The sequence below is a fragment of the Psychrosphaera ytuae genome (genome assembly GCF_017638545.1).
GTDB classification, from domain to species: Bacteria; Pseudomonadota; Gammaproteobacteria; order Enterobacterales; family Alteromonadaceae; genus Psychrosphaera; species Psychrosphaera ytuae.
The window spans coordinates 2,421,087-2,478,757 of the sequence record NZ_CP072110.1 but is presented as its reverse complement, the minus strand read 5'-3'; the positions used below and the strand labels follow the sequence as shown (position 1 = coordinate 2,478,757).

At 42.3% G+C, this 57,671-nt stretch carries 53 protein-coding genes (2 of these 53 cut by a window edge); 28 read left to right on the top strand and 25 right to left on the bottom strand.

Features of this window, described 5'->3' with window-relative positions; genetic code table 11:
- From J1N51_RS11080 to J1N51_RS11040, 9 genes are all read left to right on the top strand, one after another.
- Nucleotides 1-339, top strand: the 3' portion of a protein-coding gene (locus tag J1N51_RS11080) for a response regulator (RefSeq protein WP_208831331.1). The gene continues 102 nt to the left of window position 1, outside the view; the window shows 339 of its 441 coding nt (coding positions 103-441); the start codon falls outside the window, past its left edge; it ends in the stop codon at nt 337-339.
- 11 nt (nt 340-350) lie between these two features.
- Nucleotides 351-2,075: a putative bifunctional diguanylate cyclase/phosphodiesterase gene (locus J1N51_RS11075; RefSeq protein WP_208831330.1), complete on the top strand. Its 1,725-nt coding sequence runs from the start codon at nt 351-353 to the stop codon at nt 2,073-2,075.
- Nucleotides 2,076-2,138: 63 nt separating this feature from the next.
- Nucleotides 2,139-2,756, top strand: a complete 618-nt coding sequence (gmk, locus tag J1N51_RS11070; RefSeq protein WP_408635839.1) for a guanylate kinase — start codon at nt 2,139-2,141, stop codon at nt 2,754-2,756.
- A 54-nt stretch (nt 2,757-2,810) separates the two neighbouring features.
- Nucleotides 2,811-3,083 carry a DNA-directed RNA polymerase subunit omega gene (gene rpoZ / locus J1N51_RS11065; protein WP_208831328.1) on the top strand — a complete coding sequence of 91 codons (273 nt, stop codon included), beginning with the start codon at nt 2,811-2,813 and terminating at the stop codon, nt 3,081-3,083.
- A gap of 103 nt (nt 3,084-3,186) precedes the next feature.
- Nucleotides 3,187-5,283, top strand: coding sequence for a bifunctional GTP diphosphokinase/guanosine-3',5'-bis pyrophosphate 3'-pyrophosphohydrolase (spoT, locus tag J1N51_RS11060; protein ID WP_208831327.1), 2,097 nt, complete (start codon nt 3,187-3,189; stop codon nt 5,281-5,283).
- A gap of 21 nt (nt 5,284-5,304) precedes the next feature.
- Entirely contained in the window at nt 5,305-5,694 is a 390-nt protein-coding gene (locus J1N51_RS11055) for a RidA family protein (RefSeq protein ID WP_208831326.1), read from the top strand.
- Nucleotides 5,695-5,709: 15 nt separating this feature from the next.
- Nucleotides 5,710-6,492, top strand: coding sequence for a tRNA (guanosine(18)-2'-O)-methyltransferase TrmH (gene trmH, locus J1N51_RS11050; RefSeq protein WP_208831325.1), 783 nt, complete (start codon nt 5,710-5,712; stop codon nt 6,490-6,492).
- A 9-nt stretch (nt 6,493-6,501) separates the two neighbouring features.
- Nucleotides 6,502-8,610 carry an ATP-dependent DNA helicase RecG gene (gene recG, locus J1N51_RS11045; RefSeq protein ID WP_208831324.1) on the top strand — a complete coding sequence of 703 codons (2,109 nt, stop codon included), beginning with the start codon at nt 6,502-6,504 and terminating at the stop codon, nt 8,608-8,610.
- A 124-nt stretch (nt 8,611-8,734) separates the two neighbouring features.
- Entirely contained in the window at nt 8,735-9,964 is a 1,230-nt protein-coding gene (locus J1N51_RS11040) for a diguanylate cyclase (RefSeq protein WP_208831323.1), read from the top strand.
- A gap of 89 nt (nt 9,965-10,053) precedes the next feature.
- Here J1N51_RS11040 and ubiK read toward each other — a convergent pair whose 3' ends face one another.
- Both ubiK and traF read right to left on the bottom strand, forming a co-directional pair.
- Nucleotides 10,054-10,314, bottom strand: a complete 261-nt coding sequence (ubiK, locus tag J1N51_RS11035) for a ubiquinone biosynthesis accessory factor UbiK (RefSeq protein ID WP_208831322.1) — start codon at nt 10,312-10,314, stop codon at nt 10,054-10,056.
- Between the two features lie 175 nt (nt 10,315-10,489).
- Entirely contained in the window at nt 10,490-12,049 is a 1,560-nt protein-coding gene (gene traF, locus J1N51_RS11030; protein WP_208831321.1) for a conjugal transfer protein TraF, read from the bottom strand.
- 159 nt (nt 12,050-12,208) lie between these two features.
- Here traF and rep point away from each other — a divergent pair, with 159 nt between their 5' ends.
- Nucleotides 12,209-14,221: a DNA helicase Rep gene (gene rep, locus J1N51_RS11025; RefSeq protein ID WP_208831320.1), complete on the top strand. Its 2,013-nt coding sequence runs from the start codon at nt 12,209-12,211 to the stop codon at nt 14,219-14,221.
- Nucleotides 14,222-14,295: 74 nt separating this feature from the next.
- On the opposite strand, the gene J1N51_RS11020 is transcribed toward rep, so the two are convergent.
- Nucleotides 14,296-14,649, bottom strand: a complete 354-nt coding sequence (locus tag J1N51_RS11020) for a c-type cytochrome (protein WP_408635905.1) — start codon at nt 14,647-14,649, stop codon at nt 14,296-14,298.
- A 629-nt stretch (nt 14,650-15,278) separates the two neighbouring features.
- On the opposite strand from J1N51_RS11020, the gene polA reads away from it, so the two are divergent.
- Nucleotides 15,279-18,080 carry a DNA polymerase I gene (gene polA, locus J1N51_RS11015; RefSeq protein WP_208831318.1) on the top strand — a complete coding sequence of 934 codons (2,802 nt, stop codon included), beginning with the start codon at nt 15,279-15,281 and terminating at the stop codon, nt 18,078-18,080.
- Between the two features lie 607 nt (nt 18,081-18,687).
- Here the strand turns inward: polA and yihA are convergent.
- On the bottom strand, nt 18,688-19,380 hold the full coding sequence (gene yihA, locus J1N51_RS11010) for a ribosome biogenesis GTP-binding protein YihA/YsxC (protein WP_408635837.1): 693 nt from the start codon (nt 19,378-19,380) through the stop codon (nt 18,688-18,690).
- Between the two features lie 180 nt (nt 19,381-19,560).
- Between yihA and J1N51_RS11005 the strand changes: the two genes are divergently transcribed.
- From J1N51_RS11005 to J1N51_RS10995, 3 genes are all read left to right on the top strand, one after another.
- The gene (locus J1N51_RS11005; RefSeq protein ID WP_208831317.1) at nt 19,561-20,187 is read left to right on the top strand and encodes a c-type cytochrome; all 627 of its coding nucleotides are present in this window, start codon (nt 19,561-19,563) and stop codon (nt 20,185-20,187) included.
- A 721-nt stretch (nt 20,188-20,908) separates the two neighbouring features.
- On the top strand, nt 20,909-21,463 hold the full coding sequence (gene yihI / locus J1N51_RS11000) for a Der GTPase-activating protein YihI (protein WP_208831315.1): 555 nt from the start codon (nt 20,909-20,911) through the stop codon (nt 21,461-21,463).
- Nucleotides 21,459-21,914 (top strand): DUF2489 domain-containing protein, encoded by a 456-nt coding sequence (locus J1N51_RS10995; protein ID WP_408635904.1) that lies wholly within the window; start codon nt 21,459-21,461, stop codon nt 21,912-21,914. The genes yihI and J1N51_RS10995 overlap by 5 nt, the downstream gene beginning before the upstream one ends.
- A 419-nt stretch (nt 21,915-22,333) precedes the next feature.
- Here J1N51_RS10995 and J1N51_RS10990 read toward each other — a convergent pair whose 3' ends face one another.
- The 3 genes from J1N51_RS10990 to speA are packed head-to-tail and all read right to left on the bottom strand — an operon-like array spanning nt 22,334 to nt 26,052.
- Nucleotides 22,334-23,224 carry an acyltransferase gene (locus J1N51_RS10990; protein WP_208831311.1) on the bottom strand — a complete coding sequence of 297 codons (891 nt, stop codon included), beginning with the start codon at nt 23,222-23,224 and terminating at the stop codon, nt 22,334-22,336.
- 10 nt (nt 23,225-23,234) lie between these two features.
- On the bottom strand, nt 23,235-24,149 hold the full coding sequence (locus J1N51_RS10985; RefSeq protein WP_232842791.1) for an acyltransferase: 915 nt from the start codon (nt 24,147-24,149) through the stop codon (nt 23,235-23,237).
- Nucleotides 24,150-24,159: 10 nt separating this feature from the next.
- On the bottom strand, nt 24,160-26,052 hold the full coding sequence (speA, locus tag J1N51_RS10980) for a biosynthetic arginine decarboxylase (RefSeq protein ID WP_208831309.1): 1,893 nt from the start codon (nt 26,050-26,052) through the stop codon (nt 24,160-24,162).
- Between the two features lie 231 nt (nt 26,053-26,283).
- Between speA and speE the strand changes: the two genes are divergently transcribed.
- The gene (speE, locus tag J1N51_RS10975) at nt 26,284-27,144 is read left to right on the top strand and encodes a polyamine aminopropyltransferase (protein WP_208833408.1); all 861 of its coding nucleotides are present in this window, start codon (nt 26,284-26,286) and stop codon (nt 27,142-27,144) included.
- 50 nt (nt 27,145-27,194) lie between these two features.
- Here speE and J1N51_RS10970 read toward each other — a convergent pair whose 3' ends face one another.
- Together J1N51_RS10970 and J1N51_RS10965 are read right to left on the bottom strand one after the other, a co-directional pair.
- Nucleotides 27,195-27,449 (bottom strand): DUF3630 family protein, encoded by a 255-nt coding sequence (locus J1N51_RS10970; RefSeq protein WP_208831307.1) that lies wholly within the window; start codon nt 27,447-27,449, stop codon nt 27,195-27,197.
- Nucleotides 27,450-27,461: 12 nt separating this feature from the next.
- Nucleotides 27,462-27,854 (bottom strand): YbaN family protein, encoded by a 393-nt coding sequence (locus J1N51_RS10965; protein WP_208831305.1) that lies wholly within the window; start codon nt 27,852-27,854, stop codon nt 27,462-27,464.
- A gap of 98 nt (nt 27,855-27,952) precedes the next feature.
- Here J1N51_RS10965 and J1N51_RS10960 point away from each other — a divergent pair, with 98 nt between their 5' ends.
- The 6 genes from J1N51_RS10960 to J1N51_RS10935 all read left to right on the top strand — a co-directional run bounded on the left by J1N51_RS10960 (nt 27,953) and on the right by J1N51_RS10935 (nt 33,695).
- Nucleotides 27,953-28,492 (top strand): DUF1285 domain-containing protein, encoded by a 540-nt coding sequence (locus J1N51_RS10960; protein WP_208831303.1) that lies wholly within the window; start codon nt 27,953-27,955, stop codon nt 28,490-28,492.
- A gap of 451 nt (nt 28,493-28,943) precedes the next feature.
- Nucleotides 28,944-31,037, top strand: coding sequence for a peptidase domain-containing ABC transporter (locus J1N51_RS10955; RefSeq protein WP_208831301.1), 2,094 nt, complete (start codon nt 28,944-28,946; stop codon nt 31,035-31,037).
- Nucleotides 31,021-31,275: a response regulator transcription factor gene (locus J1N51_RS10950; protein WP_208831299.1), complete on the top strand. Its 255-nt coding sequence runs from the start codon at nt 31,021-31,023 to the stop codon at nt 31,273-31,275. Before J1N51_RS10955 ends, J1N51_RS10950 begins: the two co-directional genes overlap by 17 nt.
- A gap of 92 nt (nt 31,276-31,367) precedes the next feature.
- Nucleotides 31,368-32,810 (top strand): hypothetical protein, encoded by a 1,443-nt coding sequence (locus tag J1N51_RS10945; RefSeq protein WP_208831297.1) that lies wholly within the window; start codon nt 31,368-31,370, stop codon nt 32,808-32,810.
- A 141-nt stretch (nt 32,811-32,951) separates the two neighbouring features.
- Nucleotides 32,952-33,428, top strand: coding sequence for a hypothetical protein (locus J1N51_RS10940; protein ID WP_208831295.1), 477 nt, complete (start codon nt 32,952-32,954; stop codon nt 33,426-33,428).
- A 96-nt stretch (nt 33,429-33,524) separates the two neighbouring features.
- Nucleotides 33,525-33,695, top strand: coding sequence for a hypothetical protein (locus J1N51_RS10935; RefSeq protein WP_208831293.1), 171 nt, complete (start codon nt 33,525-33,527; stop codon nt 33,693-33,695).
- Nucleotides 33,696-33,768: 73 nt separating this feature from the next.
- On the opposite strand, the gene J1N51_RS10930 is transcribed toward J1N51_RS10935, so the two are convergent.
- The 6 genes from J1N51_RS10930 to cutA form a co-directional block, all read right to left on the bottom strand.
- On the bottom strand, nt 33,769-34,077 hold the full coding sequence (locus tag J1N51_RS10930; RefSeq protein ID WP_208831291.1) for a hypothetical protein: 309 nt from the start codon (nt 34,075-34,077) through the stop codon (nt 33,769-33,771).
- A 217-nt stretch (nt 34,078-34,294) separates the two neighbouring features.
- Nucleotides 34,295-35,638, bottom strand: coding sequence for an acetyl-CoA carboxylase biotin carboxylase subunit (accC, locus tag J1N51_RS10925; protein WP_208831289.1), 1,344 nt, complete (start codon nt 35,636-35,638; stop codon nt 34,295-34,297).
- Nucleotides 35,639-35,650: 12 nt separating this feature from the next.
- Entirely contained in the window at nt 35,651-36,109 is a 459-nt protein-coding gene (gene accB, locus J1N51_RS10920; RefSeq protein WP_208831287.1) for an acetyl-CoA carboxylase biotin carboxyl carrier protein, read from the bottom strand.
- A 42-nt stretch (nt 36,110-36,151) separates the two neighbouring features.
- Nucleotides 36,152-36,604, bottom strand: a complete 453-nt coding sequence (gene aroQ, locus J1N51_RS10915; RefSeq protein ID WP_208833407.1) for a type II 3-dehydroquinate dehydratase — start codon at nt 36,602-36,604, stop codon at nt 36,152-36,154.
- A 274-nt stretch (nt 36,605-36,878) separates the two neighbouring features.
- Nucleotides 36,879-38,711 carry a protein-disulfide reductase DsbD gene (locus J1N51_RS10910; RefSeq protein ID WP_232842790.1) on the bottom strand — a complete coding sequence of 611 codons (1,833 nt, stop codon included), beginning with the start codon at nt 38,709-38,711 and terminating at the stop codon, nt 36,879-36,881.
- Nucleotides 38,712-38,724: 13 nt separating this feature from the next.
- Nucleotides 38,725-39,069 carry a divalent-cation tolerance protein CutA gene (gene cutA / locus J1N51_RS10905; RefSeq protein WP_208831285.1) on the bottom strand — a complete coding sequence of 115 codons (345 nt, stop codon included), beginning with the start codon at nt 39,067-39,069 and terminating at the stop codon, nt 38,725-38,727.
- Between the two features lie 154 nt (nt 39,070-39,223).
- On the opposite strand from cutA, the gene J1N51_RS10900 reads away from it, so the two are divergent.
- Entirely contained in the window at nt 39,224-39,775 is a 552-nt protein-coding gene (locus tag J1N51_RS10900; RefSeq protein ID WP_208831283.1) for an FxsA family protein, read from the top strand.
- A gap of 13 nt (nt 39,776-39,788) precedes the next feature.
- Here the strand turns inward: J1N51_RS10900 and argA are convergent, their stop codons facing one another.
- The 6 genes from argA to argC form a co-directional block, all read right to left on the bottom strand.
- Nucleotides 39,789-41,219: an amino-acid N-acetyltransferase gene (argA, locus tag J1N51_RS10895; protein WP_208831281.1), complete on the bottom strand. Its 1,431-nt coding sequence runs from the start codon at nt 41,217-41,219 to the stop codon at nt 39,789-39,791.
- Nucleotides 41,220-41,221: 2 nt separating this feature from the next.
- Nucleotides 41,222-42,613 (bottom strand): argininosuccinate lyase, encoded by a 1,392-nt coding sequence (gene argH, locus J1N51_RS10890; RefSeq protein ID WP_208831279.1) that lies wholly within the window; start codon nt 42,611-42,613, stop codon nt 41,222-41,224.
- Complete coding sequence (locus tag J1N51_RS10885) at nt 42,613-43,860, bottom strand: argininosuccinate synthase (protein ID WP_208831277.1); 1,248 nt, start codon at nt 43,858-43,860, stop codon at nt 42,613-42,615. Before J1N51_RS10885 ends, argH begins: the two co-directional genes overlap by 1 nt.
- Before the next feature lie 42 nt (nt 43,861-43,902).
- The gene (locus J1N51_RS10880; protein WP_208833405.1) at nt 43,903-44,982 is read right to left on the bottom strand and encodes an ornithine carbamoyltransferase; all 1,080 of its coding nucleotides are present in this window, start codon (nt 44,980-44,982) and stop codon (nt 43,903-43,905) included.
- Nucleotides 44,983-45,123: 141 nt separating this feature from the next.
- Nucleotides 45,124-45,921: an acetylglutamate kinase gene (gene argB / locus J1N51_RS10875; RefSeq protein WP_208831276.1), complete on the bottom strand. Its 798-nt coding sequence runs from the start codon at nt 45,919-45,921 to the stop codon at nt 45,124-45,126.
- Entirely contained in the window at nt 45,918-46,982 is a 1,065-nt protein-coding gene (gene argC, locus J1N51_RS10870) for an N-acetyl-gamma-glutamyl-phosphate reductase (protein WP_208831274.1), read from the bottom strand. Before argC ends, argB begins: the two co-directional genes overlap by 4 nt.
- Nucleotides 46,983-47,112: 130 nt before the next feature.
- On the opposite strand from argC, the gene argE reads away from it, so the two are divergent.
- The 4 genes from argE (at nt 47,113) to groL (ending at nt 50,969) form a co-directional block, all read left to right on the top strand.
- Complete coding sequence (gene argE / locus J1N51_RS10865) at nt 47,113-48,312, top strand: acetylornithine deacetylase (RefSeq protein ID WP_208831272.1); 1,200 nt, start codon at nt 47,113-47,115, stop codon at nt 48,310-48,312.
- A 204-nt stretch (nt 48,313-48,516) separates the two neighbouring features.
- On the top strand, nt 48,517-48,750 hold the full coding sequence (locus tag J1N51_RS10860) for a helix-turn-helix domain-containing protein (RefSeq protein WP_208831269.1): 234 nt from the start codon (nt 48,517-48,519) through the stop codon (nt 48,748-48,750).
- Nucleotides 48,751-49,000: 250 nt separating this feature from the next.
- A complete protein-coding gene (locus J1N51_RS10855; protein WP_208831267.1) occupies nt 49,001-49,291 on the top strand; it encodes a co-chaperone GroES in 291 nt (96 codons plus the stop codon).
- 34 nt (nt 49,292-49,325) lie between these two features.
- Nucleotides 49,326-50,969 (top strand): chaperonin GroEL, encoded by a 1,644-nt coding sequence (gene groL, locus J1N51_RS10850; protein ID WP_208831265.1) that lies wholly within the window; start codon nt 49,326-49,328, stop codon nt 50,967-50,969.
- Between the two features lie 179 nt (nt 50,970-51,148).
- On the opposite strand, the gene J1N51_RS10845 is transcribed toward groL, so the two are convergent.
- Nucleotides 51,149-51,604, bottom strand: a complete 456-nt coding sequence (locus J1N51_RS10845; RefSeq protein ID WP_208831263.1) for a hypothetical protein — start codon at nt 51,602-51,604, stop codon at nt 51,149-51,151.
- A gap of 219 nt (nt 51,605-51,823) precedes the next feature.
- On the opposite strand from J1N51_RS10845, the gene J1N51_RS10840 reads away from it, so the two are divergent.
- Both J1N51_RS10840 and dbpA read left to right on the top strand, forming a co-directional pair.
- Nucleotides 51,824-52,507 (top strand): START domain-containing protein, encoded by a 684-nt coding sequence (locus J1N51_RS10840; RefSeq protein WP_208831262.1) that lies wholly within the window; start codon nt 51,824-51,826, stop codon nt 52,505-52,507.
- A gap of 85 nt (nt 52,508-52,592) precedes the next feature.
- Nucleotides 52,593-53,990 (top strand): ATP-dependent RNA helicase DbpA, encoded by a 1,398-nt coding sequence (gene dbpA / locus J1N51_RS10835; protein WP_208831260.1) that lies wholly within the window; start codon nt 52,593-52,595, stop codon nt 53,988-53,990.
- Nucleotides 53,991-54,008: 18 nt separating this feature from the next.
- On the opposite strand, the gene J1N51_RS10830 is transcribed toward dbpA, so the two are convergent.
- The 3 genes in view from J1N51_RS10830 to J1N51_RS10820 are tightly spaced (at most 25 nt apart) and all read right to left on the bottom strand, a layout consistent with a single transcriptional unit that may run on beyond the window.
- Nucleotides 54,009-55,751 (bottom strand): sugar phosphorylase, encoded by a 1,743-nt coding sequence (locus tag J1N51_RS10830; RefSeq protein ID WP_208831258.1) that lies wholly within the window; start codon nt 55,749-55,751, stop codon nt 54,009-54,011.
- A gap of 25 nt (nt 55,752-55,776) precedes the next feature.
- Nucleotides 55,777-57,030, bottom strand: a complete 1,254-nt coding sequence (locus J1N51_RS10825; protein ID WP_208831256.1) for a glycosyltransferase family protein — start codon at nt 57,028-57,030, stop codon at nt 55,777-55,779.
- A gap of 23 nt (nt 57,031-57,053) precedes the next feature.
- Nucleotides 57,054-57,671, bottom strand: partial view of an HAD-IIB family hydrolase gene (locus J1N51_RS10820; RefSeq protein ID WP_208831254.1) — the 3' portion only. The gene runs 231 nt beyond the window's last position; 618 of the gene's 849 nt are visible here — the last part of the coding sequence; its start codon lies off the right edge, out of view; its stop codon occupies nt 57,054-57,056.

The window sequence follows — 57,671 nt, the reverse complement described above, 5'->3', positions numbered from 1 at the left end:
ATTGAAAATCCTATGATACGTTTTGTTGATGGGCAAGATGCCTTGGACTTTTTTGCGGCCACTAATCAAACCTCGCCATTTATTATTCTGCTCGACTTGGAAATGCCTCGTGTAAATGGCTTCGAATTTCTTGAAAGGATAAGAGAAGACCATGCGCTATCGCAGTCTGTAGTGTTCGTTCTATCGACATCAACGGCCAAAGAACACATTTCAGAACTTTATAAAAACAACATTGCTGGTTATATCGTCAAAAGTGATTTAGATCCGAACTACGACAACTTAATCCGTTTACTAAATAGCTATTTCGAAATCGTCCAATTGCCACCACAAAGCCATTGAGAGCTTGAACTATGAACTTATTACTCGTCGAAGATGACATATTTGATCAAGAACAAATCTACCGAGCATTTTCCAACAGACCAGATTGGAATATCGACACGGTAGCCTCATTAAAAGAAGCGACGGCCTTCGCTAAAAACCAGTTTTTTGATCTTGTCTTGCTTGATTTGAACCTACCGGATGGTAGTGGTTTAGACATTATTCCCATTTTATTGGCCAACTTAAAGACCCCTAATTCTGCTCTCATTGTCATGACAAATGTCGAAAACGACGAACTAGCAGAGCAATGTCTAGAGATGGGGGCACATGACTTTTTGGTCAAATCTGAAGTGAATTGTTCTAAAATACTGAGAGCCGTCATGTTGGCAAAAAAACGAGCACAACTGGAAAGCCAACTCAAATCCTTTTACGAAACCAAAAAGAAACTATCTGAAACGGATTTACTTACACAAGTAAAAAACCGCTATTTTTTAGACAATTACATAGAAAATGAGTTAAACAAAGACCGTAACTCTATGATTTCGCTACTTCTAATAGACATCAAAAGCTTCAAACAAATCAATGACTCTTATGGAGCTAAAATTGGTAATAAAGTATTGATAATTCTGGGGCAGTTAATTTCAAAAACAATTAAACCTGTACAAACCGTCTCTAGACTCGGCAGTGATACTTTTGCCGTGGTCTGCACTGGAGCGTGTTGCGAGCTGACTAACATTGAAACCGCAGACTTAATTAACGACCAGACAAAACAAAAGTTGGTTATCGACAACTTTGATGGCAACTTGCACATCTCACTTAACTTTGGTGTTGCGACTTCTAACTTTTCAGTCAATTCAGAGCAGCTGTTACGAAACGCAGAACTTGCCTTATCTAAAGCCAAACATAACTACTCAGATAATTTCTTTATCTATGAGTCATCGATGGAAGAATCGTTAAAAGCGGAAAAAGAGTTAGAAGATGCCATTCGCTATAATCTAGAGCACAAAACCTTTGATGTTGCCTATCAACCTCTATTCGATAAAGAGGATACGGTCGTCGGCTTTGAAACTTTAGTGCGCTGGCCTAGCCAATCTCCAATTCATTCCACACCCGATGTGTTTATACCGATAGCCGAAAAAACAGGATTAATTCAGCCTCTTGGCCTGTGGATATTTGAAAAAGCCCTCAAACAAAGAATTGCCCTAAAACAAAATGGTTATTGCGATCTGTATTTTTCGGTCAATGTATCACCCTGCCAGTTTACAGACCCTTTGCTTTGTGACCGATTGTCCAAGCTTTGTTATGAATATGACTGTCCCACTCGAGAGATCATCATCGAGATTACCGAGACTTCTCTATTAACGAAGTCAAGCCATATAGAGTCGCTACACAATGCAGGTTTTACTATCGCACTGGATGATTTTGGTACTGGATTCTCCTCGATATCACATTTAATTAATCACCCCATCGATATGATCAAACTTGATAAATCGGTGCTACCCTGTAACGAAGATGACGCCAAAAAGTTACATATAATGCGATCAATTTCGTCTTTGTGTCGCTCATTGAAAATCGATTCTGTTTGCGAAGGCGTCGAAACAGAATGGCAAAAGTTGTTAGTTCACTCGTTGGGTATCAATAAGGCTCAAGGCTACTTGATGTCAAAACCCATCCACTCGAGAGCTTTAATAAGAACCTTGACGTCAGATCAATTCAACTTACCACAGACAAAGGTCACAAATGGCATCGCGATTTAGGCTTTAGCCTAGAGGTAAACGTGCTAACATATAAGGCAGGTTTGAATTTGAATATTGTTTTATATGAAAGGTAATTTGTTTGTTATTTCCTCACCAAGTGGTGCTGGAAAATCGAGTTTGATCTCTGCGTTACTCAAACGCCACAACGACATGAAAGTGTCAGTGTCTCATACAACTCGTGCACCTCGACCTGGTGAAGAGGATGGTGTTCACTATCACTTTTGCCAAGTCGATGAATTCAAATCTGTCATTGCCGATGACGGATTTTATGAGTGGGCTGAGGTCTTTGGTAACTTCTACGGCACGTCAAAACAAGCAATTCAAGAACAACTCGATCAAGGTATTGATGTCTTCTTAGATATTGATTGGCAAGGTGCGCAACAAATGCGCAAAATTGTGCCTGACATTATCACCCTCTTTATTTTGCCACCATCGCGAGAAGAGCTCGAAAACCGTCTAAATAAACGCGGTCAAGATTCTGCAGAAGTCATCGCAAAACGCATGCAACAGGCCCAAAGTGAAATGTCGCACTACAATGAATATGACTTTGTGCTGGTAAACGACGATTTTGACCAAACTCTAGATGAATTCGAGCGTATTGTTTTGGCTCATCGTTTACAAACGGGTAATATCGAAAGCAAATACGCGGATTTAATCCGCCAGCTATTGGCTAAAAGCTAACCTTGGTGTAATATTACGCCCCTTAATTTATTTTTGCCTCATTGGAGATTACAAATGGCTCGCGTAACTGTTGAAGACGCTGTTGAGAAAATAGGAAATCGTTTCGATTTAATTTTAGTTGCCGCTCGTCGTGCTCGTCAATTAGCGACACAAGGCAAAGAGCCTCTTGTTGAAGCAGGTAATGATAAGCCGACTGTTACGGCGCTTCGTGAAATTGAAGCTGGTTTAATCACTAATGACGTGATGGATCGCCAAGACAACGAAGCAGAATCTGCACGTGAAGCAGAAGAAATGGCTGCTGTTGCAGCTATCGTAGGCAACGAATAATAAATTGTCTCAGCCAACGGGTTTTTAGCTCGTTGGCTTTCCTTCCTAAAATTCTTTTTTTATACTCAAATCAAGTCTAATCACATTTCTACTGAGTTGTTCGGTGTATTTATTTGAAGGTTTAAAGCAACAAATTTCGGCGTATTTGCCAGCAGATCAGGTCGCTATTGTTCAGCGTGCCTATGTCGTCGCACGTGATGCCCACGAGGGCCAAATGCGTTCTAGTGGTGATCCTTACATTACTCACCCAGTTGCAGTTACTGCCTTGCTTGCCAACATGAAGTTGGATCACGAAACCCTCGCCGCGGCTCTCATGCATGATGTCATTGAAGATACTCCTGTATCTAAAAAAGATTTGGCCGATGAGTTTGGAGATACCATAGCCGACTTGGTCGAAGGTGTTTCAAAGCTCGACAAATTAAAATTCAAAGACAAAAAAGAATTTCAGGCAGAAAACTTCCGAAAAATGGTCATGGCGATGACTCAAGATATTCGGGTCATATTGATTAAACTCGCCGACCGTACGCACAACATGCGCACACTTGGCGCCCTACGCCCGGATAAAAAACGTCGTATCGCCAAAGAGACCCTGGAAATTTACGCTCCGATCGCCAATCGCCTCGGTATTCATGAGTTTAAAAACGAACTTGAAAATCTCGGTTTTGAAGCGCTTTACCCAATGCGCTCCCGTGCCTTAGCGGCAGCGGTTAAACAAGCCCGCGGAAACCGAAAAGAAGTCATTCAAAATATCCAAACTGAGATAGAAACTCGACTTGAAGAAGTGGGGATCTCTGGCGAAGTACTTGGCCGCGAGAAGCACCTTTACAGTATTTATCGCAAAATGTTGAACAAAGAGCTGATGTTCAACGAAGTGATGGACATATATGCGTTTCGTATTATCGTCGACAACGTCGATACTTGTTACCGCGTATTTGGTGTGATGCACAATCTTTATAAGCCAATTGAAACGCGCTTTAAAGATTACATTGCAATTCCAAAGTCTAATGGCTACCAGTCCTTGCACACATCGCTTATCGGCCCTCATGGTATTCCAATTGAAATCCAAATTCGCACCCATGATATGGAGCAATTAGCTGACCGCGGTATTGCGGCTCACTGGCAATACAAGGGCGCCGGTGAAAGCAAAGGTAACACTGCACAAACTCGTGCACGCCAATGGATGCAAACATTACTTGAGCTTCAACAAAGCGCTGGCTCGTCGTTTGAGTTTATCGAAAACGTTAAAACAGAGATGTTCCCAGAAGAAATCTATGTTTTCACACCAGACGGTAAGATCCATGAATTACCAATGGGAGCCACTCCTGTTGATTTTGCTTACTCAGTTCATACTGATGTTGGTAACACATGTGTTGGTGCCAAAGTTGACCGCAAGCCTCATCCGTTAAGTAAGCCGCTAGACACTGGTCAAACCGTCGAAATAATGACGTCGCCAAACGTCAAACCAAACGCCAATTGGTTAAACTTTGTGGTGACCGCAAAAGCGCGATTGGGTATTCGTAACTACCTAAAACACCAGCGAACCAACGAGGCCATCAACCTAGGCCGTCGATTATTAAATTCTGCGTTAGCTGGTGTCAGTATTGAAGACATCGAGCCGACGCGAGTCAATAAACTGCTGGATGATTTCCATTTAGACAGCCTTGAAGACTTACATAGAGAAATTGGCTTGGGTAATCTTATGGGCTTAACCATAAGTAACCGCTTACTTAACTCGGACGAGCCGACTAGCCCTAGCAAAGAAGACAACGTGCCGATTGCTGGCGCCAAAGGTATGTTGGTAACGTACAGTAAGTGTTGTCACCCAATTCACGGCGACGAAATCGTTGCCCATGTCTCTCAAGGTAAAGGCTTAACTGTCCATAGAGAAGATTGCCCTAACTGTCGTGGTTGGGAAAAAGACGCCGCTAAATTCTTCAAATTAAAGTGGGACGAAAACTCAGACAGAGAATACGTCACCACACTAAAAATTGAATTAATCAATCACCAAGGTGCGCTTGCCAAAGTCACACACCTCATCTCTTTAGCTAACTCCAACGTAGAACATATTTTTACGGAAGAAAAAGAGTCAAATATTTATGTCATCACCGCAGACGTATCGGTAAAAAACCGTGTACATCTTGCTCGTGTGATTAAAAAGATCAGGACTATGCCGGACGTTCAACGCGTTCACCGTAAATAGTCCATCAACAGGAATTTTATTATGACACGTGTAGTAATTAATACAGACGCGGCACCTGCCGCTATTGGTACTTACAACCAAGCGATCAAAGTAGGCACGACCGTTTATTTATCTGGTCAAATCCCTCTAGTACCTGAAACCATGGAAATTGTTTCTGAAGACTTTACGGCTCAAGCTGAGCAAGTATTCAAAAACCTGAGTGCAGTTTGTGAAGCTGCCGGCGGGTCGCTTGCAGATTCTGTAAAGCTGAACATCTTTCTTACCGACCTAGGTCAATTTGCTACGGTCAATGAAATTATGGCCAAATACGTTGCTGAACCTTTCCCAGCACGTGCTGCTGTGCAGGTCGCTGCATTGCCGAAGGGTGTTCAAATAGAAATCGACGGCGTATTAGAGCTATCTGACGTTTAATAGTAGGAACCGGCCATGACGCCAGAGCGATTTAATCGAATTACGGAAATCTTAGACAAACGTCAACCCGATCTAACGGTGTGCATGGAGCAAGTTCACAAGACCCACAATCTTTCGGCCATTATTCGGACTGCCGATGCTGTTGGTATCCATAATATACATGCTATCTACACCACAGAAAGCAGGTGGTTATCCGGCGGTCGTGCATCTGGAAGTCAAAAGTGGGTCAAAATTACCGAACAACCCGACACCGAAGCGGCGATAAAACAGTTCAAACAGCAAGGCATGCAAGTACTTGCAACTAACTTGTCTGATAAGGCCGTAGATTATCGTCAAATCGACTACACAAAGCCGACTGCTTTGATACTAGGCCAAGAACGAGATGGTATTTCTGATACTGCACTAGAACTTGCAGATCACCATGTAGTCGTTCCTATGTTTGGCATGGTTGAGTCGCTTAATGTCAGTGTCGCTGGTGCCCTAATCATGTATGAAGCTCAGCGCCAACGAATCGAAGCCGGCATGTATGACAAACCGATGATCAGCGACGCCATCCGTCATCAAATGTTGTTTGAAGGTGGCCACCCAATTTATGCTGAGCTTTGTGTAAGAACCGGCACTCCATACCCGCCTTTAGACGCTGAAGGTCAGATTGATGTACCTCGCAGTTGGTACACTGAGTTAAAAGATAAATATAATTTACTGCCAGCTGACAAAAAATCACGTAGAGTAGACTTTACTCATACGAATCAGACATTTGAATTTGAACCTGAGTCGTTTACTGATACTTGTAACTAACGGACTATTATGGCGCTAACCTCTCTAGCAGCGGTGCCGATCACCACTCTAAAAGGGGTTGGCCCCAAAGTCGCAGAAAAACTAAAAAAGCTTGGCATTAACTCCGTCGAAGATGCCTTATTCCACTTGCCTTTGCGGTATGAAGATCGCTCTCGGATATACCCTATAGCCTCTACGCTTCCTGGCAGTCATGTAGCCATCGTTGGACAAGTCACTTCTGCCAATATTCAATTTGGCCGTAAACGCATGCTATTGGTCAAAATTAACGATGCGTCAGGCAGTATGACCTTGAGGTTCTTTAATTTTTCTGCGGCCCAAAAAAACCAATTTGAAACCGGCGCTTGGTTTAAATGTTTTGGTGAAATTCGCGGCGGTCGATTTGGCCCTGAGATCATGCATCCAGAATACAAAAGGTTAGAGTCACAACACGACGTCGAAGTAGAAGAGTTTTTGACACCTGTTTACCCGACCACCGAAGGGGTAAAACAAGCATCTTTGCGCTCAGTCACAGAGCAAGCTTTGAGCCGTCTCGAAAAATACACAGTTGAAGAACTAGTCACCCCGGTTGGCGACAGTGGTAAATACTCTTTTGTTGATGCAATAAAATTATGTCACCGCCCTCCTGTAGATACAGATACCAGTCTTTTAGAGCTGGGTATTCACCCCGCTCAACAACGACTCGCTTTTGAAGAACTATGCGCTTACCAAGTTAGTATGCTCACCATCAAAAAGAATACTCAGGTAGTCTCTGCCATTCCTTTTTCTTGTCAGGCCCCAAATACTGGTGAATCATTTGTTGAAGTCTTTTTGAAACAACTCCCCTTTAGTCCTACTGGGGCGCAACAGCGAGTGGTTAGTGAAATCAATAATGACCTAAGTCAAGCTGTGCCAATGATGCGCTTAGTTCAAGGCGACGTTGGCTCTGGTAAAACTCTAGTTGCGGCTTTGGCGGCTTTAACCATCATTCAGCAGGGTTATCAAGTCGCACTCATGGCACCAACCGAAATTTTGGCAGAACAACACGCTAATAGCTTTAAGTCTTGGTTTGAGCCACTAGGTATAAAAGTCACTTGGCTTGCTGGAAAAACCAAAGCGGCTGAACGAAAGGTCGCATTACAGGATATTGGCGATGGTTCGGCGCAGCTCATTGTAGGGACACATGCGATCTTCCAAGACCAGGTCGAATTTGCCAAATTAGCCTTAATCATCATTGATGAGCAACATAGATTTGGTGTTCACCAGCGTCTGTCACTCAGAAACAAAGGTGCAATACATTCAGCAGATACAGTCTGTTACCCACACCAGTTAGTAATGACCGCAACTCCCATTCCTCGGACGTTAGCTATGACTGCCTATGCCGATTTAGATTGCTCAGTTATTGATGAACTGCCTCCAGGCCGAACACCTGTCACTACGGTGGTTATGCCAGATACCAAAAGAGAGCAAGTCATCGAGCGAGTCAAGCAAGTATGCTTAGAAACCGGCCAACAGGCCTACTGGGTTTGTACCTTAGTGGAAGAAAGTGAGGTTTTGCAATGCCAAGCTGCAGAAGAGACCTGTGCAGAACTACAACGCAAATTACCACAACTCAAAATTGGGTTAGTTCACGGCCGAATGAAGGCCGACGAAAAACAAGCTGTCATGGCGGAGTTCAAATCTGGTGAGCTTAATCTACTTGTTGCGACCACGGTTATTGAGGTAGGTGTGGACGTACCGAACTCAAGCCTAATGATAATAGAAAACCCAGAGCGCCTTGGTCTCGCCCAACTCCATCAGCTTCGAGGTCGAGTCGGGCGTGGCGCCCTGCAGTCACATTGTGTGTTAATGTATAGCCCACCGTTATCAAACACTGCACAACAACGCCTTGGTGTACTACGCGAATCTAATGACGGCTTTGTCATTGCCCAAAAAGATTTAGAAATACGCGGTGCAGGTGAAATTTTGGGGACTCGCCAAACTGGTTTAGCGGATTTTAAAATTGCAGACCTCGAACGCGATGCAGTTTTGGTAGAGCAGGCAATGGAATACGCCAAGCATATCACTCATGATTCTCCCGAAATAGTCGACAAACTCACAACACGTTGGTTAGGTGACAAACAAATATACGGAAATGCTTAATTTATTAACTACACTGTAATACACGAAACTAATTAACTCTGTATCAATTTGTAACATTGTTGCAATTGTAGCTAGATTAAATAAGTGTTTAACTCCAATTTTTGTAGGCTAATAGACTGTATTCATGAGAAAAATTTTAATCGTAGAGGATAGCCTCCCGATCATTACTTTGCACAAAAGCATCGCGAGAAAAGCAGGCATGGAGCCAGTGGTTGCCAAAACACTGGCTCAAGTAAAAGAGCTAACAGACCACTTTGGTGAGTTTTATTGTGCGATCATTGATTACAGCTTACCCGATGCGCCAGACGGAGAAGCAATAAAATACATATTAGATCGCAAACTCCCCGGCATAGTTATGACAGGTATGTTAGATGATAAAACTCGTAACAATATTTTACGCATGCCCGTCATTGACTACATTACTAAAGAGAGTAAACAAGCCTTTCACTACGTGCTAACTCTACTCAAACGTCTACAAAACAACCCTTCTGTAAAAATTTTGGTAGTAGATGATTCTTCAAGTTCACGATCATATCTCACCCACCTGCTCAATAGACACAATTTTACAGTTGTTCAAGCAAAGTGCGGCGTCAATGCCCTTGAAGTATTAGATGATCATCCCGATGTGCGATTGATTATTACCGATAAAGAAATGCCCAACATGGATGGTATTGAGCTCTGTAATCAAGTCCGCGCTAAATATACCAAGGATGAGATTGGTATCATCGGAATATCGGGTGCGGACTCACAAGCACTGACGGCAAAATTCATCAAAAACGGTGCCAACGACTTTTTACAAAAACCATTTTGTTTAGAAGAGTTCTACTGTCGTGTATTGCAGAACGTTGACTACTTGCAGTCAATTGAGACCATTCGTCGCCAAGCCAATACCGATTACCTAACCAACTTAGCAAATCGACGTTTTTATTTTGAGACCGTCACCCCAAAAATGTCGTTACCAGGTCACCACTCATTAGCCATGATGGATATAGATAACTTTAAATCTATCAATGATAATTACGGTCACGATGCCGGTGATGAAGTGTTAAAAACCATTGCCCAATTATTAACAGACCACTTTGCTCAAGACTTTTTAGTCTCTCGCTTGGGCGGAGAAGAGTTCAGTGTTTTCTTTGATCAATACGACTTTATGGCAACGATTAGAAGTTTGGATGGGTTCCGAGAGGAGCTCGCCGATACCCCAATCAAGGTTGGAGGTGAAACGATTTACTGTACGGTCAGTATAGGCGTAGCCTGTGAAGAGGATATCAGCCTAGATAACCTAATGAACTTAGCTGACGAGCGTTTGTACAAAGCGAAACAAACAGGTAAGAATAAAGTTATTTTTGAATAAACAAAAGGCTCAAAACAATGATGAAGTGAGCCTTTTGTTAAATGAAAGTCAGCACTAATGTAACTTATTCGTTTTCGCCTCGGTCGTTTTTAGCCTTGGTCGTTTTTAGCTAAAGATGCCTTAATCTCAGCCAGTTCCGACTCTAATGCTTCTAATTTTGCTCTAGTGCGTGCCAATACTTGTGTTTGGATATCAAACTCTTCACGACTTACTACATCAAGTTGCGCTAATTTATTTTGCAGCACAGTTTTAAACTTTTCTTCGGCATTATCAGCAAATGTTTTTACACTTGCAGGCATTGCATCAACAACTTGATTAGCGAACTGCTCTATTTTTTTTGGATCTATCATAACTATCTCAGTACAGTATTTTTGACTATTGTATGTGCTCTACTAACCATATCAAATAAATTATTATTGAATAAAAAAAGCTTTCAACAAAAAAGGCCACGAGTGGCCTTTTGTTTTTACGTTTTGTTAACCAATGTTGATCATCAATACGCTTTTAACTTCACCTATAATTGACTTAGAAAGTGATCATCGCTTGCAGGCCACCGCCGACATCATCTAGTTCAGGTGAGGCTTGTAAAGCCAAGTCAAACTGAACTGCCCAGAGATATAAACCAGCGCCTAAGGTAATAACGCCATCACTTTCCTCTGTTCGGTTTTGACTATCATCACTAGCAAAGTTATGACGATAACCAGCACGCAGCTCAACAAATTCCCACGCATTAATAACTGCGCCTAGGCTGCCGTACTGACTACCTTTGAAAAATTGAGTGCCATCAGCAAATGTTGGTCCTTTAGCTTCCGTTAGGTCTAAATCGGCAGCTAAACGATACCAACCACCATTATAACTTGTACCAACCCGAACTTGCGGTTCAACTTCATAAAACAACGGCTCTTGGTTTTCTTTTAGTGTGTCGCGGCGACTACTGATTTCTTCACCAACAATGTTTTTAACCGTAACACCAATTCGCCATTGATCCATCGCGTCCATAGAGAGCACTGCACCAAGGTCAGCAGTCATAAAATCTTTTGATGAGCGATAATCGTCGCCATCAATATCATCTTCATCAAAATCAGAGGTCGAGGTTTGGTAATCAAAAAACTCCAGTCTAACCGACTTTACTGTTGCGCCTACACTCAATTGTTTGTCATTGGCCAGTTCCCATTTAGAACCAACTGTGACACCCACTTCTGCCCAACCAATAGCTGCAAAACGGGCATCCGACTCTAAATCGTCTTCACTAAAGTTAAAAGTTTGAGTTTCAGTATCAAAAATATCGCTAAACTCAGTGCTTATACCGGCTTCGGTATTCTTCGCTTGCTCCGCTAAGTCTTCTGCATCCTGAAATAGCGCTTCTGCGTCTGCCGCAGCCTGCTCGGCAGCGTCAATGTCTTCTTGAGTCGCAGACCCGCTGTTGCGCAACCGCTCTGCTTCAGCTTCAAGTACTAAATATCGAGCTTCTAATTCTTGAGCTGCATCGTATAACGGACGAACATCATCCAATAAGACTTGACCCAAAGACGTATAACGACGTAACAAATCTACATCGTTTTCATCGATATTAGCTGTTCCACCAAAGTCAACTTTGGCCATAGCGTTAAAGCCAAGAGAAAAAGATTCAAACGCAAAGCCAAAACCCATATTTAAACCAATCGTCGATTGTGCACCGGCACCATCTATATCTTCTAAACCATCGATTAAATTATTAGATGCGTTTATTGTGTTTTGCAGATTTGAAATTTCACTTTCTAACAAATCTAGGTTGTCTAAGCCTTCGAACGCGTCAACGTCATCGGCAAAGCTTTCTAATGCATCTATACTGTCACCATCATCTTTAGTGTCAGCAATACGACCATAAAAATTGAGAATGAAATAGGCATCATCTGCTGAGTTTTTACCTGTCGCAGTACCTAAAAGTGCTGGGTTATAGTTGGCTGCTGCAGACCAGTGTGCGTATGTTGTGCCGCCACCACCGCTGCCTAGAGTTCGAGTTGAATGTACTACGGGTTCAACAGCCAGTGCTGTTGTACAAGTAAGAGAAGTAGCTAATGCTAAGTAAACCGCTGATTTTTTCATGATGTCTCCTAATCCATTACCGCTGTCAGCCTGACCAGTGTAGACGAGTTACCCAATGAGAGCAGTTAATTTATCTAACAAAAAGCAGTGGTCGGACTTATACCCTCACCAAGTTTATTTGATATCATAGTCGCCCATTCCAAGAGGTGTTATTTTTTTATGCAATTAAATCCTGAACAACAAGCCGCTGTAACCTATGTAAATGGGCCTTGTCTGGTCCTGGCAGGTGCAGGTTCGGGTAAAACTCGGGTAATTATCAATAAGATAACTCACCTCATTGAAGACTGTGGATATCAGGCCAAACATATTGCAGCCGTCACCTTTACCAATAAAGCCGCTCGTGAAATGAAAGAGCGTATCGGTGCATCTCTTGACCGCACTAAAACAAAAGGCTTGCGGATATCGACGTTCCACACTTTAGGGCTCGATATCATTAAAAAAGAAATAAAAGTTTTAGGATACAAACAAAACTTTTCCTTGTTCGACGATCAAGACTGTTTTGCATTATTAAAAGAATTGACCGAAGCAGAGCTCAACGAAGACAAAGAAGCGATTTATCAACTCATCAATAAAATCTCGAGTTGGAAAAATGACTTAGTGTTACCCAAACAGGCGCTTGCAACTGCAGAAGACTCTGAAAGTGCTCTTTATGCCGAATTATACATGCGCTACCAAAACCAGTTACGTGCCTACAACGCCCTAGATTTTGATGATCTAATTTTGATCCCTACTTTGTTGTTTAAAACTAACGACGAAGTGCGCCAGCGCTGGCAAGACAAAATTCGTTATCTACTGGTCGACGAATACCAGGATACCAACACCTCCCAATATGAATTAGTTAAACTACTCGTTGGTACCAGAGCTCACTTTACTGTCGTTGGGGACGATGATCAGTCGATATATTCATGGCGTGGTGCTAAGCCACAAAACCTAGTTTTATTAAGTAAAGACTTTCCTTCGCTTAACCTCATCAAGCTCGAACAGAATTATCGCTCGGTGGGCTGTGTGTTAAATGCCGCGAACGTTTTAATCGACAAAAACCCGCACGTGTTTGACAAAAAATTAAAAACAAACATGGAGTACGGACAGCCGATTCGTGTGATTCAAACCAAAAATGAGGACCACGAAGCTGAGCGAGTCATTGCCGAAATCATCGCTCATCGCTTTACCAACAAAACCCATTATGGTGAATATGCGATTTTGTATCGCGGTAATTTTCAAAGTCGAATATTTGAAAAACTCCTAACCTCAAACCGTATTCCATACAAAATTAGCGGCGGAACCAGCTTTTTTTCTCGAGCAGAAATCAAAGACATCATGGCCTACCTGCGACTCTTGGTAAACCAAGATGATGACAATGCATTTTTGAGGATCATTAATACACCACGCCGCCAAATTGGTCCTGCAACTCTGGAAAAACTAGGCATTTTGGCTAATGACAAACACATCAGTTTATTTGAAGCGGCATTTGATAACGCCTTTTTAGGGATGGTTTCTGGGCCGGCCAAAAACGCCATTCAGTACTTTACTCGTTGGTTTGTGGAATTATCAGATCAAGTATTGCGCTCAGATCCCAAAGAGGCGGTTAAAGATTTAATTAAGGGTATTCACTACGAAGATTGGTTGTTCGAAACCAGTTCGAGCCCTAAAGCTGCAGAAATGAGAATGAAAAACGTCAGTGAGCTCTATAGCTGGGTTAACCAAATGTTAGACGGCGATGACGACCATGAGCCTCTCACTCTCGCTGAGGTTGTTAGTAAATTAACTTTACGAGACATGATGGAACGCAACGAAGAAGAAGAGGCCAACAACCAAGTACAGTTGATGACCATGCACGCATCTAAAGGCTTAGAGTTTCCTTATGTATTTATGGTGGGCATGGAAGAAGGTCTACTGCCTCACCAGTCAAGTATCGACGAAGACAACATCGAAGAAGAGCGCCGTTTGGCATACGTGGGCGTTACCCGTGCACAAAAAGAATTGTTTTTGACCTATGCCAAAGAGCGTCGTCAGTACGGCGAAACCATAATGACCGAACCATCGCGATTTTTGGACGAGCTGGATCAAAAAGATCTTCGCTGGGAAAAACAGGGCCAAGCTGTATCTGAAGAGCAAAGAAAAGAAAAGAACAAAGCAAACATTGCCAACTTACGAGCCTTACTAAAAAAATAAGGCGTCAATAATAAGCAATAAAAAAGGCTCCAACAGGAGCCTCTTTTATCTATCAGAATAGATGATCTCTTCGGTTACTTAGAACCGTCAACCATGTATTCAATCGCTAATTTGATTTCGTCGTCAGAACACGCTACACAACCACCTTTAGCAGGCATTGCATTAAAACCACCAATCGCGTTTTTAGCTAAAACGTCCATACCTTTATCTACGCGAGCTGCCCATGCACCTGCGTCACCAAATTTAGGTGCACCCATAATACCAGCACCGTGACATGCCGCACACGCACTTTGATAAACCTGTTCACCTGAACGAGGACCCGTTGGTGCTGCCGCTACTGGCTCAGCACCAGCGATATAAACTTGGCCTACAGGGGCGATACGTTTTTCAACATCACTTTTTTCTTTGTCGTCGGCATGAGCTGTCATTACCGCAAACACTGTCATCATGGTCAAAAGCATTCTGATCATTTTGAATTCACCTTTGTTGGTTTCGAATTTTAACTATGCACATTCTACCGAATGGTTAACCCCTTGCAATATATTAGATTAGTTATTCGTAACTATTTTCGGATCAACAACATAAATTACTCTTTAAAATAGCCGAAGGATCGAATTTTTGGCAATGATCATCTTGAGTAAAATTCGCCTAGCCCTTTAAAATTGTGCAGTAAAGAATCAACTATTATTGAACTAAAAAAAAGATCCTTTTTTTTGAGGAAAAAACTGGATCAATTTAAAGTTCAGGTGTAAATTAACAATCCGCTCGAAATCATTCGGTTTTGAGCTTCTGAATACCTACCAAAACATTTGGTATTCGCTGTAGAAAAATAATAATAAAAGCGGAACGCCGCCAGATTAATTTACAACTCAAGCTCCATGCATTATTGCGCCTTGTCTTGTTTATTAATAGTACACTTATCAACCAAGTTATCCACAGGATGTGATAGTTATCAACATTTCCTGCGTCTTTGCGTACCTCTTATATATGGCGACTTCCGAAAGTTTATGGCATTCTTATGCACTATCTTATCCAACGCGACTCGGAAATAATCCACATGACACAACAAGGTTCTTCATCCGCGTATAAACCATTGGTTTTAGTTGACGGCTCTTCTTATTTATTCCGCGCTTATCATGCGCCACCTCACCTAACGAATTCTCGAGGCGAAGCTACAGGTGCCATTTATGGTGTGGTAAACATGTTAAAGAGCCTTGTTAAGCAATATTCTCCTGAGCGCATGATCGTGATTTTTGACGCGAAAGGCCCGACATTCAGAAATGAGATGTACAGTGAGTACAAAGCCAATCGTCCACCAATGCCTGACGACTTGAGAACTCAAATCGAACCATTGCACAATATTATTCGCGCAATGGGCTTACCTCTAGTTGCGATCGAAGGCGTAGAAGCCGACGATGTTATTGGAACCATCGCACATGAGCAGTCGTTAAAAGGTAATGATGTTCTGATCAGTACCGGTGACAAAGACATGGCTCAGTTAGTAAACGACCACGTTACTTTGATCAATACGATGACCAACACCATCATGGACCCTGAAGGTGTAGTAAATAAGTTTGGCATTGGCCCTGAGTTGATCATCGATTATCTCGCATTAATGGGTGATAAGGTTGACAACATTCCTGGCGTGCCTGGCGTCGGAGAAAAGACCGCCGTTTCTCTTATTCAAGGTTTGGGTAGTATCAAATCAATCTACGAAAATCTAGATAAAGTAGCGGACCTTGGCTTTAGAGGGTCTAAGTCGATGGCTGCAAAATTAGAAGAACACAAAGAGCAGCTAGAGCTCTCTTATGAATTAGCAACCATCAAACTGGATGTTGACCACCAAATTTCTGATCAAGACATGGTTTTGGCAGCTCCAAATAATGAAGCCCTTGCTGAGCTCTTCAAAGAGTGTGAGTTTAAGCGTTGGTTAAAAGAAATTTTATCCAAAACAGACGGTACTACTGAGTCAGTAGCTTCAACTTCTAGCCCAGCTGCAGAAAGCAAAGACGAACAAATTGAGTCCGTATCTATCGACAAATCAAAATACGTGACAGTTTTGGACGAAGCAACATGGCAAGAACAACTTGCTAATATAAAATCATCTGGCCTCATCGCCTTTGATACAGAGACGACTTCATTAGACTATATGGAAGCCCAACTTGTTGGTTTTTCTGTAGCCTATAAAAAAGACGAAGACATCCATGCCTTTTACGTTCCTGTCGGTCATGACTATCCAGGTGCTCCAGAGCAATTAACTCTTGAGCAAGTAAAACCAGGTTTAGCTGAATTACTAACGGATAAAAATATCGGCAAGGTAGGACAAAATTTAAAGTACGATATTAATGTGTTGGCCAAATACGACTTGTCGATCGACGGAATTGTTGGCGACACAATGTTGCAGTCCTACATATTCAATAGTACTTCGACACGCCATGACATGGACAGCCTAGCGTTAAAATACCTAGGTCACAAATGCGTTTCTTTTGAGGAAATCGCAGGAAAAGGTGCCAAACAGCTCACATTTAATCAAATTGAGTTAGAACAAGCATCAGCTTATGCTGCTGAAGACGCGGATATTACTCTGCGTTTGTATGACTATTTTTCGGATCAGTTACGCAAAGAGCCAGCGTTAAATCAATTATTTAATGAAATTGAATTGCCTCTGATGCCAGTTTTGTCTCAAGTTGAGCAAAATGGTGTATTGATCAATGCCGATCATTTACACGAACTCAGTGCAGAGTTTGAAGGCAAGCTTCAAGAATTAGAGCGAAAAGCCCACGAAGTTGCTGGCGAAGTATTTAACCTTGGTTCTCCAAAACAATTACAGGAAATATTGTTTAACAAACTCGAGTTGCCTGTCATTAAAAAAACCCCCAAAGGTGCACCTTCGACAGCAGAAGACGTGTTGCAAGAATTAGCACATAAATACGAATTGCCTAAGTTGATCATTGAGTTTCGTGGATTAAGCAAACTCAAGTCTACTTACACGGATAAACTGCCAACCATGATCAAATCAGCGACAGGCCGAGTACACACGTCTTATCATCAAGCCGTTGCCGCTACCGGACGATTGAGTTCTACTGATCCTAATTTGCAAAATATCCCGATTCGCAATGAAAATGGCCGTCGTATTCGTCAAGCCTTCATCGCGCCTGAAGGACGCAAGATAGTCGCAATAGATTACTCTCAAATTGAATTGCGAATCATGGCTCATTTAAGCGGCGATAAATCATTACTTGATGCCTTTGCCCATAACTTAGACATTCATAAAACAACAGCGTCGGAAGTGTTTGCAACACCATTTGATGAAGTCACGACCGAACAACGTCGTGCTGCTAAAGCGGTTAACTTTGGTTTAATTTATGGCATGTCTGCGTTTGGCCTTGCAAACCAACTCGACATTGCTCGCGGCCAAGCCCAAGAATACATAGATAAATACTTCGAGCGTTTCCCAGGTGTATTAAAGTACATGGAAACGACACGATTAAATGCAGAAGAAAACGGCTACGTCGAAACCCTATTTGGCCGTCGCTTATACTTGCCAGACATAAAAGCCCGTAACGTACCTCGACGCAAAGCAGCAGAACGTGCAGCGATCAATGCACCTATGCAAGGTACAGCAGCCGATATAATTAAACGTGCAATGTTAAAAGTGAGCGATTGGATCAACGAAAACGAAGCAGACAATGTCACCATGATCATGCAGGTACACGATGAATTAGTTTTCGAGATTGTTGAATCAGAGTTAGAGCGCATTCTGCCAACTTTGGTTGAATTAATGGAATCTGCAGCCTCGCTAGACGTACCTTTAACCGCTGAGGCGGATCAAGGCGACAACTGGGATCAAGCCCATTAATAATAAGATCAACAAACACAGTTGAACCTTAAAAAAACCAGTAACTTGTTTACTGGTTTTTTTATGCCAATCATAAACTAGCTACAAAACACTCAAAAAGTGAAAATAAATTACATTTATGTAAATTTGCATTTTAAGAGTAGTTGCTCTAAACAATTCCTTCCATTTAGGCTAATTTGCATTCGTATGAACCACGCACCTGGTCATACCAGAATAATAAACAATCAAAAAATAAGTGGCTGTTTTTTATCACCTTTCGTATATTTCCTATACACGCCACCTGCAAACCCTTTATATACCTATAATTTAAAAGAATAAAAAAACTTAAAAAAATTTAGAGTATATACTTTACTTTCCATTTTATTTGGCTATTATACTTGTGTCTCTCAAATGAGTTGACCCTGTTGATATTTGACATTTAATAGCCTCTCCCCTTTCGCTATGACCGATGCTCCTAGAGCGTCGGTTTTTTTTTGCTTATTTCCCAGCAAAAACTTTCAAAATTATGTAATTTTAAAACGGGCACAAAAAAAGCACCTCTCGGTGCTCTTTGTATTAAAGATCTTAAATGATCCTTTGGTTAGGCAAATACTATATTATCCGCTTTTTAACCTCTAGAAGATGGCTCTTCAGAAGATACTTCATCAGATTCAATTTCTTCAATGGCCTGCTCTTTTGGCTCTACTAACTCTGCAGCATTCAACCACTCATCGAGTTTTCTTGAGAGTTGTGGAATTCCTTGCTTTTTCAGTGAAGAGAACAGCTCAACAGTGACATCTCCTTGGAATGCAAGAGACGCTTCACGAATTTTCAATAACTCCGCTTTTTGTTTTCCAGATTTGAATTTATCTGCTTTGGTCAATAGCACTAATACAGGCAAACCTACTTCTACGGCCCAATAAATAAGGTCTTGGTCAAGATCTTTCATTGGATGTCTGATATCCATTAAAACAACAAGACCGCGCAGACATTCTCGTTTTTCAAGGTATTCAGATAAAGACTTTTGCCACTTTAGCTTCATCGCTAAAGGAACCTTTGCAAAGCCATATCCCGGCAAGTCAATAAGTCGACGGTTTTCTTCTTCTAAATTAAAAACGTTGATCAACTGAGTACGACCAGGTGTTTTACTGGTACGTGCTAAACCCGTTTGTTGAGTTAACGTGTTTAATGAACTAGATTTACCTGCATTAGAACGTCCCGCAAACGCGACTTCATAACCCGTGTCTGGTGGTAACTTTCTAATGTCCGGTGCAGATGTAAAAAAGGACGCTTTGCGATAGTTAATGATAGATTTGGACACTTAAATTCCTCAGGCTTTTGATCTGAACGTTCATAATTCAACAACTTGTACTAAATATAACGTCGAAGAATCTTTCACATTGTGACATTTGGTGTAGAATATGGCTAATTATACTCTTTGCGTGAACGCCTTCATAGCGAAAGACAATATAATAAACCAACAAATAACAGAGATACTAACATGAGAAATATTGCATTATCACTTACCATGCTATTCGGCCTCATTGGCTCTGCACAAGCAGTAGACGGCGATGTGGAAGCAGGTAAAGCAAAGTCTGCAACCTGTGCGGCCTGTCACGGTCCTGATGGTAATAGCAGCATTACTGCGTATCCAAAAATTGCAGGCCAACACGCTGGCTACATATATAAGCAATTAAAAGAATTTAAACTTGGTATGACCTCTGGTGGTAAAGAAGGCCGTGTTAACGCTGTAATGGGCGGAATGGCGATGCCACTTTCAGATCAAGACATGAAAGATTTAGCAGTTTACTTTGCATCAATCACAACAACGGCTGGGTCAACTCCAGAAGACGTGATTGCAGAAGGTGAGCTTTTATATCGCGGTGGCGATATGGAGCGTGGAATTCCAGCATGTCAGGCATGTCACGGCCCACGTGGAGTTGGTCAAAGCTTAGCGGGTTTCCCTAAGATCTCATTCCAACACCCAGAGTACACTAAATCACAATTGGAAATGTTCCGCTCTGGTGAACGTAATAACGACATGAATCGCATGATGCGTGACATTGCAAGTAAGCTTACTGACAAAGACATTGAGGTATTATCAAAATACCTATCTGGCTTACACTAGTATTAGCATCTGAAAAAAGCACCTTACTAGGTGCTTTTTTTATGCCTAAATCTCTCGACTGGTCTATTTCCTTACAAAATATAATCCCCAGGATTGAACTTTAATCATACAACACCAGTATAATTCTTATACAAACCAGCCTAACCCCTACCCTTTTCAGTTTATTTCTTAACCTATTTGTAAGACATTAACCATTACGAGATTAAGAAATATCGTAAATGTTCATTTTTTAATTAGCTAACTTCATGTTTTAAAAAGAAATAGCATTTCCTTTAGTGTACAAGTGTAAAAAAACTTTAATTTTAGCTTGAGTCTTATCTCAGAACAGGTACATTTACACCCGTTGACACGTAATTGAAAACAACACGGAATAGCCCCAAGGAAACGGGTGTAGTCATCAAACTTCTACATATTGCTAAGTTGGCAATCATGGAAGAAACAAGAAAGCACCAATGATTGGTCAATAAAATATAAAAACATACATGGAATGTTAAATAAAAAGAATACGGATAATTACTGAAGTGACAAGACAAGGTGTCGTGCGTTCGGAAGGATATTCGAAATAAAAATAGGAGAAGTGTCAGATTTTTAATCGAACACTTGCTAGAATTAGAGGCGATAGCGGTCACACTGTCGCCTTTTTTATTGCCTGCAATTTGGCATATCAGTTAAAATCCGCTCTTAATCCCAATCTTATTTATTATCCAAACTTGGAGACTCCATGACTCGTCGTAAAAAAAGCCGTAAAGTTGGCCAAATAGGGGTTCGTAAACAGGAAACTCGTCCTGCAGATACGAAATCACCTCGCAAGAAAAAAGCGCCTAAAGGCCAGCAGTCAGGAAACCGTAATAGCTTGGTAGAAGACAATGCAAAGAATCCAGCCGGTTCTGCTGAGTCTACAAAGAAAGATCCACGTGTCGGTAGCAAAAAACCTATTAGTTTGATTAAGACAGAAACGCAGCCTAAGCCAGTTAAACCTAAGCTTGATCCTAAAAAAGCTGTACCAACAGTCAAACTCGAAAAAGTGAATGAGCCTCAAATCGATCCTCAGCAAGAGCTTGAGCGTATTGAATCTGACGAACGACTCATCGAGCTTGCTGAGCGTGCCGAAAACGGCGAACTATTAACAGGTAAAGATGCTAAGTACTTCAATAAAATGATGGACCGCCACGCAGAATTACTTGAAGAGCTTGGTATTGAGACTGAAGAAGAGAGTGATCCACTTGATTCGCTCGACGGTGACCAGTGGAATGATTTGTTAACGGATAAAGATTAATACTATGTGGTATCTATTAATTGCTGTTGCAGTTCTTATCGTAGCTGGCTTGGCATTTTATGCTGGCCAATTGCTTTGGAAAGTAAAAGCCCAAAACGAAGCCGTGGCAGCAGAAAAACAAAAGAAACAAAAATACCTTACTGACAGTATTTCTCACATAGCCAAAGCAATGAAAGAGAAGCAGTGTGAGTACTCTGAAGGCGTATTGCGCATTTGGGTATTATTAGATCATTACAACGCTTCACAGGCCGAACCAAAGAACTACCCAGAGCTTTATCCTGGTTTTGCTAAGTTGTACGATGTGGTTAAAGATATGCCAACCCACGAAGCACGCAAAAAGTTATCAAAAAAAGATATCTTTAAAATGGATACACAGCGCTGGGAAGCAGAAAAAGAATACGAACAGCAAATCGACACGGACCTAGAAGTATTGATGAAAGAGTTTCCATAACTCACCCTATTAGTGAGCTTCAAGTATTGAAGCTCACTCACTTTATTCACACTTCCTCGATTAAGTTTTTAACTTCATTTTAGCCACTACTTCTAAAAAACCATCCCAAGTATTTTCCCAACAAAACAAACCTCACAAATGATAACAATTCTCACTTGCATTAATAAAATCACTGGTCTATAGTTACCGAAGTTGATAATAATTCTCATTAAGAATTAATCATAACCGTCTATCAGAGTGGAGTAGACTTGGCGCAAGTCTGCTGAATATCAATCTGGAAGCGCAAAGGAGAAGCCTATTGGTGAACGATGAGATCCAGTTGTAACCTACTGTAAAAGGGTTAATAAGTGTTTGTTGGTAGAAATGAAAAGCCACCCTAGGGTGGCTTTTTCATGTTTGAGTTTTGGTTTCGCTATTATTTAACTGTTGTTCAGCTTAGCGAGTAACTTATCTTTTTCCGTCCAGACAACGTTAAGCCAATTTTGAAATCGGATCTTAAACGAATCATCTTCAAAATAGTCGCCAATGATTTCGTCGTTCACTTCCATTACTTCAATCTTAACTTGAACGCGCTTTAATTTACCCAACAATAAGTCTTGCGCAGGTACTTCATTATCTGGGTAGTTCAAAGTCACATTTAACACGCCCGAAAACAAATGCCCCATTGCTGCCAGCGTAAAGGCAATACCGCCCGCTCGAGGTGGGAGTAAGTGTTGTAGGTCAGTACCTGATTGCACTTGCTTTTCTTTAGTAAAACGCGTGCCTTCAACAAAGTTAATGATCGTCGCCGGTATATATTTAAATTTGGCACAAGACTTTTTCGTGGTGCGAATGTCTTCGCCCTTTTTCTCTGGATGTTTTTCTAAGTAGCTACGGCTAAAACGCTTCATAAACGGCATGTCCATTGCCCAAGCAGCCATGCCAACAAATGGCACAAACTTTAGTTCATTTTTCAAAAAGAACTTAGGAGATGGCATAGAGTGCAGTGCAACTTGAGTCAAAACCATAATGTCGACCCAACTAATGTGATTACAAATTAACAAGTACCAGCTTTTTTTGTCGTACTTCTGGTCCGAATCAATCTCCCATTTAATTGGGTTTGTTAGGTTCATGGCCAACAGATTACACAATGCCCAACCTCTAAATAAAATATTGTTAATCCAACTTACTGCCAACGAAATCGGTTTAATTGGTAAAAAGAACTTAATCAAACCAAAACAAAAGATGGTGCCACCAATAATTGCGGTGATAGAGAAAAACAAAGGGACTGTGATAAAAATCAGCAGCCAACTCGGTAAAAAAGATAACATATTGAATTCCTTATTTTGCTACTTCGGCTTGCTTTTGCAAACGCAACAAAGTTTGTTCTTTTTCGAGCCATACTTTGTTTACCCATTGGTGTAGGCGTTTCTTGTATTCCATGTCATTGGCATAGTCGCCTAACAAGTCGCTCGTTATTTCATGTAAGTTAACATGTAAATACACATTTTTTAATCGACCAGAAATAAAGTTATAAAAAGTAGGAATTTTGTTTGGGTAATAAATCGTGACATCGACAACTTTGTGTAGTTGCTCTCCCATAACAGTTAACACAAATCCTATACCACCGGATTTGGGCTTTAGCAGCCCTTGGTAAGGACTCTCTTGGCGCTCGTGTTTTTCTTTGGTAAAACGTGTTCCCTCAATAAAGTTCATCACGGACACAGGCTTAAATTTAAAAATTTCACAGGCTTTTTTAGTGGTTTCTAAGTCTTTGCCTTTTAAGTGAGGATGTTTAGCCAAAAATTCTTTTTTGTATCTGCGCATAAAGGGGAAGTCCAAAGCCCACCATGCCAAACCAAGTACTGGTACGTAGATGAGCTCTCGCTTTAAAAAGAACTTCAAAAATGGAATCTGACCATTAAAAACCCTTTGCAGGATTAAAATGTCCGTCCATGATTGGTGATTGGCCAAAACCAAATACCAATCTTTCTTCGATAAGTTGGTGTCACCCGATACATGGATTTTATAATCAGCGAAAAACTTCTGAATCCCTGTATTAACGGAGACCCAACCTGAAGCACAAAAATCCAATGCCATTGAAATGTATTTACGAGTGACCTTAAGCGGTATCAGTTTAAATACCGACAGTATGAAGATCGGTGTTGCCCAAAATAGGGTGTTAATCGTGTAAGAAATAAATGAAAACGTAGCGCGAATAAAGCGGCCTACCGCCGCCAAAAGATTGAACATCATCCTTCCTCTATTAATCTTCAAAATAGGTGTAACCAGTGAGCCCAGCTTGTAATTCTTCTATAAATTGTTGTGCTTTTTCTGTCGAGAGCTCGGCACTTTCCATTTGACGCTCATAGCTTTCTAACAGTTTGTTTGAGTCATATTGTACGTGAGCAAGTACGTCGGCCACGTTTTCACCTTTTAATGACTGGGTAAAAACGTACCCTCTTGGGTCGGAGTCATCTAATTGCACATGAACCGAATCTGTATCACCAAAAAGGTTATGCAAATCACCGAGTATCTCTTGATAGGCACCAACCATAAACATGCCGATAAGATAGTCATTGTTGTCAGTATATGGCGGTAAAGGCAATGTACTTTCTACTCCGGCACCATCTACATACTGTCTAATTTGACCGTCTGAGTCACACGTAATGTCTTGAATAATGGCTCGGTTTTCCAGAGGTTGATCTAGATATTTAATCGGCATAACCGGGAATAACTGCTCAATACCCCATACATCAGGTAATGATTGGAATAAGCTAAAGTTAACAAATAGCTTATCTGCTAATTTTTCATTAATTTCGTCAAGAACTTCACGGTGGGAGCGTGACCTTGGGTCTAGTTCTTCGCGAACTGCGCTAAGGATTTTAAAATACAGCTGCTCAACCTTTGCCCAATGCTGCAAACTAATTAAACCTACTACATATTGCTGATGTGCATCAGAGAATAGGTGCACGGCGTCGTGAAATGACTCAAGCGCATGACGCCCATCAATCAATTGGTACGAACGCCACAACTCGTGAATTATCGTCGGACAATCTTCACTTGGAGCTTCGACAACCTCAGGTACAGGTGCTTTTTCAACATCAATCACATCAGTGATCAACATAGCGTGATGCGCGGTCATCGCACGTCCAGATTCGGTAATGATATCAGGGTGCGGCAAATCAAACTTCTCACAAATTTCGACAATCGGAGAAATCACGTTTTTAGCGTATTCTGCCATGGTGTAGTTCATTGAACATGAGCTTCTTGAACCTGTCCCTTCGTAATCGACACCTAGGCCACCACCAACATCAATAATAGAGATTGGTACGCCCATTTGATTGAGCTCTGCATAGTGACGGGCACATTCGCGAATTGCGTTGTGGATATCGCGAATATTGGCGATTTGTGACCCAATATGAAAATGCACTAAGTTAAGATGCTGCAGCTTGTCGGCTGCTTTTAGCTTATCGATGACTTGTAACACTTGGTTAGCAGACAGGCCAAATTTACCTTTTTCGCCACCTGTGTTTTGCCATTTTCCTTTGCCGATTGAATTTAAACGAATACGAATACCAATCGTAGGCATCACACCAATATCACTCGCCGCTTGGATTAATGCATCAACTTCTGTCATTTTTTCAACAACGATATGGACGTTGTGGCCCATCGCTTGACCAATACAAGCTAAGCGCAAAAACTCACTGTCTTTGTATCCATTACAAACAATCGTCAATGGTGATTCTGATATACCCAAAATTGCCATTAACTCAGGTTTACTTCCCGCCTCTAAACCCACTTTGTTAGATGGGTGTGATACTAATTTTTCAACAACAGAAAATTGCTGATTTACTTTTATCGGGTAGACGGCCGTGTACTTGCCTTCGTACTCTCGCTCTTTTTTGGCATTTGCAAAGGCATTGATTAAAGAGCTGGCTCTATGACCAAGAATATCGGTAAAGCGCACCAAAATAGGCAGGGTTAGTCCCTCTTCTTTTAGTTGCTCTGCGAGTGTTGCCAAATTGATGCTACCAGCACCGGCTTTTTTCAGTGGATTTACACATAGCTCACCTTGTGCATTAATATCCACATAACCTTCACTCCAACGTTTTACGTTGTATGTTTTTTTAGCAAAATTTACGGCCGAATTCGTCATTGTCACCCTTAAGAATGAAATAAGTCAGTACCCTTAAACTCATTGGACAACAAAGGAGATCAACAGTCCAACAAAAGTACCAGTAGATCCGCTATTTTAGCCCATAAACGACCGCAAACAAAAAACAAAAATTGCGATAACGGCAATTATCAACGAAAATAACAGGGTTTATTCAACCTTAATTAATTGGAGACGTGAGTGACCACGCAAAAAAACACAAACCCATCATTGATGAATGACGAATGGTGCAACGAAATTAATAACGGTGCCGCATTCGGTTTAAAGATCAAACGCAAACTAGCGAGCAAACAATCTGACTTCCAGTTAGTCGAAATGTATGAGACGGAAGAGTTTGGTAATTTGATGATGCTAGATGGCTGTACAATGGTGTCTAGCCGTGAAAACTTTTTGTATCACGAAATGATGAGTCACCCTGCGCTTTTCAGTCATCCAAATCCTAAGAACGTTGTGATCATCGGCGGTGGAGACTGTGGTACTTTACGTGAAGTGTTGCGTCATAAAGGGGTTGAATCCGTTCATCAAATCGATATCGACAAAGTCGTAACCGAAATGGCTGAGTTGTACTTCCCAGAGTTATGTGAAAAGAACAACGACCCTCGCGCTCACATTTTATTTGATGACGGCATCAAGTTTATGGCGGACGCAGCGGATGAGTCTATTGACATCATCATCGTCGACAGCACAGATCCAGTAGGTCCTGGTGAAGGTTTATTTAATCACGCTTTTTATACTAACTGCTTACGCGCACTTCGCAAAGACGGTGTGTTTGTTCAGCAAAGTGAATCTCCACTGCTGCACTTACCACTACTAATGGACATGCGCCAAGCAATGTTAGATGTTGGCTTTAGTGACTTAAAACACGTTAACTTCCCACAGATGATTTACCCATCGGGTTGGTGGTCTGGCACTATGGCTAAAAAATCAGGTCAATTTGATGGATTCCGCGAAGCGGATGCAGCCGAACTAGCAGCAGAAGGCGACTTACAGTACTACAACGCCGAAATGCACAAAGCATCACAAGCGCTACCTAACTTTTTAGCTAAAGCGTTTAAAGATCAGACCGCAAAATAAGCGTCTCGAACTCTAAATACTAAAAAAGCCCAATAAGGGCTTTTTTTATGCTATTTTTTTGGCTCAATCCAGACCGACTGGGTATAGTGTTCGTAATGCATTAGATACCTTTCACCATCGAGTTCATAGTCAATCTGGTGGCGGTCCATACCGTAATCGGCCACTTTTATTTCAGCGCCTGTAGATTCGATGTATTGCTCAACAAACTCTTTAAAGTCGTCCCAGTCTGGCGCAGGCTCTACCCGAACATGCTGGATCGGCTCCCGCGTTTCTGGTGCCATCACCTGAAATCGAAACTGTGTCATCTTATCTCCATGTTAATTATCAACAGAACAACTGCTATCGCCTGAGGGTCTGGTCCAAATAAAGCCCAACACCCCGACAAATACACAAACTATTAATATTGTAGCGACGTACGGGGGCTTTACCAAATAAAGCGACAGTCCACCAACTACCACTATGCCAAAGGTAGCCGCGCGTTTGGCCGGTGGTTTGATTGCACCATATTGCTGCCAGTCATTGATTAATGGACCAAAAGTATGGTGATTGACCAACCAATTATGAAACCTAGGTGAAGATTGCGAAAAACACACCGCCGCTAAAAGCACAAACGGTGTCGTTGGTAAAAGCGGCAATACCACGCCCACGATACCGAATACCAAAGATATAATACCTGCTGTTATTAACAGATAACGTTTTATATTTCTCATAATTAGTAATAACTTAGGCTTGTCGTAATTGGGGTTTGTCTTCACTCAGGTAATTATTATACTTAACAACAGCACAAACTCTAAGACAATGGACCCAAATGGATATCCAAACCCTTACTCAACAACTCGATGATTTGAGTCAATCTCCGCCCTTTGAAAAGTGGAACCCACCTTTTTGTGGTGACTTAGACATGGTGATCAAAAGTGACGGGCGATGGTTTTATATGGGCTCGCCAATAGGCCGAATAAAACTGGTAAAGCTGTTTGCATCAGTATTAGTCAAAGAAGACAACGAGTATTTTCTCAAGACCCCTGCAGAAAAGGTCCGAATCCAGGTCGAAGATGCACCCTTTATGATCACCGAATGGCAGCACCAAAACACAGAGCAAGGCCCCGCCATCGTAGTGACAACGAACTTAGGTCAGTCAGTTGTCCTAGGTGAGCAGCACCCTCTTATCAACAACACAGGCACAGCGCCCAATGCCGAGCCCAAACTGTACGTTGAAGTACACAGAGGCTTAACCGCCCGAGTCCATCGCAACGTGTTTTATCAATGGGCTGAAATCGCTACAAGTACAGAAATTCAGCAAAAAGAACAATTTTATATCGAAAGCGCAGGGAAAATTTTTCTTCTCTAAACCACGTAAGTCGTTATTTGCTGTACCTTTTTAACCCACTTCTTGCTCTAATATTCTAAAATGTATAGAAAAAACTGTATCTTTTAGAGTTTTACAATTTTGTTACAAAAGGTAATACTTTCCCTCATTGAAGGACACGGTTCTATTTTTTGAGCCAATTATTCTATCCAAACCAACCATCAAGGATGATGACGATGACTACTTTTTTAAGTAAAAGCCGACGTTCGAATATTACTGATCCAGAAAGCAAAACAAAGTTATCTCCTGCTCTACAAACCAGAACCCGAACAATCTCAGAAAATACTATGCCCAAACTGGGGTTGTTTTTTGTGTTTCTTTTTTCAATATTATTTTGTGCTGTTCTTTTCCTATATCTTCAATCTCAACAAACGACTGCTATAAGCCATAATTCAGAACTCCTTCCTGCTGAAATAAAGTGGGAGGTTTAAAAGTGAACTCACCATATTTACGTCAATCAGAACAAGCTGAGTGTGGACTAGCCTGTATTGGAACTTTGCTGAACCTGAATAGAAATACTGTAGGCTTGCAGTATTTAAGACAAAAGTTTCCAACCTCAGCAAAAGGAATGACGCTAGCGCACATTATCGATGTGTTTACGGATCTCAAATACAAGGTCCTGCCACTTGGCTTAAGCCATTCTGAATTAAATAAACTTTCGTTACCTTGTATTATTCATTGGGATAACAATCATTTTGTTGTTTTAACTTCTGTAACTGATAGCCAGATTGAAATTCATGACCCTGCTCGTGGTCTTCGCAAAATCAGTTTCTCCGAAGCTAAAACGCACTTTTCGGGTGCCGCGCTAGAAGTCAGTACAACGCCAGAAACTCCTACAATTAAAGCGCCAAACCAAAACCGCCTACGAGACCTAATCAGTATTAACAAGACCACCATGTGGGCTTTTTCAGCAACAATGCTACTATCCTTTGCAATCCTTATATTCAGCTTGGTAATGCCACTCTTTGTGCAACATACCATCGATAATGTTATTCCAAGCCAGGATGTTACTAAGTTAGTACAGGTAGGTATCCTTTTTACAGCCGTGAGCCTGTTTCTTATTTACAGCTCTACCCTACGCAGTCACCTAACTCTATTTATAGGTACAGAAATAGGCACAAACTTATTTACTAAAACATTCAAACATTTATTAACCCTGCCATTAGATTACTTTAAGAAGCGCCAGCCAGCAGACATTCAAACGCGATTTGAGTCCATCGAACAAATCCGCTTTTTATTGAGTAGCAAAGTCGTCGAGGCTCTTATTGATGGAGTAATGTCGCTTGTCATTTTTGTGATTTTGTTTATTTACAGTCCGACGTTAACGTTTATCGTATTGGTCAGTACTCTTATTACTATTGCTGTTCGCACTTATTACTACACAAAAGTAAAACACAGTACCGACGCAGTAATTGACGCTAATGCGTTGAGCTCTGGCCACTTTTTAGAAAGTGTTCAGGCCATTCAATCAATTAAACTTGGTCAACTGGAAACAGTTCGTAATCTGGCCTGGTTAGACAAAATCACTCACTTGTTTAACAAGCGGATTACTCTGACGAAACAGCGGATCAGCATGCAGCAAGGCACAGCAATTGCGGCTGGATTAGACAACATTTTGGTTGTTTCTGCGGGTGCGTACATTGTCATGACCGCTTCTGTAGACCCGTTCACAATTGGTATGTTGACCGCATTTATCGCCTACAAAATACAACTAAATACACGCCTTAATACCTTGCTCGACAATGTGTTTGAGCTGCGAATGTTAGAGCTACATGTGGAGCGTATCAATGACGTTATGGCTACCCAAGCAGAACAAAAAGTGCAAAGCCCTATATCAAAGCTCAACTGCTTAACCATTAAAGACTTAGCCTTTAGGTATACTAATCACAGTCCTTGGTTGTTTAAAAAACTAAACCTAACTGTTAATCGAGGTGATTTTGTTTTAGTCAAAGGCAAATCGGGCACTGGTAAATCAACTTTGTGTAACCTGATATTAGGACTGCAAATTCCTACGAGTGGCGAGTTTATTGCCAATGACAAAACACTAGCGCCAGACCAAATTTCTGCATTGAGAAGCCACATCGCAGTTATATCGCAACAGGATGCATTATTGGCAGGATCCATTATCGAGAATGTATCTGGGTTTAGTGACCAACCTAATCTAGAGCGTATCAAGCAAGTCTGCTCTGTCTGTTGTATCGACTCATTGATTGAGTCTTTGCCAATGCGGTATCACACTCTAATCGGAGAGAGCGGTACTACTCTCTCGGGCGGTGAATTACAGCGAATTAAACTCGCTCGTGCTTTGTACAACCAACCTAGTTGGTTATTACTCGATGAAGCGACATCACAACTCGATCAACAAACAGAATCTCAAATTTACACTAATTTGCGTGCATTGAATTTGACCATTATTGCAATCACGCACCGACCTAGCTCTGTAGTGCAAGCTACACAGGTATTAGAGCTAGACACACTACAGCCCAGCAAAAACAAGAAGAGGGATTTTTATGTCAATATCAAATGAACACCTTTTGTCAAAAAGGGAATTTCAAGTCTATCAACATATAATTTGTGGTGAGAGCCAAAAGGAGATAGCCGACAAATTATTTATCTGTGTCAGAACCGTTAAGTTTCACTCCGGTAATATTTATCAAAAACTTAACGTAAAAAACAAAGTCGAGCTCATCAAACAAATTCAGCAAGAAGAGGCTTTGGCACTTCGCAAAATGAATGTCGCAGAAACTATACCCAAGTTCAGCTGATATTTTAGCTGGCTTGTCTAAATTTAAATCATCGACAATAAAAACAAGCACCTGTGCGGTATCGGTGATTAACAAACAAGGACAAGCCAGCAATGAATTCACTTCCATCATCACAACCTGGTCGCATCGCACTCAACGATTTATCAATGCCTTTTGGCGAGTTACAAAACAACAAGCTAGACGCTAAAAACGGCAAAACCAAAACTACCGCGACACCATTGCGCAAAACTAAATTGTCTCTCATTGACGCTACTTGTAACGCCATTATTTCGCATGCCTTTAATCAGGTATTACCTATTGGCACAGTTGAGGTCAAGTCGGTTCAGCATCTATCCTCACCATTAACTGTCGGTGAATCTAAAACAACGGCCCCTAACGAGCACGCTATTAGCATAACGAATACCGTTATATCACCAGCCAAATTCATCAATTCTATTTCATATGGTGATCTCTCGCCGGCAGACCAACGACTAGAAACGTTCAGAATTAGAGAAGCATACCGAGAATTGAATAATGCATTTAAATCGGAGCATAGCTTCAGTCAGTTCATAACTCGCAGTCTAGATAATTGCGCTCGACAATGCAGTTACTGTTATGTTCATGGTATTAGTTTGGGCTCGATATCACCAGAGAGCTTAACGATTGACGGGCAATGGGCAAGATTAATTGAAGCTGGTGTCGATATCTCTCGAACTAGCTCTACACCTGATACACTACATCAAGAACACAATGAAATCGCATCGGTGTTTATAAAGTGGGCCTGTTATTACAATTCTTTTAATAAGACGAATATTGACACTCAGTGCCTGTTGCAGTTTTTCAATGACAAATACAATCAATACCTGGAACGCTATGTCTTTGAGTTCATAGGTTTAGATAGTGAAATTACAAACTTTGCTACCTTACCTGCAGAAAGAAACTTTTTACTCAAGCTACTACATGCAACGGTTCAAAAACTATCTTCACCTGTTTACTCCAATGAACAAAGAGTTCACTTGCTAGTCAATGAGCTAATGTCTTTCATGGAATCGAATCGTTCGATGAATAACACCCGCCAAACAAGACTGATGAAAACAGTAAGTGAATTTGTTCGCTCCCCACACACTACTAACTCGCAGCGAATTATATGTACTATTAAAGCCGGGCGTCGTTTTATTTTTTCAGAAGCGTTGGCCAATCAGAGTATTCGCGACACCGTCAGTGCGGTTATCGAGCACAAAGGAGTGAATAATCTAGAATCACTTGCAGAAAAATACAGAGAGTTAACCTCTTGGTTATTTAATAAGTTAGATAGCTCAGTTCACACAACCATTTTCATTAACAATCACATCCGTTGTTATTTTGTACCCGTTACCGAATCTTATGTTTTCGAGAGCTTTGATGATGGAGTACGTTTTTCTTTTTTACAGCTAGATGAATTATCAAATTATATAAAAAGTCAAAATAAGCTGGCATTTCACCTACCTGGTTTTCATGGGTATAAAGGATTAATGACACTGCTTGAACTGCTCAAAAAAGTCGATTCAAAAAAGTAAGTGAGTGGCTAGTTTGCACAGACTTTGAACGGAACGAACAAACTAGCCAATTAACCACAGCAAAAGCGCTGCACTTAACTAACCACCTAAGCGGTTAAAGAACAGTATACACAATACTCATTAGTACTAAGGATCAGTTTTATGGAAAAGCAGATAAGTAAAAATGTAGTTCGGAAAAACACTTGGCAAGTTACGTTTTGTTGGGGCATCGCCGTCGCCTTTGTAAGCCTGGTTTTGAGTCATTCCCCAAAAAGCTCTTGGGTTGGTTATGACAGCGAGTATTTGATCAATAACGCATATAGCACGCTTTATATCTTCATCTATGTCGTAGCCATTTTACCTCTAGTGCAAGAGTGGATATTACGTGCTGTCCTTGTCGACATATTCGAAGTAATGAGCCTTCCCGTGTGGATTGCAGCATTAGCTTCAGCATATTTGTCCATGACCTATTTACCACTGCGGTTGTTAGACCCTATGGCTCATTTTGTCTTATCAATTTATTTGTTTCATATCTACTTTAAACATCGCAGTTTAAAGCTAAGTATGCTCAACGCCGGATTTGTGCACTTATGTATCTTTGTTGTTATGTATGTGACAAACCAACTGCCTAATCAATAGATCAGGCACCCAACCTAGCAGACTTGAACGGAACGCTAGAAAAACCGATTGCATAGCAATCACTTAACTAACAGGCTATAGCCTAAGGAAACTATTATGAAAGTATTAAATACTAAACAAACTCAGCATGTTGCAGGTGGTCTATTCGTGTACCCTATTATGTGGTTTTTAGAAGAACTAGTGATTGCTGGTTTGAAAGACCTATTTCGTGGAGACTTGGAAGATTTAGGTCGAATTGAAAACCGTCCAGTAGGTACTCGTCCATAACCTTCACCTAGTTATCTAGTGTTAAAACAAGTAGAAGTATGCAGTTACTTGTTTTCTTTCAATGCATTCCTCTTCACAAAAGCTTTGCAATTTTTGCATATATCTCAGCCGCCTTTGCTGGCGTTAAATTACCTTTTATATTGATTTCACCTGTGGTGACAGACACTCGGATCTGCTCTTTCGGAATATCAGGGTTGGGTTGTTCGATGACTTGTTGTTGCTGTTGGCTAGGTTCGCGCGAACGGTTAATCGCTGAAGCGGTAGGTGTTTTTGTTTCACGATCAATAACCTGAGCCGCGTCTGGTCTGGTAGACGTCGCTTTGCTCACTCTAGTCTGCTCAACACCAGCAGTCACGGGCACAGGTGTGCCGATTAAAGTCATGGTAGTTACTCCGCGTAATCGTCAATAAAATCTATACGCAAATCTCTTATAGTATAGTTCAAAAAACACTCAGATGCGGAAGCCTCAAAGCTAAATTAACTACCCTCTCAAAAACAAAAAACCGGCCACGTAATAAATCGTGTCCGGCTTTTAAATGTGATTTTTTAAATGTTGTCCAATTTAACGACTGTTCGATTGGACCTACTGTTTATGAGGGTTAGTTCATACCCAGTTTTTTCTCAAGATAGTGGATGTTAGTTCCACCATTTTGGAAATGCTCATCGTCCATAATTAGTTGCTGCAACGGCACATTTGTTTTGATGCCTTCAATAAGCAACTCGTTTAATGCGTGCTCCATACGCTTAATCGCGATACCGCGGTTTTCACCGTAAGTGATCAGCTTACCAATCATCGAATCATAGTTAGGTGGTACTTTATAATCAGTGTAGATATGAGAGTCCCAACGAACACCCAAACCACCCGGCGAATGAAAACGCTTAATCTGACCCGCACAAGGAATAAACGTCTGCGGGTCTTCCGCGTTAATTCGACACTCAACAGCATGACCGCGAATTTGAATATCTTCTTGCGTTAGAGACAATGGCTGACCTGCAGCAATACGTAATTGCTCTTTGATCAAATCTACGCCTGTCACCATTTCTGTTACTGGGTGTTCAACCTGAATACGAGTGTTCATCTCGATGAAATAAAACTCGCCGTTTTCGTATAAAAACTCAAACGTACCTGCACCGCGATAACCAATTTCGATACAAGCTCGAACACAGCGATCACCAATGTATTTACGTAACTCTGGTGTAATACCTGGCGCTGGCGCTTCTTCTACTACTTTTTGGTGACGACGCTGCATTGAACAGTCACGTTCACCAAGGTGAATTGCATTGCCCTGGCCATCGGCCAAAACTTGTACTTCGATATGGCGTGGATTCTCTAAGAACTTTTCCATGTAAACCATATCGTTGTTAAACGCGGCGCCGGCTTCCGCTTTGGTCATCTGGATCGAGTCAATAAGATCTTCTTCGCGACGTACCACGCGCATACCACGGCCACCACCGCCACCAGCCGCTTTCACGATCAGTGGGTAACCAATACGACGAGCAATCGATTTGTTGGTGTCAGCATCGTCACCTAGCTCACCATCAGAACCAGGAACACAAGGAACACCGGCTTTTTTCATTGCTTCGATAGCGGACACTTTGTCACCCATCAAGCGAATTGTATCGCCTCTTGGACCGATGAAGATCAGGCCGCTTTGTTCTACTTGGTCTGCAAAGTCAGCGTTTTCTGCCAAAAATCCATAACCTGGGTGAATCGCTACGGCGTCAGTAACTTCTGCAGCTGCAATGATTCGAGGAATATTAAGATAACTGTCCATTGCCGACGCTTTACCAATACAAATGGTTTCGTCTGCAAGTAACACGTGTTTTAAGTTTCTATCCGCAGTGGAGTGAACCGCTACCGTCTTGATGCCTAACTCTTTACAAGCGCGCAAAATACGTAAAGCGATTTCACCGCGGTTGGCGATGACTACTTTATCAATCATAACAATCCCCTATTATTCAATGATGAATAACGGTTGTTCAAATTCGACTGCTTCTTCGTTGTCTACTAGGATTGCTTTAACCACACCCGCTTTGTCTGACTCGATTTGGTTCATCATTTTCATTGCTTCAACAATACACAATACATCGCCAACTTTAACGGTTTGACCCACTTCAACAAACGGAGGGTTTGAAGGCGAAGATGCACGGTAGAAAGTACCAACCATTGGTGAAACAACTTGGTGACCTGAAGGCTGTGCCGAGTCTGCTGGCGCTTCTGTTGCTGCGGCAGGTGCAGCTGCTGGTACTGGTGCCGCTGGTGCTGGTTGAGGTGCGGCATACTGTACAGGCGCTGGCGCTGCTACTGGCGCACCAGAAATACGAATTGACTCATCACCTTGAGTGATCTCGATTTCACCGACACCTGACTCTTTCACCATGTCGATCAATGTTCTAATTTTACGAATGTCCATGTTTATCACCTATTAATCTTTGAATGTGTTTATTCAATCACTTTATTGTTTGTTCGCGATTGCGGTCATTGCCTGTTCAAGTGCGTAGCGATATCCGCTTGCACCTAATCCACAAATGACCCCAACTGCTATGTCTGATAAGTAGGAGTGATGCCTAAACGTCTCTCGAGCATGTACATTAGACAAATGCACTTCGATAAACGGGATTGCTACTCCTAACAAAGCATCGCGTAAAGCGATGCTCGTATGAGTAAAAGCGGCTGGGTTAATGACAATAAAGTCCACCTTGTCTTGTGCAGCATGAATCGCGTCAATCAATTCACCTTCGTGATTTGATTGAAAGTGCTGTACGCTGACATTTTGCGCGCTGGCAGTGGATGTTAAATCGGCCACTATTTGATCAAGCGTTAATGAGCCATAAACCTCTGGTTCACGTCGCCCTAACAAATTCAAGTTAGGTCCATTTAACACTAAAACAGTACCAATTGCTGACATCTTGTCGCCTTCTTTACTCATCTCTTATACTTTCCGAAAAACAGGTGATTTATAGATAGTTTTGTATATAAAACACCATCTTTTCGAAGATTAAAAGCCATTATAGAGAAATAAACACAATTAACAGCAAAATACTGGTCTAATGACCGAAGTTAGCAAGAGGCAATGCTCATTTTTGAAGGGCGTTAAGACAAAAAAGCGCTATCCATGGATAGCGCTTTATAGTGCAGAAGTACCGTTAAGGCACGATTAAGCTACGTGTAACCTAATTAACTTAATCAATACTATTTAAGTGATTTAAAAAGCGTTCGGCGTTCATAAAGCCAGTGACTCTCTGATTGGTCAGTTCAGCGCCGTTTTTGTCAAAGTACAAAATAGTAGGTAATCCCAAAACGTTAAACTCGCTGTAAATCTCGCGGTCGTCTTCGTCGTTTTCGGTCATGTCCATTTTTAACAGTACAAAATCACGCATGCGCTCTTGTACTTTGCCATCGCTAAACGTAAAGGCTTCAAACTCTTTACAAGCAAGACACCAATCAGCGTACAGGTCAAACATCACTGGTTTACCTGCTTGGCTCGCCGCAGCGACTTCTTGACGAAGCTCAGCTAAGTTTTCAATCACTTTAAACTCGGTGCCTTTTGATGCTTGAACCTGTGTTGCTACGCCTACATTGGGTAATAATGGGCGAGCAACTAACAAAAAGCCCAGTGCCAAGCTAACAAACGACGCTACCCAAAAGCTACTTTTAACGCCTGGGGAAGTTTGAGATAAGTATTGAGAATGTAAAAACACCGCAAACGCCAGTAACCAAACACCTGCCAACATGAACAGTGTTGATGACTCGATAATGCGCTCTAATAAGATCAATGGAATGGCCAACAAGATAAAGCCAAATAGGTTTTTGACCACATTCATCCAGTTGCCCGCTTTTGGTAACAATTTACCACCTGAAGCGCCAATCAATAGAAGAGGTAAACCCATACCTAAGCTCAATACATAAAGCGTCACAAAGCCAATCACTAAATCACCGGTTTGAGCAACGTACAATAACGCCCCCGTTAACGGTGCTGTCGTACAAGGTGATGCAATTAATCCACTTATAAGGCCCATTACAAAAACGCCAACTAAGTTTCCGGATTTTTGTTTGTTACTGACTTCGGTTAGCTTATTGGTCCAAGATTGTGGAAGTTGTAGGTTGTACCAACCAAACATGGCACCGGCTAGTAAGACAAAGATCACAGCTACGGAAATTAATACAGCAGGATGTTGCATCGCCGCCTGGAACTGCACGCCCATACTGGCAACGATTAAGCCCATGATGGAGTAAGTAATAGCCATACCTTGGACATAAATAAAGGCCAGCCAAAGACCCTTTTTAACCGTCATATTGCTTTGTCCGGCAATAATGCTCGATAAAATTGGGAACATAGGGAAGACACACGGGGTTAACGCAAGCCCAATACCTAAGCCAAAGAAGATCACCAGGGTCCAGATTATGCTTTCGTTGGCTAATTTATTGGCAAGGTCATTTTGTTGAGATTGCGGTTGATTTGGATTCGTAACCGATTCTTCACTCGTTACACCTTTATTCGCAGTATTTGAATCCGTAACTAGGTCTATCGGAATACGTTTGACCGTCGGGTTGTAACAAAAACCAGCCTCGGCACAACCTTGATATCTTATGTTTAAAAAGGCACTTTGTTCGACGTTTTCGACCGTTACCGTCAATTGAGATTCAAAGAAATAGACCTCGGTTACGCCAAAAAATTCATCTTCGATTTGAGTAGCATCCGGCTGCTCCACATTAACAACAGTCAGATTTTCACCCTGAAACTGAAACTTATCTGCATAAAGGTAGTACCCATCAGCAATAGTGAAATCCAGCTCAATCTTGTCGCCTTTTTGCTTATAACCAAAGATGAAGGCCTCATCGACTGGAAGGTAAGTCTGTTGAGATGAAAATATATCCGCCAGTGGATCGCTTTTGCTTGTTGCCTGCGCAGTCATCGCTTGGCTCGTCGGAGCAAGCATAATCGCAAACATAAATACCCAGGCAAATGTGAACCATGTTGTCCACGCTGAGCGGTTTTGACCTTCTAATCGCATTAAATACTACCTTTTAGTCTTTCAATTCAGTTTTTACATTAAGATTGGTTTCGTTATGAAGCCATTCTAAGTAAGCTTTGCTGCCCGACTCAATGTCAACAACCAGAAATTCTGGCACGTCATAAGGGTGAGCTGATGTTATAAGAGACTCGACCGCGGCGATATTTCTTTCAACGGTTTTAATAATTAATTGAACCTCTTGATCTTGTTCTATTTTTCCTTGCCATCGATACAAGGACACCATTTGCGGAATTAAGTTCACGCAAGCGACAAGGTTTGCCTCGAGAAGTTTTTCAGCGATGTCATGTGCCACTGCAATATCTGGACATGTAGTTAATACAATTTTGCCTTCTTTCAACGTTTACTCTCTTTTTCCGACAATAAATTTAAATATAAAATCAACCTGATACTCCATCATAGCGCAAGCTGATTAGGACGTTAACCAAAGGTCTACTTGAAAGTTCTGATATTATCCCATACTTAGTATGTATTGATTTTGGTTTAGGAACATTATGCCTTTATTTTTCTTTTTCATTATTATTCCACTTGTCGAGCTTATGATCTTGTTAGAGGTGGGCAGTATTATTGGTAGTGGATGGACGTTTTTGATCATCATAGCCACCGCCATCGTCGGTACAAAGTTAGTCAAACAGCAAGGAACAACGACGTGGAGTAAAATCCAGTCAGAATTGAACCAAGGTAGTGTTCCGGCAAAAGCGATGTTTGATGGCGTGTGTATTCTTATTTCGGGCGTGTTACTTATCACCCCTGGCTTTATGACAGACATATTAGGTATGTTATTACTTACTCCGCCATTTAGAGCATCGGTGTACAAGCAGTTTGGCAGCCGTATTCAAGTGCGCGGGGCGTCACACATGAACGGTGGTTTTGGCGCTGGCTTCGGCGGCGGTTTTAATAGTGGCTTTGGTGGTAGCTATAACAGTCACAATCAGGGCAACACCTATGATCATGAGCCACAGCCAACACAGAAAGATGAAGAAAAGCCTAAGGTACTCGAGGGAGAATTTATCGAGGCCGAACACAAACGTACCGATCGCGATTAAACAAAAGGACTTTTTATAAGTCCTTTTTTAATACCTTAGAATTGCGTTGAAAATTGTAAAGCTGCTGCTTTTGTTGTGGTAGCTCATCAACGTTTGATTCGACAAACCCATGCTCTCTAAACCAGTGTTCGCTTACTGTGGTCAAAACAAACAACGAGTTAATCTGCTGTTCTTTGGCTTTTCTTTCAATAGAAGAAAGTAAACGCTCACCTAATCCCTCTTTGCGATAGTCAGGGTGAGTGACAACACACGCTAGTTCGGCACTTCGGTTATCTTCAATATAACTCGTATCAAAGGGTAACAAAGCGGCACAGGCAATGATCACACCCTCTTTTTTGATTAAAGAGAATGTTTCGATTTCGGTTTCGAGCCGTTTGCGAGAACGACGCACCAACACACCACTCTGCTCAAGAGGCTGAATGAGTTCTAAGATGCCACCAACATCATCGATACTAGCCTGTACAAACTGCTCATCGTGTTGTTTCGCGATGAGCGTCCCTGAACCATCGCGTGTAAATAATTCTTGTAATAATGCTGTTTCTTGTTGATAGGACACACAATGGCATCGAGGAACGCCTTGCTCTGATGCCTGAACAATCGCACGGTACAAAAGCTCCGTTGATTCATCGTGCTGGTCGTTGTTTTGGTTACGCTCAAAGTCATGCAACAGTTGGCGAAGATCGAAGCTACTGCAACTTTTGATTAGGTTGCCCTGTGTATCCATGACCCCTTGTTGCTCAGAAAAACCAATCAGTTTATCTGCACCAAGTGATACTGCAGTTTGTACAGCGATATCCTCTAAGGCGATGTTAAATACTTCTCCAGTTGTTGAATAACCAACTGGTGATAACAAGACGATATTTCCCGCAGCCAAAGAGGCATTAATTCCCTCAGCGTCAATCCGCCGAACGATACCTGTGTGTTGAAAGTCAACGCCATTGACCACGCCCATAGGTTTGGCTATGACATAATTACCCGATTGAACCCGTAGGCGAGCCCCGTGCATCGGTGAATTGATTAGACCGGTTGTCAACATGGCTTCAATTTGAATACGCAACGCCCCACAGGCGGCAGTTACTTCTTTTAACGCCGCTTTATCAGTTACTCTCAAGCCTCGGCTAATTGTGCTGTTAAAGCCTACATCGTTGATACGACTAGCGATTTGAGGACGCGCACCATGAACAATAACCAACCGGATACCTAAACTACTCAGCAGAGCAATATCATGGACAATGTTTATAAAATTGTCATGGTCTACGGCTTCGCCGCCAAACATGAGAACCATGGTTTTGCCTTGGTGACTGTTGATATAAGGCGCAGCATTTCGAAACCACCTAACGTAATCCTCAGGCGCATGTGTTGACAACTGTTTGGACAATTGTGAGTCCGGACTCACTTGGTTTACAGGGGTCTGTTCCAGTACTTGTCTAACTGAGTAAGTCATGGCTAGTCGCCTTTTTTACTGGGCAGATGTGATTGCCACTTTGCGGCAACCGCCTGTTTAACTTGAGCTGGAGCGGCACCGCCTAAATTATTGCGAATATTAAGTGACGCTTCTAACGATAAACTCTGATAAACATCGTCCTCGATAGCTGGATGTAACGCCTTAAACTCATTCAAAGACAACGACTCTAACGGTAAGCTGTGTTCAATCGCCTGTAAGACCGCTTGGCCAACAATATGATGCGCCTCTCTAAAGGGAACGCCTTTGGCGACCAGATAATCAGCCAGTTCAGTTGCATTGCTGTAACCTTGTTGCGCAGCGAGTTTGGTTTTCGACGCATGCACTTTTATGCCTTCTATAACCAAGGTCGTCATATCCAAACATGCAATCCAAGTGTCCATCGCATCAAAGATAGCCTCTTTATCTTCTTGCATATCTTTGTTGTAAGCCAGAGGCAGACCTTTCATCATGGTGAGCAGTGTTGTCAATGCGCCAAACACGCGAGCCGATTTGCCTCTGATGAGTTCGCAAGCGTCTGGGTTTTTCTTTTGCGGCATCAAAGAAGAGCCCGAGGTTACAGTGTCACTCATTTCAATAAACCCAGCTTCACCCGAGTTATAAAAAATGAGGTCCTCTGCCATTCTCGATAAATGAGCCATACCAATGCTAGCTGCCGAAGCCATCTCAATAACGTGGTCACGGTCAGATACGGCATCCAAGCTATTAAGCGCAGGACTGTCAAATCCCAATGATTGGGCAAGCGCTGTCCGATCCATTAGGTAGGCCGTTCCCGCTAATGCCCCGCAACCCAACGGACAAGTATTCAACCGTTTTTGGCAATCTTTAAGGCGACTGGCGTCACGTTCGAGCATTTCGACATAAGCCATACACCAATGCCCAAATGTAACAGGCTGGGCTCGTTGTAAATGGGTATAACCTGGTAATACTGTTGCGTATTCGCGTTCTGCAACGACCAAAAGTGCTTGAATAGCAATCTCTATCGAGCTGAGTATGTGCTCGATGGTCTGCTTGCACCAAAGCTTTAAATCCGTCGCAACTTGGTCATTCCGACTACGTCCTGTGTGTAGCTTTTTGCCCAAGTCACCCACCGCCTCAATCAATTTCATCTCTACCCAACTGTGAATGTCCTCGGCATCAGACTGCAACAACGCACTCGGATCCTGATTCACTTTACTAGACAGTTGAGTCAGGGCATCAGCTATTGTCTGTTGCTCAGTTTGGGTGAGTACTCCTACTGTTTGTAAGGCCACAGACCAAGCGATTGACCCTTCGATGTCTTGCTGAGCAAGCCGATAATCGATGGGTAATGAATTATTAAATGCGTTAAATTGTTCACTGGCGGCACCTTGGAACCGCCCTCCCCATAATGCCATCAGCTTGCCTCCGCCTCGGATTGAGTTGCTTTGAGTTGCATCGCTTCGATACGACTGGACAACGTAAAGAGTCTGATAAAACCCTCTGCGTGTTTTTGATCATAAACGTCATCGGCACCAAAGGTTGCGAAGTCCTCAGAATACAAACTATTTGGTGAACGACGCTGAGCAACCGTAGCAACGCCTTTATACAGTTTTATGACAATATCGCCGGTTAGCTTTTCAGCCAATGAAGCAGCTGCGCTAAGCTGTGCTTTAGCAAGAGAGGTAAACCAACGTCCGTCATAAATCACGTGCGAAAACTCAAGACCTACATACTCTCTAAATTTAAGTGCCTCTTTGTCTAATATAAGCGCTTCAAGTCCCTTATAAGCAGCCATTAATACAGTTCCACCCGGGGTTTCATAACAGCCTCTTGATTTCATGCCGACTAAGCGATTTTCGACAATATCAATTCGACCAACACCATGTGCTGCGGCTTTGTTATTTAAATACACCAATGCTTGATACGGAGAGAGAGCTTGACCGTCAACGTGAGTCAGCTCACCTTTTTCAAAACTCAAAGAGATGGTTTCTGGTGCATCGGGAGCTTGCTCGGGTGAGACTGTCATGGTCCAAACTTGCTCAGAAGGCGGGTTCCAAGGATCTTCTAACTCGCCTCCCTCATGAGAAATATGCCAAGCGTTAGCGTCCCGACTGTAGATTTTGGTCAATGAAGCAGAACAAGGAATGTTGCGTTGGTCTAAATAATTTAACAGATCTTCACGAGACACCATGTCCCACTCACGCCAGGGTGCAATGACCGCCAAATTTGGCGCTAAGGCAGCAAAACAGGCCTCAAAACGTACCTGATCATTACCTTTGCCCGTACAACCATGACACAGTGCATCGGCGCCTACTTGCTTGGCAACTTCAACCATGGCTTTTGCAATAACCGGTCGCGCCATGGATGTGCCTAATAAATATTGCCCTTCGTAGACTGCGCCTGTTTTTAAAATCGGAAAAATATAATCTTTAACAAATTCTTCTTTTAAATCAGCGACAATACAGTCGCTTGCACCAGAGGCGATAGCTTTGTCTTTTATTCCGATCAGCTCTTCATCGCCTTGACCAACATCGGCACAAAATGCAACAACTTCACAATTGTCGTAGGTTTCTTTAAGCCATGGAATGATGGCAGAGGTATCTAAGCCACCCGAGTAGGCGAGTAATACTTTTTTAAAACTGGTTTTTGATGATAACGCCACGATTAAATCCTTAATAAAATTCTAAATAAATTCTTATGGTTACTACACACTAAGCGGGGTGCTGGAACTCTTAGTCAGCATCGACAATGTCGGCTCCGAGGATGACGGTTCTGTCGCTGTTTGCTTTGTGTAGTTCTGGTCTGAATGGGTTTGGTTAAAAAGTGCTAGCTTGGGTGAAAATATCGAAACTAAAACGGCGCACTGTGCCCACAAACGATTTTCTGCCTGCTGAAAAACAATCGATTTATTCGCATCGTCAAATAACTCAGTGGTAATTTCTTGCTCCAAGTGAGCAGGTTGGCAGTGCATCACTTTGGTTGCACCAGATCTTTGCATGAGCTTATGGTTAACTTGATAAGGCGCAAATTTAGCCATCAAAGTTTTGTATGCGTTTGATTGCGTATCTAACTCGCCCCCCATTGAAATCCAGGTGTCGGTATAAATCACATCTTGTTGACCTTCTTGTCGATTTAGGTACGTCAGATCATGGCTAATCGTCAGTTTTCCCTTGCCATTGCCCGCATTGACTTCTTGATACAAAAACTCTGTTTGCTCGACAATGTGGGGTGCAGGTTCATGTCCTTCCGGGCAGATCAAGGTAAAGTCCATGCCCAGTGTTGCCGCTAGGGTCATTAAAGAATTAGATACGTTGTTGCTGTCACCTACATACGCTAAACGAACTTTCGACAAATCCGGGTAGTACTCCGATAGCGTGACAAAATCCGCCAGTCCCTGACAAGGGTGGTACCAATCACACAAGGCATTGACCACAGGCACTGAGCCTTCGTCAGCTAATTCCAATATGGCCTCGTGTTCAAACACACGTGCAACAATACCATCGACAAAACAAGATAAGTTTTTGGCATAATCTTTAGTCCGCTCGCGTTCGCCTAGCTTTCCGTTTTGTTGACCAAGGTTAATTGCGTGGCCACCGAGCTTTTTGATCCCGACCTCAAAGCTCACCATGGTGCGCAAGGATGGTTTTTCAAATAACATTGCAATGGTTTTGCCCGCCAATACTGAGCTGAACTTTTCGGGTTCTGCTTTGACCGTTTTGGCTAGGTCAATAAAACTGAGTAACTGGCTTTGAGTCAGTTGATGATCCGCGACAAAATGACGCATCTGATGAAGTGTTTGCATAATAAATTCACTTAAATTTGAGTCGCACTAGAGCTCAGCGACATCAAAGAAGACATCACTGGCTACAAAAATAATGTTGAATGAGCCGTTTAAGGTCTCCGTAAAGACAGCGGGCTCATACCTTTAGCCGTGTTGGCTTGGGATAATGCGGGTACCTATGGTTTGGCCAGATAACAAAGTTAAGATTTGCTCTGGCGATTCCCAACTGGCAACCGCGATGGTTCGTCGGAGTTGATTTGCAGCCTGAAACGCTGCGGTTATCTTTATGGTCATGCCACCAGAGATAACGCCGTTACTAATGAGTTGGAGTGCATCCGTTTCGGTTAGGCTTGATAAAAACTGACCATTACCATCCATTACACCGTTAACGTCGGTTAATAAAAGTAACTCACCGTCGAGTAACTTGCAGACTTCAACAGCGGCATCATCTGCGTTGAGGTTAACCAATTCACCGTTATCCAAACATCCAATGGAAGAGATGACGGGTAAAAAACCAGACGCCAACAACAACTTTAGTAAGGTTGAGTCTTGAGCTTCTGGTACGCCAACGTGACCAATATTTAATGGATTCAATTCACAGCGAGTCATCCCTCCATCAAACAGGGAAATGCCAACGGCATTTAATCCGGATTGATGGAATTGACTCACAACTGTTTTGTTAACGTGACCGGCCAGAGCACCGGTGATAATTGGCATATGTTCTTGAGGCGTAATACGTGCGCCATTTTGTTTTTCAGTCACAAACCCAGCTTGGTTGAGCATTTCATCGACCGTCACACCACCGCCGTGAACCAACACCACCGGTAAGCTAGGGTATTCGTGTTTTAAGGTTTTGAGTGTTTCTGCCAGCTTTAATAAAGCACCAGTGCGAGTCAGGATCGCACCTCCAATTTTAATGACGATAGGGCTTATGTTTGTCATGCTAGCGCCACTCCTTTTGGGTCTGTAACGGCCTGCCAGTTGTCAGTAATGAGGCTGAATTCACTTGGCAGCCCCAATGACAAGTTAAAACACTGAACGGCTTGAGAAGCCGCCCCTTTGAGCAAATTATCAATCGCGACACAGACAACCAGTGTTTTAGACAAATCGTCAAACTGCCAATGGAGATCCGCAAATGGCGTAAAGGTCACATCATCAATTTGTGGCCACTGTTTTTTTAATCTAACCAGTGGGGTCTTATCGTACGCATTGGCATACGCCTGAGTGACATCCTGTTCGCTAACGTGCGACTTTAATTGCAATGTCACGGTAGCGAGTAGCCCTCTTTTAAATGGCGCCAAATGAGGATTAAATACAACCGGTGCTCCAGCCTCTTGACTGATCTCAGGTTGATGTCTGTGTTGTAATATTTGGTAAGGCCTTAAGCTCACTTCATTGAAGCTCGTCGCTAGGTTTGCATTTCTTCCTGCCCCACTTACACCACTCGTACCGTTGACCACGATTAATCCGGATTGGTTTAGTTGGCAGTGAGCTAGCGGTTTTAAGGCCAATAGACTAGCGGTGGGGTAACACCCAGGTAGGGCAAAAAGGGTCTGTTCAGTAACATCTTCATGTAGCCATTCCGCTAGGCCATAACAAGCTTCTTTAAGTAACTTGGGATATTGATGCTCAAAACCATAATGATTAATGTATAAATCAGGGCTGTTCAAACGAAATGCGGCCGAGAGATCAAAAACCTTTACACCATGTACTAAAAACTCTCCCGCCCACGTCGCAGCAAACTCATGAGGTGTCGCTAAAAATACCGCGTCTAAATCCACTACCGCCGAGTCGAACCATTGACGCGAAAAAGATTGCAGGGGTACATCACATATCCCCTGCCACCGAGCATGCAACTCGGAGAAAGGTCTCGCGTCGGAATCACTGTGTTCGGATACGACAAGGTCGCGTAATGACACATAGGGGTGACGAGTCAAAAGACCCACCAGCTCAGCTCCTACATAACCACTTGCACCAATTATTGCTACCTTCGACACCGACATTTATATCAATCCACAAAAAACTGAAAAATTATTCAATTAGAAAAATTAGATTATTTATACTAATGATAGAAAAGTAACACCACATGAATTATTATGCAATAAATCAACATAATTATTTTGTTAAAATTTTATGACTTATTCTCAAACACAAAAATCTTTGCCATCGTTCAAACAGGCCATGACTGAACTCATTGCCACACCATCGATCAGCTCTTCGTTAATCAGCTGGGATCAATCCAACAAACCTCTCATAGATACATTGTCTAGCTGGTTCGAGACACTGGGCTTTGAAATTAAAATAGAGCAGGTTGTCAGTCATTGTGATGAAGTGCTTAAGCCCAAATACAATTTACTGGCTAAATTAGGTAACGGCGAAGGTGGCTTACTTCTCTCTGGACATTCAGACACTGTGCCCTACGACGAATTACGTTGGGATACCGATCCGTTTGTCATCAAGGAAGATAACGAACGCTTCTATGGCCTCGGCACCTGTGACATGAAAGGCTTTTTTGCTTTTATCTTGGAAGCATGTAAATCACTTGTCGAATCGAACCAACATAAAAAACTAAAAAAACCACTATATATATTGGCAACTGCCGACGAAGAAACCACCATGGCCGGTGCCCGTTTGTTTGCCGAGCAACAACTTATAAAACCAGACGTGGCTATCATAGGTGAACCGACAGAGCTTCAACCTGTTAATATGCATAAAGGCCATATGTCTCATCGGATTTCGGTCCGTGGCCAATCGGGGCATTCAAGCAAGCCTCACTTAGGCGTCAACGCCATAGAAATCATGGCCGCTGTGATCCGAGAATTACAGCACCTAAAGTCAAACTTAATGCAGTCATTTACTAATCAACAGTTTGAAACCGACTACCCCACTCTCAACTTTGGCGCGATTAAAGGCGGAGACAACGCCAACCGAATTTGTGGAGAGTGTTATTTAGATATTGATATGCGAGCATTGCCTGGATTACAAGACAAAGACTTATTGCTGTTGTTAGAAAATACTTTAAAACCTCTACAGTTAAAACATCCCGAGCGAATCACCGTGGACGCATTGCACTTACCCTGTCCTAGTTTTCAGCAGCTTGATGTCGAACACCAAAACTTCAGTCACGTACTTGAAGAAATTGCTGGAAAGTCCTGTTGTGCCGTAGACTACTGTACGGAGGCCCCTTTTATCCAATCCGTCGGCGCTCAAACGTGGGTATTTGGCCCAGGCTCCATCCATCAAGCGCACCAACCCAATGAGTTTTTGGCATTTGATCAGATCAATCCTACCCAAGACATGCTGACAAAGCTGATCAAAAAAGTTTGTTTGTAAATATTGGCCTTAAAGCAAAAAAAGCGCGTAACAAGTAAAGGACATACCTCAACTCTTCACGCGCTTTTATTTGACCATTTATATTGCTGTTGTTTTAACTAAAGCCCAACAAAAGCAATAACCCCACGATAAAAGATAAATGCGGCTATCGCAACGAAAATATCCCAAAATGGGATATTTGTAGCTCAGGTTTATCGTTGCGCCATGAACCGAATCTGGGATGAAAGACAACAGCGCTTTCGGCAATTCCTCAAAGACATTCGCAAAGAGTCAGGCTTATCTCAAGAAGAACTCGCGAAACGTCTAGACCGACCGCAAAGCTATGTCTCTAAATACGAACGTGGTGAACGCAAACTCGACTTTGTCGAAACTGTCGAAATTTGCGAGGCGCTTGGCCACTACGATATTAAAGAAGTATACGAATACATCAAAAAGTAGTCGGTGTATTGTTACGCCTCGTTATCAGTAACCATACATACTCCGTAAAGCCGCTAAAATTATGCATCTTGTTATAAACGGCGTTCATTCTTGATACCTCTAAAATTATTCCAAAAAATTTTAAAAAAATTTATTCGTCCAGACTTGGATTCTGTGTTCCCACCCCTATATACAAGCACACAAAGATTTTAGTTTGTCACGCACTGTGCGTGGCTCATTATAAACACACATATATCGGAGATAATGACCAATGAGCATTCGTCCTCTACACGACCGCTTAATCGTTAAGCGCAACGAGCAAGAAACCAAATCAGCAGGCGGCATTGTTCTGACTGGATCTGCAGCAGAAAAGTCGACTCGCGGTGAAGTCATTGCAGTTGGTAACGGTCGTATTTTAGAAAACGGTGACGTTCGTCCTTTAGACGTTAAAGTTGGCGACACAGTTATCTTTAGCGAAGGGTACGGCGTCAAAACAGAAAAGCTTGACGGCCAAGAAGTGCTAATCATGTCTGAATCAGACATCTTAGCAATCGTAGAATAATCCCCTTTTACTCGAACAATAGGAATCAAATATCATGGCAGCTAAAGACGTAAAATTTGGTAATGACGCTCGCGTAAAAATGTTAGCGGGTGTGAACATCTTAGCAGACGCAGTTAAAGTCACGTTAGGTCCAAAAGGTCGTAACGTCGTTTTAGATAAATCATTTGGTGGCCCAACGATCACTAAAGACGGTGTATCTGTTGCAAAAGAAATCGAGCTTGAAGACAAGTTTGAAAACATGGGCGCACAGATGGTTAAAGAAGTTGCTTCTAAAGCCAATGATGAAGCCGGTGACGGTACAACTACCGCAACTGTTTTAGCGCAAGCTATTATCAACGAAGGTATCAAAGCAGTTGCCGCTGAGATGAACCCAATGGATCTTAAGCGCGGTATCGACAAAGCGGTTAAAGCGGCAATCGAAGAGCTAAAAGAATTATCTGTACCTTGTGCAGACTCAAAAGCAATTGCTCAAGTAGGCACTATCTCTGCAAACTCTGATGCAGAAATCGGTAACATCATCGCTGAAGCGATGGAACGCGTTGGTCAAGAAGGCGTTATCACAGTTGAAGAAGGCCAAGCACTTGAAACTGAACTTGACGTAGTTGAAGGTATGCAGTTTGACCGCGGTTACCTATCTCCTTACTTCATCACTAACCAAGAAAATGGCACGGTTGAACTAGACAACCCATTCATCTTATTGGTTGATAAAAAAATCTCTAACATCCGTGAATTACTTCCTACGTTAGAAGCTGTTGCAAAAGCGGGTAAACCACTTCTTATCATCGCTGAAGATCTAGAAGGCGAAGCATTAGCAACATTAGTTGTTAACAACATGCGCGGTATCGTTAAAGTTTCTGCAGTAAAAGCTCCTGGTTTTGGTGACCGTCGTAAAGCAATGTTACAAGACATCGCTATCCTTACTGGTGCAACAGTTATCTCAGAAGAGATTGGCATGGAGCTAGAAAAAGCTCAGCTAGAAGACCTAGGTACTGCTAAGCGCGTTGTTATCACTAAAGATGACACAACGGTTATCGACGGTGCCGGTGAGCAAGAAGGCATTGATGGCCGCGTTGCACAAATCAAAGCACAAATCGAAGAGTCAACGTCTGACTACGACAAAGAAAAACTTCAAGAGCGTCTAGCTAAACTATCTGGCGGTGTTGCAGTGATTAAAGTTGGTGCAGCAACAGAAGTTGAAATGAAAGAGAAAAAAGACCGCGTTGACGATGCACTACACGCAACTCGCGCAGCGGTTCAAGAAGGTATCGTTGCAGGTGGTGGTACAGCACTAGTTCGTGTTGCGGCTAAGATTGCTGATCTTAAAGGTGACAACGAAGACCAAACTCACGGTATCAAGATTGCACTTCGTGCGATGGAAGCACCGCTTCGTCAAATCGCGTTCAACTCTGGCGACGAGTCATCAGTAGTTGTTAACAAGGTTAAAGAAGGCGAAGGTAACTTTGGTTACAACGCTGCAAACAGCACCTACGCTGACTTAGTTGAAGAAGGTATCCTAGACCCTACTAAAGTAACCCGTAGTGCACTGCAGTTTGCTGCGTCAGTAGCTGGCCTAATGCTAACTACCGAAGCAATGGTAACAGACGCACATCAAGACGCATCTTCAGGCCCAGCAATGCCTGACATGGGCGGCATGGGTGGTATGGGCGGCATGATGTAGTAGCGCTTTTACTCTACTTGTTAGTCCTAAAGCTTAACAAAGAAGCCCAAGTTGAAATACTTGGGCTTCTTTAATTATAGACTGCTCTAGACATTTAACTTGCCTATTGATTTAGAACATCAAACTCAATTGTTAAATGTTATCAATCAAATACAATTAGTGTGGACTAGTGCAACAATTTAAAACTGGTATCCAATATTAAGAAAAACTTCACTAATATCTTTATAGTCGCCAGAGCCATTACCATAGCCAGCCCCAATCCATGCTCCTGATTCTCCCATCCCATTCATAAAGTAACTATAATTTATACTTACCCCGTAGATGGTAGAGTCTGCCCCGGTTACAGGATCAACTTCATAATCTAAATTTCCATATGCTAATCCAAAGGTATGATTGTTGCCGGGAAAAAGGTAACTACTTTGTAGCCCAAAAGTACCACCACAGGCATTACCTTCTAACGACTCTGCAAAAACATTCCAGCAACCCGTAGAAATAAATGCTGTATTTTGTCCCTCAGTGACAGATAGCCTAGCACCTACCCCACTTGTTAGAGCCCCATAACCAAAGCTATACTTTATGTCGGACGCTAAGGGACTAAAGCTAAAAAATAATAATAAAATTAAAGTTTGTTTCATTTCGAATTCTCCTGGCACTTTAGATTTAATTAAGTTCACCACATGTTGAGCAACTTGTTCCACCAACGAACATAGTACCGCCTAACTAGCTGAGTGCCTGCCGTTTAGTATGCTTCTTAGTAGTATCATCAAAAAAGCCAAAGTGAATTTAAAATTAGTAAAAATAGACTAACCTTTATTCATCTGATGGTGAATAGTTGAGATACTGGGCTTTGGGTTATGACGTTTAATCGCTTTGTTTTGAGTACTAGTTTGTTGTTGAGCTTGGTGGTTGTGGTTAGTATCGCAAAGGCAGATGCCAATGAACTTGAAAAATACGGTATTCCAGAACAGATCAGTACCTACGCAAATCTAAAATGGCAGCCAGAAATTGTCGAACCCAAATACTCAATTGAAACTGCAACTATAGACGATTTTGACTTCAAAGCAGTAAAAGCCACCTTGAGTTTGTCCGTGCCATTTGACCAAGCCGTATTATTATTTCCTCAGAATGACGCTTGTTGGCAATGGCTCAGTCGTTGTAAGTCTTCTAAAACACTAAGACAAATCACAGACGACAAGGCAATTGTTTATACCAATATTGACATGCCGTGGCCTATCACTGACCGCAGCTTTGTTTTTTTGAGCGACACGCAACGTTCCTCTGATCGTTTAGAAATGCGCTTTATCCCGTCAGACTTGCACGTGGAAGTAGAAAAAAGAACAGTTCGAGGGTTTGCCTATTCACATTATGTCATCGAACCTTCTTCCAATGCAGATATGGCGGATATAGAGACCAATGTCACAGTAGTGATGTACACCAATTTTGGCGGTAGCGTATCGGCCGGACTTATCAATGGTAAGTTAGCCGACGAAATGGAATCTGACCTGATCAACTTATTAAAACTCTCTACGCCAAAATAACCTGAGAGTTAGTTCAGCACAGTTGGGCTGGTTCTGTTAGAATCCCGCCATTCCCAGCGAACTAATAGCCAATCCCAATCGATAAGTGAGTAAAACAGTGACCGCCCCAGCTTTTGATACCATTCAACTCAAACCCGAATTGCTCGCGACCTTAAAAAGTCTCGACTTTACTTCCATGACGGACATTCAGGCCCAAAGCTTACCTACCATCATCGAGGGAAAAGACGTCATTGGACAAGCAAAAACAGGCTCTGGTAAAACCGCGGCATTTTCATTGGGTATTTTACAAAATTTAGATGTTAAACGGTTTCGCGTTCAGGCCTTGGTGTTATGCCCTACGCGAGAACTGGCCGACCAAGTCGCTAAAGAAATCCGAACGCTCGCTCGTGGCATTCACAATATAAAGGTATTAACTCTATGTGGCGGCACACCAATGAGCCCGCAAATCAGCTCACTGGAGCACGGTGCACACATATTGGTTGGTACGCCAGGTCGTATTGAAGATCACTTAAATAAAGACCGCATCGATTTGTCAGAACTTAATACTCTGGTTTTAGACGAAGCAGACCGCATGTTGGAAATGGGGTTTCAGTCAGCGATGGATGCAGTCATTGAAGCAGCTCCTACAGAGCGCCAAACTCTATTATTTAGTGCCACATTCGAAAGCAATGTCGAAAAAGTCGCTAATCGCTTTTTGCGTAACCCAATTAAAGTAAAAGTCGAATCTAACCACGAAGCCTCGAGCATCAATCAAGCGTTTTACGAAATTGCTGATAACGATGAGCGCCTTGCCGCCACTGAATTACTTTTAATGAAACACCAAGCTAAATCAGCCGTCGTGTTTTGTAACACCAAAAAAGAAACTCAGCTTGTCGCAGATGATTTGTACGACTTAGGCTTTGACGTGGCGGCACTGCATGGTGACTTAGAACAAAGAGATCGCGATCAAGTACTAAGTCAGTTTAGCAACGGTAGCCGAACCGTTCTGGTGGCTACTGACGTCGCTGCCCGCGGTTTAGACATAAAAGACTTGGAGTTAGTAATTAATTACCAACTTGCACACGATACTGAAGTGCACATCCACCGTATCGGCCGTACTGGTCGCGCCGGCCAAAAAGGTTTAGCTGCTAGCCTAGTAGGCCCAAATGATGGATACAAAATTGGTTTAATTGAAGATTACCTAGACAGAACCATCAGTTATTCTGATTTACCTAATGATTCAGTTTTGCAAAATCCAGTGGTCAAAGCCGAGATGCGTACTATCCGTATTAACGGTGGTAAAAAGCAGAAGATTCGCCCAGGTGACATCTTAGGAGCGCTTACGTCAAACGACAGTATTTCGGGTGACGATATCGGCAAAATCAATATGTTTAGCATGTACAGCTATGTCGCCGTTAATAAAAGCATCGCCAAAAAAGCCGCCAAGCAGCTGGAAGAAGGCAAGCTTAAAGGCAAAAAATTCAGAGCTTGGCTTCTGCGCTAATCTCTCACCAAAGCAAACTCAAATTTTATTACTCAGCCATACCGTTTGGTATGGTTTGAGTGGTAATTCGGCGCTTATGTCGGCAATTTCATTATCCGAAATCAAATCCCACCATTGATTATTAATCACTAAGTTCAACTCAGACAACCTAAGCGGTACCTCTTCGTTACTCACATTACTGACGCAAAATATACTTTGTTTTCGATCCAAACTTTGTCGCCAAAAGCCAAACAGCTTTGAGCCTAAATGCAATACAAACTGTACCGCATTGGGATGAAAAGCGGCTTGTTTGATACGAATTGTAATTAACGCTTTTAGTCTCGATAGTACTTTGTGGTGCTCGTTAAACTTATTACTAAGTACCGCTTCGAGTTCATTAAATTGCCAATTATGTCGGTTAATAGAGCGGTTTTGGCCGGTGTGTTTTATTTTGTCATAGTCGTTACGAGTACCAATCAAGGAGTGAATATAAATGCCCGGAACGCCTTCTAAGCCCAGCATTACGGCATGAGCACATAAATAGCGCTCTAATCCTTTGCTGTCCTCACCGTCAACTGTGCCCTGTAATGCATCAAATAGTGCAATATTGATTTCGTAGGGCTTTTGTTCACCTTGTTCACCGGTTCGCCACGATACACGACCACCGCGCTCTTGCATGGTGTTGACCAGAGTATAAATTTCTTGCTCGGACAAAAGACCTTCTGCTGGACGTAAACCAATACCATCGTGCGAGGCAATAAAATTAAAATAAAAGGTGCCATTTTGAGACGGCGGCATACTCATTAACCAGCGCTTAAGGTATTGGCAACTGCCGGTTATGAGAGCGTTGACCAGCAGTGGTGGCAAAGAAAAGTTGTAGATCGCATGCGCTTCATTGGCATTACCAAAGTAAGTCAGGTTTTGACTGTTTGGAATGTTGGTTTCGGTGATGATTAACGCGTCTGATACCGTGTGCTCAATCAAGCTACGCAGCAAACGAATCACCTCATGAGTGTGAGGTAAGTTAATACAAGGACCACCCGGGATCTTCCACAAAAACGCCACGGCATCGAGTCTGAAAATACGAACACCGGCATCGAGGTACTGACGAATTATCGACACAAAGGTCACCAACACCTCAGGATTGCGAAAGTCCAAGTCAACCTGATCATGACTGAATGTACACCAAACTTGCTGCAGTCCATTTGCGGTTTCTGTCGGTCTGAGTAAAGGTGACGTTCTCGGTCTAACGACTTTAGACAAATCATCCGATAAGCTGGCGGTAAAAAAGTAATCGTGACCCTTGCCTTCGCCTTTTATAAAGTTTTGGAACCAAGCACTGCGACTCGAGCAATGGTTTATTACCAAATCGGCCATTAATTTTCGTTCGCTAGCAATATCAGAGATGTCCTGCCAATCTCCTAGACCATCATTCACCGAAGAATAGTCAATGACCGAAAAACCATCATCGGAGCTATACGGAAAAAACGGCAATATATGCACGCTATTTATCGTATCGTCGGTAAACGTCGTCATAAAGCGCTGTAAGGTCTGTAACGGCTTTTCACCTTCGCTTTGTACTGAGTCACCATAGGTGATCATGACTACGTCTTTCTCTGACCAGTGATTAGCAAATGGCTCTGGGACTTTAAAGCTTTCCGCCGTTCGCATTTCGGTCAATAGACGTTGTGCCAAGCCTTCATAATCGGACACCGCTTCCACGTCTTGATAAATCACGGTAAGTTGTTGAACCAATTTTTGGGTTAAATCAATTTGTGCCATCGCCCGCTCCTATTCCACTTAAATTCTATGCCGTCGCCAATGTTGGCTTTTTTAAATGGCCGCTAAACTCTTGATAGTCCTCTTCAACCGCTTGTTTTAATTCACTGAGTACAGACGGCATGGCGCTAACAACTCGACTCCAAGATGGAATAAACGGTGTTTGCATCGGGTTGGCATTAAATAGTTCGCCTGCTTCCATGATGTTTTTGGCAAACATTTCGACCGATTGTTCCTCTAGGTGAATATCCAAACTCAAGCCATTAATTAACGCATCACTGCGGTAGGTTTCGATATAGTCTAGGGCGATCCTAAAATAGGTTGCTTTGATGGTACGGAGATTTTCGGCATTAATTACGTGCCCTTGTGTAGCTAACTTTCTAAAGAGCGCTTTGGTGATGTCGATGGACATCTTAGATAAACCCGCCTCGGTGCTTTCAAAAGACACGTCTTGGTGTTTGTGGTCGTAATTATCGGCGATATCGACCTGACAAATGCGGTTAGCACCATAATTGCGATGCATTTCGGACAGTACACCTATCTCTAGTCCCCAATCACTTGGTATACGCAGGTCATTTAGGACATCACGTCGAAACGAAAACTCACCCGATAACGAATACCTAAAGCTATCCATGTACTCTAAATACTCGTTGTAACCCAATACTTTTTGCAATGCTTTTAACAAGGGAGTGACTAACAGGCGGGTAACTCGGCCATTTAACTTGTCGTTCGCGACTCGTGCATAAAACCCCTTACTAAACTCAAAGTGCAGTAAAGGGTTGGCCACTGGGTAAATCAAGCGTGCCAATAACTGACGGTCGTACGTCGTAATATCACAATCGTGAAGTGCGACAGCTTCCGCCCGCTCAGTTGCTAACACATAGCCCATGCAATACCAAACGTTACGACCTTTTCCTAATTCAGTGGGAGCCAGACCCAATTTGTCTAACTTTTTGTGCAGTGCTTGTAGTCTCGGCCCATCATTCCACAATATACGGTGATGTTGTGGTAATTCGTCAAAAAATGACAAAGCGTGTTGGTATTCTTGTAGGTTGGCTCTGTCGAGACCGATAACAATCTGATTTAAATACGGAACATTAGTCAAGTTTCGGACTATCTTACTCAATGCAGGTCCTTGAAGCTCAGAATACAAACTCGGTAAAATCAAACCAAGCGGCCGAGACTTCGCAAACGAAATCAACTCCTTTTCCAAGTCCTCCGTGCTGCGTTGGGTTAAGTTATGCATCGTGGTGACCACACCGTTTTGATAAAAGTCTGCCATCGTTGTCTCCTCGTGCTCTCACACTATTTATGAAACTCTTTAATTATTTGATTAATGCCTTCAGCCCAGCCCTCAGGCCCCATTTGCGATGTTTGAATTAATGACTCTGTGCGTTTGAGCCTAGGATATGCGTGTTTGTGAGAGCGGATTTGAACAGCAACATCAGCAACTTCCAACATGTCGATATCGTTGTAGCTATCTCCTAAGGCGATGGTCATTAGTCCACCTTTAATTGAGTGCTCTACACCAAACTGTAATCTGAATTCATTTGTAAGCCATTGCATTGCATGGCCTTTATTGGTTTGCCCGCTAATGTGAAAAAAACGTCCCCCTTCCAACATATTTGCACCACGGTCGGACAAATAAATCGCCAACTGTTGCTTTTGACGCTCGTTACCTAGCCACTTAATGGGCTCGCTGAATTGTTTTTTGGACGCTAACAAAGCGTCTTGTTTAGACAGGCCGGTTTCTAATGCGATTTGATCTGAGCTCATTTGTGAAAAACCAATAAATGCATCACATAAACTCGAGGGAAGCTGATTTAAGAAATCTAAAATTTCGTCTCTTGCAATCGTAAACGATTTACACCAAAACTCATCTATTTGCACACACCCCTGCGGTACTTGGGGAAAATAATCCCG

Excerpts from the sequence above, each read along its gene's own strand:
- argC (WP_208831274.1), bottom strand. The coding sequence starts at position 46,982 with ATGTCGGTGTCGAAGGTAGCAATAATTGGTGCAAGTGGTTATGTAGGA.
- accB (WP_208831287.1), bottom strand. The coding sequence starts at position 36,109 with ATGGACATTCGTAAAATTAGAACATTGATCGACATGGTGAAAGAGTCA.
- J1N51_RS11040 (WP_208831323.1), top strand. The coding sequence starts at position 8,735 with ATGAGAAAAATTTTAATCGTAGAGGATAGCCTCCCGATCATTACTTTG.
- J1N51_RS10855 (WP_208831267.1), top strand. The coding sequence starts at position 49,001 with ATGAGCATTCGTCCTCTACACGACCGCTTAATCGTTAAGCGCAACGAG.
- J1N51_RS10940 (WP_208831295.1), top strand. The coding sequence starts at position 32,952 with ATGGAAAAGCAGATAAGTAAAAATGTAGTTCGGAAAAACACTTGGCAA.
- J1N51_RS10935 (WP_208831293.1), top strand. The coding sequence starts at position 33,525 with ATGAAAGTATTAAATACTAAACAAACTCAGCATGTTGCAGGTGGTCTA.
- J1N51_RS10825 (WP_208831256.1), bottom strand. The coding sequence starts at position 57,030 with ATGGCAGACTTTTATCAAAACGGTGTGGTCACCACGATGCATAACTTA.
- J1N51_RS10965 (WP_208831305.1), bottom strand. The coding sequence starts at position 27,854 with ATGAGAAATATAAAACGTTATCTGTTAATAACAGCAGGTATTATATCT.
- J1N51_RS10880 (WP_208833405.1), bottom strand. The coding sequence starts at position 44,982 with ATGCGTCATTTTGTCGCGGATCATCAACTGACTCAAAGCCAGTTACTC.
- J1N51_RS10930 (WP_208831291.1), bottom strand. The coding sequence starts at position 34,077 with ATGACTTTAATCGGCACACCTGTGCCCGTGACTGCTGGTGTTGAGCAG.
- J1N51_RS10990 (WP_208831311.1), bottom strand. The coding sequence starts at position 23,224 with ATGTTATCTTTTTTACCGAGTTGGCTGCTGATTTTTATCACAGTCCCT.
- argE (WP_208831272.1), top strand. The coding sequence starts at position 47,113 with ATGACTTATTCTCAAACACAAAAATCTTTGCCATCGTTCAAACAGGCC.
- argB (WP_208831276.1), bottom strand. The coding sequence starts at position 45,921 with ATGACAAACATAAGCCCTATCGTCATTAAAATTGGAGGTGCGATCCTG.
- J1N51_RS10950 (WP_208831299.1), top strand. The coding sequence starts at position 31,021 with ATGTCAATATCAAATGAACACCTTTTGTCAAAAAGGGAATTTCAAGTC.
- polA (WP_208831318.1), top strand. The coding sequence starts at position 15,279 with ATGACACAACAAGGTTCTTCATCCGCGTATAAACCATTGGTTTTAGTT.
- accC (WP_208831289.1), bottom strand. The coding sequence starts at position 35,638 with ATGATTGATAAAGTAGTCATCGCCAACCGCGGTGAAATCGCTTTACGT.
- speA (WP_208831309.1), bottom strand. The coding sequence starts at position 26,052 with ATGACGAATTCGGCCGTAAATTTTGCTAAAAAAACATACAACGTAAAA.
- J1N51_RS11020 (WP_408635905.1), bottom strand. The coding sequence starts at position 14,649 with ATGACAGCTCATGCCGACGACAAAGAAAAAAGTGATGTTGAAAAACGT.
- aroQ (WP_208833407.1), bottom strand. The coding sequence starts at position 36,604 with ATGTCAGCAATTGGTACTGTTTTAGTGTTAAATGGACCTAACTTGAAT.
- rpoZ (WP_208831328.1), top strand. The coding sequence starts at position 2,811 with ATGGCTCGCGTAACTGTTGAAGACGCTGTTGAGAAAATAGGAAATCGT.
- argA (WP_208831281.1), bottom strand. The coding sequence starts at position 41,219 with ATGACTTACTCAGTTAGACAAGTACTGGAACAGACCCCTGTAAACCAA.
- rep (WP_208831320.1), top strand. The coding sequence starts at position 12,209 with ATGCAATTAAATCCTGAACAACAAGCCGCTGTAACCTATGTAAATGGG.
- ubiK (WP_208831322.1), bottom strand. The coding sequence starts at position 10,314 with ATGATAGATCCAAAAAAAATAGAGCAGTTCGCTAATCAAGTTGTTGAT.
- J1N51_RS10900 (WP_208831283.1), top strand. The coding sequence starts at position 39,224 with ATGCCTTTATTTTTCTTTTTCATTATTATTCCACTTGTCGAGCTTATG.
- argH (WP_208831279.1), bottom strand. The coding sequence starts at position 42,613 with ATGGCATTATGGGGAGGGCGGTTCCAAGGTGCCGCCAGTGAACAATTT.
- J1N51_RS10840 (WP_208831262.1), top strand. The coding sequence starts at position 51,824 with ATGACGTTTAATCGCTTTGTTTTGAGTACTAGTTTGTTGTTGAGCTTG.
- J1N51_RS10985 (WP_232842791.1), bottom strand. The coding sequence starts at position 24,149 with ATGATGTTCAATCTTTTGGCGGCGGTAGGCCGCTTTATTCGCGCTACG.
- J1N51_RS10945 (WP_208831297.1), top strand. The coding sequence starts at position 31,368 with ATGAATTCACTTCCATCATCACAACCTGGTCGCATCGCACTCAACGAT.
- J1N51_RS10845 (WP_208831263.1), bottom strand. The coding sequence starts at position 51,604 with ATGAAACAAACTTTAATTTTATTATTATTTTTTAGCTTTAGTCCCTTA.
- J1N51_RS10970 (WP_208831307.1), bottom strand. The coding sequence starts at position 27,449 with ATGACACAGTTTCGATTTCAGGTGATGGCACCAGAAACGCGGGAGCCG.
- groL (WP_208831265.1), top strand. The coding sequence starts at position 49,326 with ATGGCAGCTAAAGACGTAAAATTTGGTAATGACGCTCGCGTAAAAATG.
- J1N51_RS10910 (WP_232842790.1), bottom strand. The coding sequence starts at position 38,711 with ATGCGATTAGAAGGTCAAAACCGCTCAGCGTGGACAACATGGTTCACA.
- J1N51_RS11005 (WP_208831317.1), top strand. The coding sequence starts at position 19,561 with ATGAGAAATATTGCATTATCACTTACCATGCTATTCGGCCTCATTGGC.
- traF (WP_208831321.1), bottom strand. The coding sequence starts at position 12,049 with ATGAAAAAATCAGCGGTTTACTTAGCATTAGCTACTTCTCTTACTTGT.
- J1N51_RS11075 (WP_208831330.1), top strand. The coding sequence starts at position 351 with ATGAACTTATTACTCGTCGAAGATGACATATTTGATCAAGAACAAATC.
- J1N51_RS10960 (WP_208831303.1), top strand. The coding sequence starts at position 27,953 with ATGGATATCCAAACCCTTACTCAACAACTCGATGATTTGAGTCAATCT.
- recG (WP_208831324.1), top strand. The coding sequence starts at position 6,502 with ATGGCGCTAACCTCTCTAGCAGCGGTGCCGATCACCACTCTAAAAGGG.
- J1N51_RS11055 (WP_208831326.1), top strand. The coding sequence starts at position 5,305 with ATGACACGTGTAGTAATTAATACAGACGCGGCACCTGCCGCTATTGGT.
- trmH (WP_208831325.1), top strand. The coding sequence starts at position 5,710 with ATGACGCCAGAGCGATTTAATCGAATTACGGAAATCTTAGACAAACGT.
- J1N51_RS10830 (WP_208831258.1), bottom strand. The coding sequence starts at position 55,751 with ATGGCACAAATTGATTTAACCCAAAAATTGGTTCAACAACTTACCGTG.
- yihI (WP_208831315.1), top strand. The coding sequence starts at position 20,909 with ATGACTCGTCGTAAAAAAAGCCGTAAAGTTGGCCAAATAGGGGTTCGT.
- J1N51_RS10860 (WP_208831269.1), top strand. The coding sequence starts at position 48,517 with ATGAACCGAATCTGGGATGAAAGACAACAGCGCTTTCGGCAATTCCTC.
- speE (WP_208833408.1), top strand. The coding sequence starts at position 26,284 with ATGAATGACGAATGGTGCAACGAAATTAATAACGGTGCCGCATTCGGT.
- gmk (WP_408635839.1), top strand. The coding sequence starts at position 2,139 with ATGAAAGGTAATTTGTTTGTTATTTCCTCACCAAGTGGTGCTGGAAAA.